This is a genomic window from Cytobacillus citreus, assembly GCF_018343665.1.
Classification (GTDB): Bacteria; Bacillota; Bacilli; order Bacillales; family Cytobacillaceae; genus Cytobacillus; species Cytobacillus citreus.
This window is the reverse complement of record NZ_JAGYPM010000011.1, coordinates 1-55,594: the sequence shown is the minus strand read 5'-3', so window position 1 is coordinate 55,594 and position 55,594 is coordinate 1. Positions and strand designations below refer to the sequence as shown.

Here is a 55,594-nt window from a genome sequence, read left to right as displayed (position 1 = left end):
TATTTGCACTAGTATCATTAGAAAGCATTTCTATAATAAATAATCCTTATATGGCCGCCATTATTGGTGCAATTATTTTTTATCTTATTTCTTTTTGGGCGGTTGATTATGTTGTAAATTTTATTAAATGGGTAGAGGAATCTCTCGTAAAGGCTCCTATTACCGATATTATTTTTGGTAGCGTAGGCTTAGTTTTCGGGTTATTGATTGCGTTTTTAATTGGCTATGCCTTGAATGCGATTGAAGTTCCTGTTTTAAATACAGTAGCTCCAATTGTGCTAACGTTATTATTTGGTTATTTAGGGTTTCAAGTTGGCTTTAAGAAGCGGGATGAGCTTCTTACATTATTTGCAAACAAAAAGAAAAAGAATACGGAAGAAGAGCCAGAAGCAACTCCGAAAAATGTATTGAAATTATTGGATACAAGTGTCATTATTGATGGCAGGATTGCGGATATTTGCCAAACTGGATTTCTTGAAGGAACGATCGTCATTCCTCAGTTTGTTCTGGAAGAATTACAGCATATTGCGGATTCTTCAGATGTGTTAAAGCGTAACAGAGGACGAAGAGGATTAGATATTTTGAACCGGATTCAGAAGGAGCTTTCAATCAAAGTAGAAATCTATGAAGGTGACTTTGAAGAGATTCAGGAAGTGGATAGTAAGCTGGTGAAGCTTGCGAAAATTTCCAATGGCGTAGTTGTAACGAATGATTTTAACTTAAATAAAGTTTGTGAATTTCAGGGCGTATCTGTTTTAAATATTAATGATCTAGCTAATGCTGTTAAACCGGTAGTTCTTCCTGGGGAAGAAATGAAGGTACAGGTTATTAAGGATGGGAAGGAACAAAATCAGGGGATCGCTTATTTGGATGACGGCACGATGATTGTTGTTGAAGATGGCCGCGATTATATCGGAAAGTATATTGATGTCCTTGTTACAAGTGTTCTGCAAACCTCCGCTGGACGAATGATCTTTGCAAAACCGAAGCTGCTCGAAAAAGCTTTATAAAAAGGGTTCAACTCACTTTTAAGAATAGGGGTTTGTTTCGAATGGCTTATCGAGTCATTATTCCTGCAGCAGGCCAGGGAAAAAGAATGGGTGCAGGAAAGAATAAAATATTATTAGAGCTTAATCAATTGCCTATTATTATTCATACATTAAGAGTTTTCGAAATGGATGAGGACTGTGAAGGGATTATTCTTGCAGTTAATCCTCAAGATGAAGATGAGATGAAGTCACTCCTTGATAAACATCAAATCACAAAGGTGACTTCTTTCGTTTCGGGTGGAAAGGAAAGGCAGCATAGTATTTACAATGCCTTAAAACAAGTGGGACAGGAAGGTATTATTCTTGTTCATGATGCTGCAAGGCCGTTTCTTGATAAGAATCTTCTTCGTTCACTGATCGAAGCAGCAAAGACGAGCGGGGCTGCCATATTAGGAGTGCCTGTAAAAGATACGGTAAAAAAAGCTACCGGAAATTTCGTTGCTGAAACGGTCGAACGTACCAGCTTGTGGGCGGTTCAAACCCCACAGGCTTTTCGTTTTTCTATTCTTTTTGAGGCTTATCGAAAAGCGGAGGAGGATAATTTTCTCGGAACCGATGATGCTAGTTTAGTCGAGCGTCTTGGCAAGGATGTTGTCATTGTTGAAGGAAGCTATGACAATATCAAGCTAACAACTCCAGAGGACTTATATTTTGCAGAAGCCATTATTCGTAAAAGGATAGAGCAATAATATTATTTTTTATAAAGGGGATTATACGATGTTTCGAATTGGACAAGGCTTTGATGTGCATCAATTAACAGAAGGGCGTCCGTTAATCATTGGCGGGATAGAAATTCCGTATGAAAAAGGCTTAATAGGCCACTCCGATGCGGATGTATTATTGCATACAGTTGCGGACGCATGTCTAGGTGCAATCGGTGAGGGAGATATCGGCAGGCATTTTCCAGATACAGACCCGGAATTTAAAGATGCGGATTCTGCAAAATTATTAGAGAATGTCTGGCAGCTTGTAAAAGATAAAGGGTATGAGCTTGTGAATGCTGATTGCACCATTATTGCTCAAAAACCAAAAATGGCTCCATATATTGGGCAAATGAGAGAAAGAATTGCCCAATTGCTAGAAACAGAAAAAGAAAACATCAATGTAAAAGCGACTACCACAGAGAAGCTTGGTTTTACCGGCAGAGGAGAAGGAATTGCTTCACAAGTGGCCGTTTTATTGAAGAAAAAGGACTAATGATGGAAGTTCCAGTTTAAAGCAAAGATTCACGGTGATAAAATGAATTGAGAAGAACTTCGAGGAGGAAACAGGTAATGTCAAACGATATTCGTGTACGCTACGCCCCTAGTCCAACTGGACATTTACATATCGGTAATGCACGTACAGCATTATTCAACTATTTATTTGCTAGAAGTCAAGGTGGGAAATTTATTATTCGTATTGAAGACACGGACAAAAAGCGTAATATTGAAGGTGGAGAAGAAAGCCAGCTAAAGTATTTAACATGGCTTGGTATTGATTGGGACGAAAGTGTTGATAAGGACGGCGGCTTCGGCCCTTACCGCCAATCAGAACGAAATGACATTTATGAAAAATATTATCATGAGCTGCTTGAAAAGGGCCATGCATACAAATGCTATTGTACGGAAGAAGAGCTAGAAGCTGGACGTGAAGCTCAAACAGCTAAAGGAGAGACACCGACTTATTCCGGCAAGTGTCGCCATCTAACTCCGGAAGAACGAGCAAAGCTTGAAGCTGAAGGAAGACAGCCGAGCATTCGTTTTATGGTTCCAAAAGGCAAAGTATTTACATTTGATGATATGGTGAAAGGGAATGTTTCCTTCGAATCAGATGGAATTGGCGATCATGTGATTGTGAAAAAGGATGGTATACCAACCTATAATTTTGCTGTGACCGTTGATGATTATTTAATGCAAATTTCCCATGTATTAAGAGGGGATGACCACATCTCTAATACACCGAAGCAATTAATGATTTATGAAGCATTTGGCTGGAAAGCGCCTATTTTTGGGCATATGACATTAATTGTGAATGAAAGCCGCAAAAAATTAAGTAAGCGTGATGAGTCGATTATCCAATTTATTGAGCAATATGAAGAACTTGGCTATTTGCCTGAAGCCCTTTTCAACTTTATTGCCCTGTTAGGCTGGTCCCCATCAGGAGAGGAAGAAATTTTCTCGAAGGATGAATTTATAAACATTTTCGATGCGAATCGTTTATCGAAATCGCCTGCTCTATTTGATAAGCAAAAGCTGACTTGGATGAACAATCAGTACATGAAGAAGCTTGATATCGATAAGCTTGTGAAGATCTCTCTGCCTCACCTTGTTAAGGCTGGCAGAGTTAACGAAAATATGGATGCAATGGAAGTTCAATGGGTAACAAGCCTCATTGCTTTATATCAAGAAAAAATGAGCTATGGTGCTGAAATCGTAGAGCTATCAGACATATTCTTTAGTGAAAAAACAACTATGGATGAAGAGGCGAAAGCTGTTATTGAGGAAGAGCAAGTTCCAGAAGTGCTATCGGCTTTTTTACATGAAATTGATAGCTTGAACGAGTTTAAAGCAGATGAAATTAAGGCAGCTATGAAAGCTGTGCAAAAGGCAACTGGCCATAAAGGGAAGAAGCTCTTTATGCCAATTCGTGTAGCGATAACTGGACAAACTCATGGTCCAGACCTTCCACAAGCGATTGAGCTTTTAGGAAAGGATAAAATAAAAAATCGCTTAATGAGTATTTTGGGTTAACATCTTGCTAAAAATGTAATATAGTAATAAGTAATTCCATAATTGAAAGTGTAGAAGAGGAAAAGTAAGAGCATGATGCTTTTTAGAGAGAACCATCACCGGCTGAAAGTGGTTTAAGCCTCTCGTTGTTCTGAAGTGCCCCTCTGAGCCTCGTTTCGAACGGATGGAGAAAGGAAACAATTTGCACGTATTAGTGCTAATTGCTTGATCCTTTGCTAGTAGAAATGAGCGGAACTAATCCGTTAACAAGTAAAAGTTGAGACTCTTTTAAGGGTCTAAACAGAGTGGAACCGCGTGCTAAGCGTCTCTGTCTATTATTGACAGGGACGCTTTTTTATATTGTTAGGAGACTTGGCACTTCGCTTTCATTTTTCTAAGTTAGGAAATAATAATTTCCCGGAAAATACTATTTAAAAAAACCAATTTTAGCTATGAGAAAAGCTTAACTTCATTATCGATACGAAGAAAATTTTTTGGTAAAAAGAACCATTGGATATTCAATTTGTAAGGAGGGGATGGAATAATGTTTAAAAGGCTTAAAGAAGATATTGAGGTCGTGTTTGAACAGGATCCTGCTGCAAGAAGTTATTTAGAAGTAATATTAACTTATTCAGGCTTGCACGCCATTTGGGCACATCGAATTGCCCATGCACTGTTTAAAAGAAAGCTATTTTTTCTTGCAAGAGTCATCTCACAAATTAGCCGTTTTTTCACAGGAATTGAAATCCACCCCGGTGCAAAAATCGGCAGGCGCTTTTTCATCGATCATGGAATGGGAGTCGTAATTGGGGAGACTTGTGAAATAGGTGATAATGTGACCGTTTTTCAGGGAGTGACATTAGGAGGAACCGGTAAGGAAAAAGGAAAGCGTCATCCAACAATTAAAGACAATGCTCTAATTGCTACAGGCGCAAAGGTACTTGGATCCATCACCATTGGAGAAAATTCAAAAATTGGAGCAGGCTCTGTCGTACTTCATGAAGTGCCTCCTAATGCAACTGTTGTTGGCATCCCAGGTAAAGTGAAAATTCAAGATGGGGTTAGAATAAGAAAGGATTTAAATCACTGCGACCTGCCAGACCCTATTGCAGAGCGATTTAAAGAGCTGGAAAGTGAAATAGCTAAATTAAGCATTGAAATAGAGAGCTTAAGAAAAGAAAGGAGTATGGTTAATGGCCATTCAAATTTATAATACATTAACGAGGAAAAAAGAACCTTTTATCCCTTTAGAAGAAGGGGAGGTAAAAATGTATGTGTGCGGTCCGACTGTTTATAATTATATTCATATAGGAAATGCAAGGCCGCCGATTGTTTTTGATACAGTAAGAAGGTATTTTGAATATAGAGGCTATGATGTTAAGTATATTTCCAATTTTACTGATGTGGATGATAAATTAATACGCGTGGCAAATGAGCTAGGGGAAGAGGTTCCAGTGATCGCGGATCGCTTTATTGATGCTTATTTTGCTGATGTTTCCGCCCTTGGATGCAAACGTGCTGATGATCATCCAAGAGTAACCGAGAACATGGATATTATTATAGAGTTTATTGAGGCCTTAATTGAAAAAGGATATGCATACGAATCTGAAGGAGATGTCTACTACCATACCCGTAAATTTAAAGAGTATGGGAAGCTTTCTCATCAATCTGTTGATGATCTGCGGTTAGGTGCCCGTATTGCAGTAGGAGAAAAAAAGGAGGACGATCTCGATTTTGCTCTATGGAAGGCAGCAAAAGAAGGAGAAATTTATTGGGACAGTCCATGGGGGAAAGGAAGACCAGGCTGGCATATTGAATGCTCCGCGATGGCAAAAAAATATTTAGGTGAGACAATTGATATTCACGCTGGCGGACAGGACCTAGCCTTTCCTCACCACGAGAATGAAATCGCACAATCAGAAGCTGTTAACGGCAAAACATTTTCCCGATATTGGATGCATAATGGCTATATCAATATCGATAATGAAAAAATGTCTAAATCGCTTGGCAACTTTGTGCTTGTCCATGACATTATTAAAAAGCATGATCCACAGGTTCTGCGATTCTTTATGCTATCTGTTCATTATCGCAATCCAATTAACTATAGTGAGGAATTATTGGAAAATACGCGTGCTGGATTAGAGAGAATTACAACATCCTATCAAAACTTAAAGCATCGTCAAGAATCAAGTGCTGATTTAACTGATAATAACGAAGAATGGCTAGGGAAAATTTCTGCCTTTCATGAAGAATTTGTTAAGGAGATGGATGACGACTTCAATACGGCAAATGGCATTTCCGTCCTCTTTGAGCTTTCAAAATTGGCGAATTATTATGTAATGGAGAAAAACACCTCCGTACAAGTCATTGAGGCGTTTACAAAGGAATTTGAGGATCTTTTCCAAGTGCTAGGGCTTTCTCTAGATGTTCAGAAAGAGGATTTACTGGATGAGGAGATTGAGCGATTAATTGAGGGCCGTATTCAAGCACGAAAGGATCGAAACTTCCAATTGGCCGACCAAATCCGTGATCAACTGAAAGATATGAACATCATTCTTGAAGATACACCTCAAGGAATTAGATGGAAAAGAGGATAAGCAATGCTTCATTATGATCAAAAAATCGATGAGAAACAACTAAACAGCCTTGCCCTTGCTTACATGGGCGACGCTGTTTTTGAAATCTATGTCCGCAGACACCTTATCCAATGCGGAAAGGTTAGGCCTAATCAATTGCATAGGGAAGCAACCCATTATGTATCAGCTAAAGCTCAATCAGCCATTATTCACCAAATGTTAGATTCTGATTGGTTGACAGAAGAAGAAATAGCTGTTGTCAAAAGGGGAAGAAATGCAAAATCAGGCACTGTTCCAAAAAATACAGACGTTCAAACCTATCGATATGGCACTGCGTTCGAATCGCTGATAGGCTATTTATACTTATCAGGTAATGAGGAGCGGCTTGAAAAAATAATTGTGGCTGCTTTTCAAATGGTTGAACAAAAGAAAGGAGACACAATAAAATGAGCCAAGATTTTATTATGGGAAAAAACCCTGTCATTGAAGCGCTTAAATCAGGACGGGATATTAATAAAATTTTTATTGCAGAAGGATCCCAAAGCGGACAAATGCAGCAGGTTATCGGGCTTGCGAAAGCCTCGAATGTATTCGTTCAATTTGTTCCAAAGAAAAAATTAGATCAGATGGCAGAAGGGAATCATCAAGGTGTGGTGGCTCAAGTTGCAGCCTATCAATATGCTGAAATAGATGATTTATTTCATGCTGCAGAAAAGAAAAATGAAGCGCCCTTCTTCTTGTTATTGGATGAAATTGAGGACCCTCACAACCTAGGTTCGATCATGAGAACGGCAGATGCGGTAGGTGCTCATGGAATCATCATCCCGAAGAGGAGAGCAGTAGGATTGACTGCTACTGTCGCAAAGGCTTCAACGGGTGCGATAGAACATATTCCGGTTGTTCGAGTGACAAATATGGCAAGAACGATAGATGAGTTAAAGGAGAAAGGCGTCTGGATCGCAGGGACAGATGCAAAAGGCAGTGAGGATTATCGCCGCTTTGATGGAAGCTTGCCGCTGGGGTTAGTTATTGGCAGTGAAGGCAAGGGGATGGGGCGGTTGATTCGGGATAAATGTGATTTCCTCATCCATTTGCCAATGGCGGGTCATGTCACTTCATTGAATGCATCCGTTGCAGCTGCTCTTTTAATGTATGAGATTTATCGGAAACGACATCCTCTAGAGGGATAAAAATGGACATCCTACTTGTCGACGGTTATAACGTAATCGGTGCTTGGCCAGAATTGAGAGAGCTGAAGAAAAAGGATTTATCAGCAGCTAGAGACCGATTAATAGAAAAGATGGCAGAGTATCAAGGATATTCTGGATATAGAGTGATTGTCGTATTTGACGCTCATTTTGTGAAGGGAACCGAAAAAAAATATAAAGATTCCAAGGTTGAAGTGATTTTTACACGAACAAATGAAACGGCTGATGAACGAATTGAAAAGCTGGCCATTAGCTTAAATAATAGAAAAACTCAAATTCATGTAGCGACCTCCGACTATACAGAGCAATGGGCTATATTTGGCCAGGGGGCTTTACGAAAGTCATCAAGAGAATTATTAAATGAAATGAATTCAATTGAAAATCGAATAGAGAAAAAAGTAAAAAAAATTCAAGCAAATCAGCCCTTCTCAAAGATTCCAATTAGCGGAGAAATGGCAGAAATTTTCGAAAAATGGCGCAGAGGGGATCAATGAATGGTTGACGCTGGAAAAAAGCCTACTGTATAATATTTCTATCTATGCTTGTGCGGTCGGGGGGATCTTAGTGGATACTGACTTGAAAACAATCGACGAGAATAATTTAGAGTATTTGCAGCTTGAGGATGAAGAACTGATTGATTTAGTGCACAAAGGTGAGAGTGAAGCGTTAGATTATTTAATTCATAAGTACCGTAATTTTGTGCGTGCCAAAGCCAGATCTTACTTTTTAATTGGTGCAGACAAGGAAGATATCGTTCAAGAAGGAATGATTGGTTTATATAAGGCCATTCGTGATTTTAAAGAGGACAAGCTATCTTCATTTAAAGCGTTTGCAGAGCTGTGCATAACGAGACAAATTATCACAGCTATTAAAACCGCAACAAGGCAAAAGCATATCCCGTTAAATTCATACGTGTCTTTGGACAAGCCGATCTATGATGAAGAGTCAGATCGGACATTAATGGATGTGATTTCGGGTGCTAAGGTAATGGATCCTGAAGAACTAATTATTAATCAAGAAGAGTTCGATCTCATTGAAGTAAAAATGTCTGAGCTTCTAAGTGATCTTGAACGAAAAGTACTCTCCCTCTATTTAGATGGCCAATCCTATCAAGAAATTTCCGAAGAACTGAATCGTCATGTCAAGTCCATTGATAATGCTCTGCAAAGAGTCAAGCGAAAGCTTGAAAGGTATTTAGAGGTCCGCGAAATTTCTTTATAAGTCGTATTCTGATCATCTAACACTCTTTCTTTCAGCTTTCACTGTTATTGACATCATTTATCGTCCGTGATAAAGTTTTAAGGACGTAGAAGTCTTTTAGTAGGTGAAGCAATGAGAAAAAAAGTTGTACTAGCTTGCGAAGAATGCGGTTCTAGAAATTATTCAACAATCAGTAATAAGGATACCGATCGTTTAGAGCTTAAGAAGTATTGTAAAACATGCAGTAATCATACAATCCATCGTGAAACAAAGTAATTATAGTTATTTATATATTATGGGTATATCTCTTGGGAGTTGGGAGGTTGCAGTATGCAACGCATCTTGAATTTTTTTCGCGATGTAGCACGTGAAATGAGAAAGGTCAGCTGGCCGAAACGCAAAGAGCTGACTAGCTACACAATAACAGTTCTAGCAACTGTAGCTTTTTTTGCTGTGTTTTTTGCAGTGGTTGATTTTGGTATTTCTAAATTGATTCGTGTTATTCTTGAATAACCCCTATAAGTCCATGGTATAATGGAGAATAACACAGGAAACATTTGCAAAGCCCGGAAACGGGTTTTTTATTTGGTTAAAATTATTTAATTATACAGGGAGGGAAGGACAAACGAGTCCTCTTGAATGGAAAAGAATTGGTATGTTGTTCATACGTACTCTGGTTACGAAAATAAAGTAAAGGCAAACCTGGAGAAGCGCGTAGAGTCTATGGCGATGCAAGATAAGATTTTCCGTGTCATCGTGCCGGAAGAAGAAGAAACAGATTTCAAAAACGGTAAAAAGAAAGTTGTGAAACGTAAAGTTTTCCCTGGATATGTTCTAGTTGAAATTGTCATGACAGATGATTCATGGTATGTTGTTCGAAATACGCCAGGCGTTACAGGCTTTGTTGGATCTGCTGGCTCTGGTTCCAAACCGACTCCATTATTACCCGAAGAGGTCAATGTTATTTTGAAACGGATGGGTGTTGAAGAAAAACGAGTCGACATTAAATTTGAATTAGGGGAAATGGTGCAGGTAAAAGAAGGACCATTTGCTAACTTCACAGGTTCTATTGAAGATATTGATAAAGACAAAGCGAAGATCAAGGTTCTTGTTAATATGTTTGGCCGGGATACGCCAGTTGAACTTGATTTTTCACAAATTGAAAAACTATAAGTCGAAAAGCGGAGAGCTCTTGCTCACTAAGGAACGCAGACTGAGAGTTCTGTGTTCTTTGTCGACTTCGACATTAGTAAATCCTATATGTCTGAGCAAGACAATTCATTAACTTTTAAAAGTTACCCTTTCTATTTTTTGAAAAAAACTTGAAATTGACTTTAAAAAGTGATAATATTTCATAGGTCAGTATGTCTCAGAAACTGAGACCGGACAATTGTTGTGTTCTTTATCTTTATATAAAGACTATAAGTTGAGTGGGAGGGGAAATCCCCTATTACCACATCACGGACTTTAAGGAGGTGTGTCTCGTGGCTAAAAAAGTAATCAAACTTGTAAAGTTACAAATCCCTGCAGGTAAAGCAAACCCTGCGCCACCAGTTGGACCGGCACTAGGTCAAGCAGGTGTTAATATCATGGGATTCTGTAAGGAATTTAACGCACGTACAGCTGAACAAGCTGGCCTAATCATTCCTGTTGAAATTACGGTTTTTGAAGACCGTTCATTTACATTTATTACGAAAACTCCGCCTGCTGCTGTGCTTCTTAAGAAAGCAGCTGGAATCGAGTCTGGTTCTGGTGAGCCAAACCGTAATAAAGTAGCAACAGTCAAGCGTGACAAGGTACGCGAGATTGCTGAAACAAAAATGCCTGACCTTAACGCTGCAAGCGTAGAAGCTGCAATGTTAATGGTTGAAGGTACTGCACGCAGCATGGGTATCGTTATCGAAGACTAATCGCGTGTTTCAAGAGTAGGTTGTTGATTTAGGTTGCGTTGCTGAATTTGGTTTCACGCGCAACCTTTATTGCGTCTAGCTCTGACTTTAGTAAATGTATGAAAAATAAAAAACTCTTACAAGATTTAATGTCAAGAATCTAGTAGGAATTGAGAAATCAGTTAAATGCCTGGCTTCCATTTTCTAATCTTTGAATTCTGACATCTGAAAAACGTTAGCGTTTTTCTTACGTGGGAGGTTATTCCGTTAAAACCACAATCAAGGAGGAAATAATAATGGCTAAAAAAGGTAAGAAGTATGTAGAAGCGGCTAAGCTTGTAGACAGTATGAAGGCTTACCCAATTACAGAAGCGATTGAACTTGCTAAGAAAACAAACTTCACTAAATTTGATGCAACTGTAGAAGTGGCTTTCCGTTTAGGGATTGATCCTAAAAAAGCTGACCAAAATATCCGTGGAGCAGTAGTGCTTCCAAATGGAACTGGTAAAACTCAACGTGTTCTTGTGTTCGCGAAGGGTGAAAAAGCGAAGGAAGCAGAAGCTGCTGGTGCAGATTTTGTAGGCGATGCAGACTACATCAACAAAATCAACCAAGGCTGGTTCGATTTTGATGTAATCGTTGCAACACCTGATATGATGGGTGAAGTTGGTAAGCTTGGTCGTGTATTAGGACCAAAAGGCTTAATGCCAAACCCAAAAACAGGCACAGTTACATTCGATGTTGAAAAAGCTGTAAATGAAATCAAAGCTGGTAAAGTGGAATACCGTACTGATAAAGCTGGTAATATCCATGTTCCTATCGGTAAGGTTTCATTTGAAAACGAAAAGCTAATCGAAAACTTCAATACAATTTTCGATACAATGCTTAAAGTTAAGCCTGCTGCTGCGAAAGGTACTTACATGAAGAACGTTTCTGTTACTTCAACTATGGGACCTGGCGTAAAAGTAGATCCATCAACTGTTACTGCTAAGTAATAATTGGTAACATCATTAAAAGATTGACATACAAAAATACATCTAGTATTATGTATTTTGTTGTTAAAATATAATACCATTTGTACCGTAGACAGCAGGTGCTCTATGCTTAATATCCTGCCGAGGTCATACGATAGATTATTTGATTTAATCACTATTGTATACTCCCTCCACGTCTACTGCTGATGTGGAGGTTTTTATTTGTCGGTATAAATGCAAAAATTCTATAGGAGGTGTAAAGATGAGCAGCGTTATCGAACAAAAGAAACAAATCGTAGAAGAAATTGCTGATAAGTTTAAAGCAAGCGCATCAACGGTTGTTGTTGATTATCGTGGTCTAACTGTTGCGGAAGTTACTGAACTTCGTAAACAGCTTCGTGAAGCTGGTGTTGAATTCAAAGTATACAAAAATACTTTAACACGCCGTGCTGCAGAGGCTGCTGAACTTTCTGGTTTAAACGAATTCTTAACTGGTCCAAATGCGATCGCATTCAGTACAGAAGACGTAGTTGCTCCAGCAAAAATCATTAATGATTTTGCGAAAAAGCATGATGCACTTGAAATTAAAGCTGGTGTAATCGAAGGAACTATTGCAACAGTAGAAGATGTTAAGGCTCTTGCAGAACTACCATCTCGCGAAGGTTTACTATCTATGCTACTCAGCGTTCTTCAAGCACCTATCCGCAACCTTGCTCTTGCTGCAAAAGCTGTTGCAGACCAAAAAGAAGAACAAGGCGCGTAAGTTGATCTTAAGCTTTAACCATTAATTTTAAACCAAATATAAGGAGGAAACTTTAAAATGACTAAAGAACAAATCATTGAAGCAGTTAAAAATATGACTGTTTTAGAATTAAACGACTTAGTAAAAGCTATTGAAGAAGAATTTGGTGTAACTGCTGCAGCTCCTGTAGCTGTTATGGGTGGAGCTGCTGCTGGTGGCGCTGCTGAAGAAAAAACTGACTTTGATGTAATCCTTACTTCTGCAGGCGATCAAAAAATTAAAGTTATCAAAGTTGTTCGTGAAATCACTGGTCTTGGACTTAAAGAAGCAAAAGAACTTGTTGACAACACTCCAAAACCAGTTAAAGAAGGCGCTTCTAAAGAAGAAGCTGAAGAAATCAAAGCTAAACTTGAAGAAGTTGGAGCTGGCGTTGAAGTTAAGTAATATAGATATAAAAAAGCTCGCTATTTAGCGAGCTTTTTTTAAAAGAATAAGAAAGCGATTTTTATTACCTCTCTTTATTTCTACAATTGATTCTCCGCTGGAGGTGACTTTTTCATGTCAGAACATTACTATTCCAAAACACAAAGTACGGATAGCAATCCAAAGTATTGGAGTTTTACTCTTAATAATCATGTGTTTCGCTTTAAAACGGATAATGGTGTATTCTCAAAAAGTGAAGTGGATTTTGGATCAAGATTAATCATAGATATGTTTAAACAGCCAGAGATAGAGGGGGATATCCTTGACGTTGGCTGTGGATACGGTCCAATTGGACTTTCAACAGCTAAGCTTTTGAATAGCAGGTTAGTTCACATGGTTGATGTCAATTCTCGAGCATTAGGTCTTGCGAAAGAAAATGCAGAGTTAAATAATATCAAAAATGTATGTATTTATGAAAGTGATCGTTTGGAGAATGTGAAGAGTGATAAGTTTGCTGCTATTTTGACGAATCCACCAATTCGTGCTGGGAAAAAAGTTGTCCATGATATTTTCGAGCAGAGCTACAATAAATTATTGCCTGGCGGCGCCCTCTGGGTAGTTATTCAAAAAAAGCAAGGGGCACCTTCTGCTATTGAAAAGCTAACGGAGTTATTTGGTGAGGTAGAGACAGTCGAAAAGAAAAAAGGCTACTATATTTTAAGAGCAAAAAAAGATTGACTTGACTTTTTTATTATGTTAACGTTATATAATGCCAACATAATATTTTCCGTTTAATTCCTAAAATGCACAATTGTTGTATAAAATTGGTCTTGATGGGAAATAATGACAAAATAATAGTCGTAATGTGAAAATGTGGTTTTTGACTTAAAAACCCTTTTTCTTTTTGTCTTATGATAGGACTGTTTGTCCTATTTGAGAATATATTTGCAATAAAAACGCTTGATTTGAGGGGTGAATCAGTTGATAGGTCAACTTGTTCAGTATGGACGACACCGCCAACGTAGGAGTTACGCACGAATCAGTGAAGTTTTAGAATTACCAAATCTAATCGAAATCCAAACCTCTTCTTATCAATGGTTTCTTGATGAGGGTTTACGTGAAATGTTCCAGGACATTTCTCCGATTGAAGACTTTACTGGTAATTTGTCGCTTGAATTTATTGATTACAGCCTTGGCGAACCAAAGTATTCCGTTGAGGAATCGAAAGAACGAGATGTTACATATTCTGCACCATTGCGTGTGAAAGTGCGTCTTGTAAACAAAGAAACAGGCGAAGTTAAAGACCAGGATGTCTTTATGGGTGACTTCCCGCTTATGACAGAAACAGGTACATTTGTAATTAATGGAGCGGAACGTGTCATTGTTTCGCAATTAGTGCGCTCACCAAGTGTATACTTTAGTGGAAAACTAGATAAAAACGGGAAAAAAGGCTTTACAGCAACTGTAATCCCGAACCGCGGCGCTTGGCTTGAGTATGAAACAGATGCCAAGGATGTCGTTTACGTTAGAATAGATCGTACTCGGAAACTGCCCGTTACGGTTCTTTTGCGTGCCCTTGGATTCGGCTCTGATCAAGAAATCATTGATTTGATTGGAGATAATGAATACATCCGCAACACGTTAGAAAAAGATAATACAGAAGGCACAGAAAAGGCTCTATTAGAAATTTATGAGCGCCTTCGTCCAGGAGAGCCTCCTACAGTAGAAAATGCAAAAAGCTTATTAATTTCAAGATTTTTTGATCCTAAGCGTTATGACTTAGCGAATGTTGGTCGATACAAAATTAATAAAAAGCTCCATATTAAAAATAGATTATTCGGACAACGACTTGCTGAAACGCTTGTTGATCCGGAAACAGGCGAGATTATCGCTGAAAAAGGGGCTACCCTTGATCGCCGCACATTAGACCGTATTCTTCCAAAATTAGAGGAGAATATCGGTTTCAAGACGATTAGTCCTTATGGCGGGGTAGTGGAAGAGGATACAACTCTTCAATCAATCAAAATTTATGCTCCAAACGAAGATGGGGAAAAGGCTATTAATGTAATTGGAAATGCTTATGTTGAAGAAGCGGTGAAGAATATTTCACCTTCGGATATTATTGCTTCGATCAGTTACTTCTTTAACCTGCTTCATTCAGTTGGAGATACAGATGATATCGACCATTTAGGAAATAGACGTTTGCGCTCTGTTGGTGAGCTTTTGCAGAACCAATTCCGTATCGGTCTATCAAGAATGGAACGTGTTGTACGAGAAAGAATGTCAATTCAAGATACAAACACGATTACGCCGCAACAACTAATTAATATTCGACCTGTTATTGCGTCAATTAAAGAGTTTTTCGGAAGCTCGCAGTTATCTCAATTTATGGATCAAACGAATCCTCTTGCGGAATTAACGCATAAACGCCGTTTATCTGCATTAGGACCAGGTGGTTTAACACGTGAACGAGCAGGGTTTGAAGTGCGTGACGTTCACTATTCCCACTATGGCCGTATGTGTCCAATTGAAACGCCAGAGGGACCGAACATTGGATTAATTAACTCTTTATCTTCATTTGCGAAAGTTAACCGATTCGGGTTCATTGAAACACCGTACCGTCGTGTTGACCCTGAGACAGGAAAAGTAACAGACCGTATTGATTACTTAACTGCTGATGAAGAGGATAACTATGTAGTGGCTCAGGCAAACGTGCTTCTTAGCGATGATGGTTCCTTCCTTGAAGAGGAAGTAGTTGCTCGTTTCAAGGGTGAAAACACAGTTGTCGCACGTGATCGTGTCGATTACATGGACGTTTCGCCGAAGCAAGTTGTCTCTGCAGCAACTGCATGTATCCCGTTCCTTGAGAATGACGACTCCAACCGTGCCCTAATGGGAGCAAACATGCAGCGTCAAGCTGTACCATTAATGCAGCCAGAAGCACCAAGAGTTGGAACAGGGATGGAATATGTGTCAGGTAAAGACTCTGGTGCAGCAGTCATTTGTAAGCATGAGGGAATTGTTGAACACGTTGAAGCCCGTGAAGTATGGGTTCGTAGAATCGTTAATGTAGATGGCCAAGAAGTTAAAGGCGATCTTGATAAATACAGAATGCTCAAGTTCATCCGTTCTAATCAGGGAACTTGTTACAACCAACGTCCAATTGTTGATGTCGGCAACCGTGTAACGAAGGGTGAGATTCTTGCTGATGGCCCTTCTATGGAACTTGGAGAATTAGCCCTTGGCCGTAATGTTCTAGTTGCCTTCATGACATGGGATGGCTACAACTATGAAGATGCGATCATCATGAGCGAACGCCTTGTTAAAGATGATGTATATACGTCTATTCATATTGAAGAATATGAGTCTGAATCACGTGATACAAAGCTTGGACCAGAAGAAATCACTAGAGACATTCCTAACGTTGGGGAAGATGCACTTCGCAACCTTGATGAACGTGGAATCATCCGTACGGGTGCTGAAGTAAAGGATGGCGATCTTTTAGTTGGTAAAGTAACGCCTAAAGGTGTAACAGAACTAACAGCAGAAGAAAGATTATTACATGCAATCTTTGGCGAAAAGGCGCGTGAAGTCCGTGATACTTCTCTCCGTGTTCCTCATGGAGGCGGCGGTATTGTTCTTGATGTGAAAGTATTCAATCGAGAAGATGGCGATGAACTCCCGCCTGGAGTAAATCAGCTTGTACGTGTCTATATTGTTCAAAAGCGTAAAATCTCTGAAGGCGATAAGATGGCCGGACGACATGGTAATAAAGGGGTTATTTCTCGTATTTTACCAGAGGAAGATATGCCATATATGCCAGATGGCACACCTGTTGATATCATGTTAAACCCACTAGGTGTTCCATCACGTATGAATATCGGACAGGTGCTTGAGCTTCACCTTGGTATGGCGGCAAGATCACTTGGTATTCATGTTGCTTCCCCTGTTTTCGATGGTGCGACTGAGGAAGATGTTTGGTCAACGATTGAAGAAGCAGGTATGGCTAGAGACGCGAAGACGGTTCTTTATGACGGCAGATCTGGAGAACCATTTGACAACCGTATATCAGTCGGTGTCATGTATATGATTAAGCTTGCACACATGGTTGATGATAAGCTTCATGCACGTTCTACAGGTCCTTACTCACTTGTTACACAGCAGCCGTTGGGCGGTAAAGCTCAATTCGGTGGACAGCGTTTCGGGGAGATGGAAGTGTGGGCGCTTGAAGCATATGGAGCTGCCTATACTTTACAGGAAATTTTAACTGTTAAATCTGACGATGTAGTTGGACGTGTGAAAACATATGAATCAATCGTCAAAGGTGAAAATGTTCCAGAACCGGGTGTACCTGAATCATTTAAAGTATTAATTAAAGAACTTCAGAGCTTAGGAATGGATGTCAAGATTTTATCAGGCGATGAAGAAGAAATTGAGATGCGTGATACTGAGGATGACGAAGACTTGCAGCAGGCTGAGTCTTTCGCGATTGCTCCTGAACCACAAAACTCAGAAGCTGAAGAAGTAGTTACGAAAGAATAGATTTTATTAATTATATTAATGTTTTTCCTCTGTTCTGTTGCCTCCGTTTTTAATTATTTTTAGCGGAGGCAGCTAGAACGAGTGAATTTCGCACCAAATTGCTTCATATGGGCAATATGGGCATAGCCCGGAGATCAAAAGGGAGGTAGGCCCCTTGATAGATGTAAATAATTTTGAGTATATGAAAATCGGTCTTGCTTCACCAGATAAAATTCGTTCTTGGTCACATGGTGAGGTAAAAAAGCCAGAAACGATTAACTATCGTACATTAAAACCAGAAAAAGATGGTTTGTTTTGTGAGCGTATTTTTGGACCTACAAAGGACTGGGAATGCCATTGCGGAAAATACAAGCGTGTACGCTATAAAGGTGTAGTCTGTGATCGATGTGGTGTAGAAGTTACACGTGCAAAGGTTCGTCGTGAAAGAATGGGGCATATTGAACTTGCAGCTCCAGTTTCACATATTTGGTATTTTAAAGGAATCCCAAGCAGGATGGGACTTGTTCTTGATATGTCTCCTCGTGCGCTTGAAGAAGTGATTTATTTTGCTTCTTACGTAGTAACGGAGTCGGGCGATACTGCTCTTGAGAAAAAACAGCTGCTATCAGAAAAGGAATACCGTGCGTACCGTGAAAAATATGGTAATAAGTTTCAGGCTTCAATGGGTGCAGAGTCCATCAAAAAGCTTCTTTCAGATATTGATTTGAATAAAGAAGTGGATATTTTGAAAGAAGAATTAAAAACTGCACAAGGACAGCGTAGAACACGTGCAATTAAGCGTCTTGAAGTATTAGAAGCATTCCGTGGATCAGGTAATGAGCCATCATGGATGATCCTTGATGTTCTTCCTGTTATTCCGCCAGAGCTTCGTCCAATGGTTCAACTTGATGGTGGCCGTTTTGCTACATCTGATTTGAACGATTTATACCGTCGTGTGATTAACCGAAATAACCGTTTAAAACGATTATTGGATCTTGGTGCGCCTAGTATTATTGTTCAAAACGAAAAACGGATGCTCCAAGAGGCAGTTGATGCACTGATCGATAATGGCCGTCGTGGCCGTCCGGTAACAGGTCCAGGAAATCGTCCATTAAAATCGCTTTCCCATATGCTGAAAGGAAAGCAAGGCCGCTTCCGTCAAAACCTATTAGGGAAACGTGTAGACTACTCAGGTCGTTCCGTTATTGTTGTTGGACCGAATTTGAAAATGTATCAATGTGGTCTTCCGAAAGAAATGGCTTTAGAGCTATTTAAGCCATTCGTCATGAAAGAGTTAGTAGAGAAGGGCTTATCACATAATATTAAATCAGCAAAACGTAAAATTGAAAGAGTTCAGCCTGAGGTATGGGATGTTTTAGAAAGTGTAATTAAAGAGCATCCAGTTCTTCTTAACCGTGCTCCAACTCTTCATAGATTGGGAATTCAAGCGTTCGAACCGACATTGGTTGAGGGCCGTGCGATTCGTCTTCACCCACTCGTATGTACAGCTTACAACGCTGACTTTGATGGTGACCAAATGGCCGTTCACGTTCCTCTTTCATCTGAAGCTCAAGCTGAAGCACGTCTATTGATGCTTGCAGCTCAAAATATCTTGAACCCGAAAGATGGAAAACCAGTTGTTACTCCTTCACAGGATATGGTATTAGGAAACTACTATCTGACACTAGAAAGAGATGGCGCTGTTGGGGAAGGTATGATATTTAAGGATATCAATGAAGCGCTTCTAGCTTATCAAAATGGATATGTCCATTTGCATACGCGTGTAGCCGTTCATGCTGGCTCCTTAAAGAATCCACAATTTACACCAGAACAAAATCAAAAGCTATTGATTACAACAGTTGGAAAGCTTATTTTTAATGAGATTTTACCAGCGTCATTCCCGTATATTAATGAACCGACAAGACGAAACCTAGAGGAAGAAACTCCTGCTAAGTATTTTGTTGAAAAAGGTCAAGAAGTACTTTCTATTATTCGAGAAATGCCGCTTGTGGATCCATTTAAAAAGAAGATCCTTGGAAATATCATTGCAGAAGTATTCAAACGTTACAAAATTACAGAAACGTCTAAAATGTTAGATCGTATGAAAGATCTAGGTTTCAAATACTCTACAAAAGCGGGTATTACGGTAGGGGTTGCTGATATCGTTGTCCTAGGGGAGAAAGAACAGATCATTCATGAAGCTCAAGCGAAAGTTGATAACGTTATGAAGCAATTCAGACGTGGTCTTATTACTGAAGATGAGCGCTATGATCGTGTAATCTCGATTTGGAGTGCTGCGAAGGATTCAATCCAAGAAAAACTAATGAAGTCCCTTGAAAAATCGAACCCAATTTTTATGATGAGTGATTCTGGTGCCCGTGGTAACGCATCTAACTTTACTCAATTAGCTGGTATGCGTGGACTAATGGCCAACCCAGCTGGACGTATTATTGAGTTGCCAATTAAATCAAGTTTCCGTGAAGGTTTAACCGTATTAGAATACTTTATTTCTACACACGGTGCTCGTAAAGGTCTTGCCGATACAGCATTAAAAACGGCTGACTCTGGTTACTTAACTCGTCGTCTAGTGGATGTAGCACAAGATGTCATCGTTCGTGAAGATGATTGCGGAACAGATCGTGGTTTATTAATTAGTGCATTGAAAGATGGCACTGAGATTATTGAGACTCTTGAAGAGCGTCTAATCGGCAGATATGCAAGAAAAGCAATTAGACATCCAGAAACAAAAGAAGTGATTGTTCCTGAAAACGGTCTAATTACTGAAGATCTTGCTGAGGAAGTTACAGATGCAAACATTGAAGAGGTTTGGATTCGCTCAGCCTTTACATGTAATACACGTCACGGCGTATGTAAAAAGTGTTATGGCCGCAATCTAGCAACTGGTCAAGAGGTTGAAGTAGGTGAAGCAGTTGGTATTATCGCTGCACAATCTATCGGTGAGCCCGGAACTCAGTTAACGATGCGTACATTCCATACAGGTGGAGTTGCTGGAGACGATATTACACAAGGTTTACCGCGTATTCAGGAATTGTTTGAAGCACGGAATCCTAAAGGTCAGGCAGTTATCACTGAAATTAATGGTGTAGTAGTTGGAATTAATGAAGGCCGCGACCGTCAGCACGAAATTGTTGTCCAAGGAGAAGTGGAATCCCGCACGTATACAGCACCATATACTGCACGTCTCAAAGTGTCGGTAAATGACCATGTAGAATGTGGGCAGGAACTCACTGAGGGCTCAATTGATCCGAAAGAATTAATTAGAGTGAAGGACGTTACAGCAGTTCAAGAATATTTACTGCGTGAAGTTCAAAAAGTATACCGTATGCAAGGGGTAGAAATTGGCGATAAGCATATCGAAGTAATGGTACGTCAAATGCTTCGTAAAGTTCGTGTCATTGATGCTGCTGAGACAGATGTTCTACCAGGTACTCTGCTTGATATTCATCAATTTACAGATGCCAATGAAAAAGCGCTTCTATCAGGTAAATTGCCTGCGACAGGACGCCCAGTACTTCTAGGTATTACAAAAGCATCTCTTGAAACAGATTCATTCCTTTCTGCGGCATCCTTCCAAGAAACGACAAGAGTTCTTACAGATGCAGCTATTAAAGGAAAACGTGATGAATTATTAGGTTTAAAGGAAAATGTTATTATTGGAAAACTTGTTCCAGCTGGAACAGGAATGCAGCGCTATCGTCGAGCTGAACCATACACAAACGAAGAGGTTATCGAGGACGCTGTAACAATAGAATAGCAATAAATTTGCAATGCTTGCTGGAAAACTAGCAAGCATTGCATTTCCAAAAAAATTCTATTAATTTTTTTAATAAAACAAGAATGATTATTGACATAAAAAAATGAAGATGTTAATATAGCAAAGGTGCTCCTATTAACTCGATACTTTGGAGGATGTCCTTTAATGTCTTATGAAAAAGTATTGCAGGCAAAGGAAATTATAATAGGAACAAAGCAAACGGTTAAAGCACTTAAGTCAAGGACAGCTAAAGAGGTTGTAGTAGCCAAAGACGCAGATCAAAAGGTGATTGCGAAAGTGACGAATACAGCGTCAGAATTAAATGTTCCGGTTTTGTATGTAGATTCAATGAAAAAGCTTGGAAATGCATGCGGAATTGAAGTTGGTGCCGCAACGGTTGCGATTATCAATTAAAAACTGTTTTTGTAGATGGTTTCTGCAAAAACTTTGTTTTTTGCATCAAAATGAACCACCTGGATGTGTGGACTTAAACAAAAGTGAAGGGAGGACAATTCAATGCCTACTATTAACCAATTAGTGCGCAAGCCTCGTAAAACTAAAGAGGAAAAATCTAAATCACCAGCACTAAACAAAGGATACAACAGCTTCAAAAAAGCACAAACGAATGTTTCTTCACCACAAAAACGCGGTGTTTGTACTCGTGTTGGTACAATGACACCAAAGAAACCGAACTCTGCATTGCGTAAATATGCACGTGTACGTTTATCAAACGGAATCGAGGTAAATGCTTACATTCCTGGTATCGGACACAACTTACAAGAGCACAGTGTAGTTCTAATTCGCGGCGGACGTGTAAAAGACTTACCGGGGGTACGTTATCACATTGTTCGTGGAGCATTAGACACAGCTGGTGTTGCTAACCGTATGCAAGCTCGTTCTAAATACGGTGCGAAGAGACCAAAAGCAGCTAAAAAATAACACTAAATAATTGTAAGAATTCTCGAAAGGAGGAAATAATATGCCACGTAAAGGTCCTGTAGCAAAAAGAGACGTATTGCCGGATCCGATTTACAGCTCAAAGCTTGTTAGCCGCCTAATCAACAAAATGATGATCGACGGTAAAAGAGGTAAATCACAAGCTATTCTATATTCTGCATTTGACATCATTAGTGAGCGCACTGGTAAAGAGCCAATGGAAGTTTTCGATCAAGCACTTAAGAACATCATGCCAGTCCTTGAAGTAAAGGCTCGCCGTGTTGGTGGATCAAACTATCAAGTACCAGTTGAGGTGCGTCCTGATCGCCGCACAACTCTTGGTCTTCGTTGGTTAGTAAACTATTCTCGTCTACGTGGAGAAAAGACGATGGAAGAGCGTTTAGCTAACGAAATTCTTGATGCAGCTAATAATACTGGTGCATCAGTTAAAAAACGTGAAGATACACACAAGATGGCAGAAGCAAACAAAGCGTTTGCTCACTATCGCTGGTAGAATTTATTCTTTATACAAAATATTACTCATACTAGGAAGGAGAAATACCCAATGGCAAGAGAGTTCTCCTTAGAAAATACTCGTAATATCGGTATCATGGCTCACATTGATGCTGGTAAAACAACAACCACTGAGCGTATTCTTTACTATACAGGTAAAATTCACAAAATCGGTGAAACACACGAAGGTGGAGCTCAGATGGACTGGATGGAGCAAGAGCAGGAGCGCGGAATCACAATTACATCTGCAGCAACAACTGCACAATGGAAAGGTCACCGCGTAAACATCATCGATACACCTGGACACGTAGACTTCACAGTTGAAGTTGAACGTTCTCTTCGTGTACTTGATGGTGCAGTAACTGTACTTGATGCTCAATCTGGGGTAGAACCACAAACTGAAACAGTATGGCGCCAAGCAACAACTTATGGCGTACCACGTATTGTTTTCGTAAATAAAATGGATAAGCTTGGTGCTGATTTCTTATATTCTGTGAAAACTCTGCATGATCGTCTTCAAGCGAATGCAGCTCCAATCCAATTACCAATGGGTGCTGAAGATACATTCTCAGGCATTATCGATCTAGTTGAAATGAATGCTACATTCTACAAAAACGATCTAGGAACTGAGATTGAAGAGGGAGAAATCCCAGCAGAATATAAAGATCAAGCTGAAGAATACCGTGAGAAGTTAATTGAAGCAGTTGCTGAACTAGATGAAGAATTAATGGAAAAATACCTTGGTGGAGAAGAAATCACTAAGGAAGAGCTTAAAGCGGCTATCCGTAAAGCTACTGTAGCTGTTGAATTCTATCCAGTTCTTTGTGGTACTGCATTCAAAAACAAAGGTGTTCAAAAAATGCTAGATGCTGCTATTGACTATCTTCCATCTCCGCTGGATATCCCTGCGATTAATGGTGTAAATCCAGATACTGAAGAAGAGACAGAACGTCATGCAGATGACAACGAGCCATTCTCAGCTCTTGCATTTAAAGTTATGACTGACCCTTATGTTGGTAAACTAACATTCTTCCGTGTATACTCTGGTACATTAAACTCAGGATCTTATGTACAAAACTCTACAAAAGGTAAGCGCGAGCGTGTAGGGCGTATCCTGCAAATGCACGCAAACCACCGTCAAGAGATTTCTATTGTACACGCTGGAGATATCGCTGCAGCAGTTGGTCTTAAAGATACAACTACCGGGGATACTCTATGTGACGAAAAGAGTCTTGTAATTCTAGAGTCTATGGAGTTCCCAGAGCCTGTAATCCAATTATCTATCGAACCTAAAACAAAGGCTGACCAAGATAAAATGACAACAGCTCTTCAAAAACTTCAAGAAGAAGATCCTACATTCCGTGCACATACTGACCAGGAAACTGGAGAAGTAATCATTGCAGGTATGGGTGAGCTTCACCTTGATATTCTTGTTGACCGTATGCGTCGTGAATTTAAAGTGGAAGCAAACGTTGGTGCTCCTCAGGTTGCATACCGTGAAACTTTCCGTGCTTCAGCGCAAGTTGAAGGTAAATTCGCTCGCCAATCTGGTGGACGCGGACAATTCGGTCATGTTTGGATTGAATTCGCTCCAAACGAAGAAGGAAAAGGCTTTGAATTTGAAAATGGAATCGTTGGTGGGGTTGTTCCGCGTGAATACATTCCTGCTGTAGAAGCTGGGCTTAAAGATGCTCTTGATAGAGGGGTATTAGCAGGCTTCCCATTAGTAGATATTAAGGCTAGATTATTTGATGGATCATACCATGATGTAGACTCATCTGAAATGGCGTTTAAAATTGCGGCGTCTATGGCCCTTAAAAATGCTGCTTCAAAATGTAGCCCAGTCATCCTTGAGCCAGTGATGAAAGTTGAAGTCATCATTCCTGAAGAATACATGGGAGATATCATGGGTAACGTCACTTCCCGTCGTGGTCGTGTTGAAGGAATGGAAGCGCGCGGTAACGCACAAGTTGTTCGTGCAATGGTTCCGCTTTCTGAAATGTTTGGATATGCTACTTCTTTACGTTCTAGCACGCAAGGTCGCGGTGTATTCTCAATGCATTTTGATCACTATGAAGAAGTTCCAAAATCAATTTCAGAAGAAATCATTAAAAAGCATAAAGGTGAATAATTTTAATTGATTTTACCTTTTTAATCAAGTATAACTACTATTGTAGACATGCTGCGAAATGAGTATTCTTTTCGCAGCGTTTCAAAAATACTTAATTTTTATAATTTAAAGGAGGATTTTCCTAATGGCAAAAGCTAAATTTGACCGTTCAAAACCCCATGTTAACATTGGTACAATCGGACACGTTGACCATGGTAAAACTACTTTAACAGCTGCTATCACTACTGTACTTGCGAAAAAAATGGGTGGTGAAGCAAAAGGTTACGACCAAATCGATAACGCTCCAGAAGAAAAAGAGCGTGGAATCACTATCTCAACTTCTCACGTTGAGTACGAAACTGAAAATCGTCACTATGCACACGTTGACTGCCCAGGACACGCTGACTACGTTAAAAACATGATCACTGGTGCTGCTCAAATGGACGGCGGTATCCTAGTAGTATCTGCTGCTGATGGCCCAATGCCACAAACTCGTGAGCACATCCTTCTTTCTCGTCAAGTAGGTGTACCTTTCCTTGTTGTATTCATGAACAAGTGTGATATGGTTGATGACGAAGAACTTCTTGAGTTAGTAGAAATGGAAATCCGTGATCTATTATCAGAATACGAGTTCCCTGGCGATGATATTCCAGTAGTTAAAGGTTCTGCTCTTAAAGCTCTTGAAGGAGAGTCTGAGTGGGAAGAAAAAGTTGTTGAGCTTATGGCTGCTGTTGATGAGTACATTCCAAACCCAACTCGTGACACTGAAAAGCCATTCATGATGCCAGTTGAGGACGTATTCTCAATCACTGGTCGTGGAACAGTTGCTACTGGACGTGTTGAGCGTGGAGTAGTTAAAGTTGGGGATGTTGTTGAAATCACTGGTTTCACAGAAGAGCCAAAATCAACTACAGTTACTGGAGTTGAAATGTTCCGTAAATTACTAGACTACGCTGAAGCTGGAGATAACATCGGTGCTCTTCTTCGTGGTGTAGCTCGTGAAGATATCCAACGTGGGCAAGTACTTGCTAAGCCTGGTACAATCAAGCCACACACTACTTTCAAAGCTGAAGTATACGTTCTTTCTAAAGAAGAGGGTGGACGTCATACTCCATTCTTCACAAACTACCGTCCTCAGTTCTACTTCCGTACAACTGACGTAACTGGTATTTGTAATCTTCCGGAAGGTGTAGAAATGGTTATGCCTGGAGATAACATTGAAATGCACGTTGAGCTTATCGCTCCAATCGCTATCGAAGAAGGAACTAAGTTCTCAATTCGTGAAGGTGGACGTACTGTAGGCGCAGGCGTTGTTGCTACAATCGTAGAATAATAATTGAAAAAGTAAAACCAGGTGGGTGACGATCCACCTGGTTTTTTAATTCAAAAAATCTTGTTTCTTCTATAATAATAGTATCTATTTCACGGGTTATATAACACTAAGCGGCGTTGGCTTCTGTATGTAACCGAAGGCTATGCGGTTTACGCTTTTCTAATCACATGAAATTATTGGATTGTTCATGTAATGCTTGAAAGTCAAGATGAATGCCGATATAATTATACGAGTGTGCAAGAAATGAAGAAATTCCATTATTTCTATTGCATATTGAATATGATTTCTGTATAATAGACAATGTTGGTCTTTGACTGCGATGATGTGAAAGGTTGCTGACACACCCGGCCGCTTTGCCATGGCGAGTGTGTGGGAAATTTTCACGGAGAATGTCTATTTTAAAATAGGCGAAAAGGAGGGAAAGTAATGGCAAAACAAAAAATTCGTATTCGTTTAAAAGCGTATGATCACAGAATCCTTGATCAATCTGCAGAAAAGATTGTTGAGACTGCAAAGCGTTCTGGAGCGGCTGTTTCTGGTCCGATTCCATTACCAACAGAAAAGTCTGTATACACAGTTCTTCGTGCGGTTCACAAGTATAAAGATTCTCGTGAGCAATTCGAAATGCGTACGCACAAACGTCTAATCGACATCATTAACCCAACACCGCAAACTGTTGATTCATTAATGCGTTTAGACTTACCATCTGGTGTAGATATCGAAATCAAACTTTAATGAAATAAATCATTTAACAATCTAGGAGGTGTGACTGAAATGACCAAAGGAATCTTAGGAAGAAAGATTGGTATGACTCAAGTGTTTGCTGAAAACGGTGATCTAATCCCGGTAACAGTTGTTGAGGCTACTGGAAACGTTGTTCTTCAAGTTAAGTCTGTTGAAACTGATGGCTATGAAGCTATCCAAATCGGTTTTGAAGACAAACGTGAAAAGTTATCAAACAAACCTGAAAAGGGCCATGTTGCAAAAGCTAACACTGCTCCTAAGCGCTTCGTTCGTGAATTACGCGGAGTTAATTTAGGAGAATATGAAGTTGGTCAAGAAGTCAAAGTTGATATTTTCACAGCAGGAGAAACTGTTGATGTAACAGGTATCTCAAAGGGTAAAGGTTTCCAAGGTGCTATTAAACGCCATGGACAATCTCGTGGACCTATGTCACACGGTTCTCGTTACCACCGTCGCCCTGGTTCAATGGGTCCTGTAGCTCCAAACCGTGTATTCAAAGGTAAATTGCTACCTGGTCGTATGGGTGGAGAGCAAGTAACTGTTCAAAACCTTGAAATTGTAAAAGTTGACCTTGAACGCAACTTATTACTTATCAAAGGTAATGTACCTGGTGCTAAAAAAGCATTATTAAAAATTAAAACTGCGGTTAAAGCATAGTAATAAGTCGGAAAGGAGGAAATAAGAATGCCGAAAATAGCATTATTTAACCAAAGCGGATCTAAAGTTGGTGAAATCGAGCTAAAAGATACTGTCTTTGGAATCGAGCCTAACAACCATGTTTTATTCGAAACTGTTGTTATGCAAAGAGCTTCTTTACGTCAAGGAACTCACAAAACAAAAATTCGTTCTGAAGTAGCAGGCGGCGGACGTAAACCATGGCGCCAAAAAGGCACAGGCCGTGCACGTCAAGGTTCTATCCGTTCTCCACAATGGCGCGGTGGTGGTACTGTATTTGGTCCAGTTCCACGCAGCTATAGCTACAAATTCCCTAAAAAGGTTCGTCGCTTAGCGATTAAATCTGCATTATCTTCTAAAGTATTAGAAGAAAATATTTTAGTATTAGAAAGCCTTGCTTTCGAAACTCCAAAAACAAAAGACTTTAAAGGTGTATTAAAAGGTCTTTCAATTGATTCTAAAGCATTGATCGTAACAGCTGATCTAGATGAAAATGTAGCATTATCTGCTCGTAACATCCCAGGTGTAACTGTTGTAACTGCTGACGGAATTAATGTGTTGGATGTTTTAAATCATGATAAATTAATCATGACTAAGCAAGCTGTTGAAAAAGTAGAGGAGGTGCTTGCATAATGGATGCACGCGATATCATTAAGCGCCCCGTAATTACTGAAGCTTCGTCTGATTTAATGGCAGATAAAAAATATACGTTCGAAGTTGACGTTCGTGCTAACAAAACTCAAGTTAAAGATGCTGTAGAAACAATCTTCGGCGTTAAAGTTGAGAAAGTAAATGTTATGAACTACAAAGGTAAATTCAAACGTATGGGACGTTTTGGTGGATACACTAACAAACGTCGTAAAGCAATTGTGAAATTAACAGCTGATAGCAAAGAAATCGAATTCTTTGAAGCTTAATATTTATTGAAGAGGAGGGAAATGAAATGGCGATTAAAAAGTATAAACCTACCTCTAATGGTCGTCGCGGCATGACAGGGTTCACTTTCGAGGAAATCACTACTGATAAACCAGAAAAGTCACTGTTAGCTCCATTAAATAAAAAAGCAGGCCGCAACAACCAAGGTAAGATAACTGTTCGTCATCAAGCCGGCGGTCATAAACGCCAGTATCGTATTATTGATTTTAAACGTAACAAAGATGGCATTCCAGGACGCGTTGCTACAATCGAGTATGATCCAAACCGTTCATCAAGAATTGCCCTAATTAATTATGTAGATGGTGAAAAGCGCTATATCCTTGCTCCTAAAAACCTTGAAGTAGGCATGGAGGTAATGTCTGGTCCTGAAGCGGACATTAAAGTAGGTAATGCACTTCCATTATCTAATATTCCTGTGGGTACTGTTATCCACAATATCGAATTAAAGCCTGGTAAAGGCGGACAATTAGTTCGTTCTGCAGGTACTTCTGCACAGGTTCTTGGTAAAGAAGGCAAATATGTACTTGTTCGCTTAAACTCTGGCGAAGTACGTATGATTCTTGCTGCCTGCCGTGCTACTGTAGGTCAAGTTGGTAATGAACAACATGAACTTATTAATATCGGTAAAGCAGGACGTTCCCGCTGGTTAGGTAAGCGCCCAACAGTCCGTGGATCTGTAATGAACCCTAACGATCACCCACACGGTGGTGGTGAAGGACGTTCACCAATCGGACGTAAGTCTCCTATGACTCCTTGGGGCAAACCAACACTTGGATTCAAAACACGCAAAAAATCAAACAAGTCGGATAAGTTTATTGTTCGTCGTCGTAAAAAATAACGGGATTGTCCTACGGTTCACAAATGGAACCGTAGATCAATCGCGAAGGGAGGTTCAATCATGGGTCGCAGTTTAAAAAAAGGGCCTTTTGTTGATGATCATTTAATGACAAAGATCGAAAAGCTAAATGAGACTGAAGGCAAACAAGTTGTTAAAACTTGGTCTCGCCGTTCTACGATCTTCCCGCAATTCATCGGACACACAATTGCAGTTTACGATGGTCGTAAACACGTGCCTGTATATGTCACTGAAGACATGGTAGGCCACAAGCTTGGAGAATTTGCTCCAACACGTGCGTACAAAGGCCATGGCAATGATGATAAGAAAACAAGACGTTAATGAGAGGAGGGCATTCTTATGCAAGCAAAAGCTGTTGCAAGAACAGTTCGTATTGCTCCTCGTAAAGCTCGTTTAGTCGTAGATTTAATTCGAGGAAAGCAAGTAGGCGAAGCAGTGGCGATTTTGAATTTAACTCCAAAAGCTGCTTCTCCAATCGTAGAGAAAGTTTTAAAATCTGCATTAGCTAACGCAGAGCACAACTACGAAATGGACGTTAATAACTTAGTAGTTGCTCAAGCGTTTGTTGACGAAGGACCAACATTAAAACGTTTCCGTCCTCGTGCAATGGGCCGTGCAAGCCAAATCAACAAACGTACTAGCCATATTACTATCGTTTTATCAGAAAAGAAGGAGGGATAATCAGTGGGTCAAAAAGTAAATCCAGTCGGTTTGCGTATCGGAGTTATCCGTGATTGGGAATCTAAATGGTACGCAGGCAAAGACTATGCTGATCTTTTACACGAAGACCTTAAAGTTCGTGAGTACATCTCAAAGCGTCTTAACGATGCTTCTGTATCAAAAGTCGAAATCGAACGTGCAGCAAATCGTCTAAACGTCACTATCCACACTGCCAAGCCAGGAATGGTTATTGGTAAAGGTGGTACTGAAGTTGAAGCACTTCGTAAAGCACTTAACTCATTAACTGGTAAACGTGTACACATCAATATTCTTGAAATTAAGAAAGCTGATATCGATGCGAAATTAGTTGCGGAAAACATTGCTCGTCAATTAGAAAACCGTGTATCTTTCCGTCGTGCTCAAAAACAAACTATTCAACGTGCAATGCGCGCTGGTGCTAAAGGTATCAAAACTATGGTATCTGGACGCTTAGGCGGTGCTGACATCGCTCGTTCTGAATCATACAGCGAAGGAACAGTTCCACTTCATACTCTTCGTGCTGATATCGACTATGCTCACGCTGAAGCTGATACAACTTATGGTAAGCTTGGCGTAAAAGTATGGATCTATAAGGGAGAAGTCCTTCCTACTAAGAAGAAATCTGCGGAAGGAGGCAAATAATATGTTATTGCCAAAACGCGTAAAATATCGCCGTCAACACCGTGGAAAAATGCGTGGTAACGCTAAAGGCGGCACTGAAGTAACATTTGGTGAATTCGGATTACAAGCAACTGAAGCTTCTTGGATCACTAACCGCCAAATCGAAGCTGCTCGTATCGCTATGACTCGTTATATGAAACGTGGCGGTAAAGTTTGGATCAAAATTTTCCCGCATAAGCCTTACACTGCAAAGCCTCTAGAAGTCCGAATGGGTTCCGGTAAGGGTGCTCCAGAAGGTTGGGTAGCAGTAGTTAAGCCCGGAAAAGTAATGTTCGAAATTGCAGGTGTATCTGAAGAAATCGCTCGTGAGGCTCTTCGTCTTGCAGCACACAAGCTTCCTGTAAAGTGTAAGTTTGTAAAACGTGAAGAAATTGGTGGTGAATCAAATGAAAGCTAATGATATTCGTGACCTTACCACTGCCGAAATAGAACAAAAAGTGAAATCATTAAAAGAAGAATTATTCAATCTTCGCTTTCAATTAGCGACTGGACAACTTGAAAACACAGCACGCATTCGTGAAGTTCGTAAATCGATCGCTCGTATGAAAACTGTGATTCGTGAAAGAGAAATTGGCTTTTCAAAGTGATATTGAGAGGAGGTTCGCACAATGAGTGAACGCAACCAACGCAAAGTTTACACTGGGCGTGTTGTTTCAGACAAAATGGATAAGACCGTTACTGTCCTTGTTGAAACTTACAAAAAACACCCTTTATACGGTAAACGCGTTAAGTACTCTAAAAAATTCAAAGCTCATGATGAGCAAAACGTAGCGAAAACTGGCGACATCGTCCGTATTATGGAAACTCGCCCGCTTTCAGCGACAAAACGTTTCCGTTTAGTAGAAGTAGTAGAAAAAGCAGTTATTATCTAATTGTTCGGAAATAGCTTAATTCCGAAGGGAGGTTACACACATGATTCAACAAGAATCACGTTTGAAAGTTGCTGACAACTCTGGTGCTCGTGAAGTACTTACAATTAAAGTTCTTGGTGGCACTGGCCGCAAAACTGCTAATATTGGCGACATTATCGTTTGTACAGTGAAACAAGCAACACCAGGTGGCGTTGTTAAAAAAGGTGATGTTGTTAAAGCCGTAATTGTTCGAACTAAGAGCGGAGTACGCCGTAATGACGGTACTTACATTCGTTTTGATGAAAACGCATGTGTAATTATTCGTGATGATAAGGGTCCTCGTGGAACTCGTATCTTCGGACCTGTTGCGCGTGAATTACGTGACAGCAACTTCATGAAAATTATTTCTTTAGCTCCAGAAGTTCTATAATTTAAATTAAAATGCCTTTAAGGAGGTGCTTACGGATGCATGTAAAAAAAGGTGACAAAGTTATGGTCATCTCTGGTAAGGATAAAGGCAAAACTGGTGTTATTCTTGCAGCGTTTCCTAAACAAGACCGTGTTCTTGTTGAAGGAGTTAACATTGTAAAGAAACACTCTAAGCCTTCCCAAGTGAACCCACAAGGTGGAATCAATAGCCAGGAGGCACCTATTCATGTATCAAATGTCATGCCTGTAGACCCTAAGTCTGGGAATCCAACACGTGTTGGCTACAAAACGGTTGATGGCAAAAAAGTACGTGTAGCAACAAAATCCGGTGAAGTTCTAGATAAATAGTTTATAGAAGAAGGGAGGTACTAATCACATGAACCGCCTAAAAGAAAAGTATACAAAAGAAATTACTCCTGCTCTTATGAGCAAGTTCAACTATAAATCAGTAATGCAAGTACCTACGATTGATAAAATCGTTATCAACATGGGTGTTGGTGATGCTGTTCAAAATGCTAAAGCATTAGATAATGCGGTTGAAGAGTTAGCGTTACTTGCTGGCCAAAAGCCAGTTGTTACACGCGCTAAAAACTCTATCGCTGGATTCCGTCTGCGTGAAGGTATGCCTATCGGTGCTAAAGTTACACTTCGCGGGAAGCGCATGTATGAGTTTTTCGATAAGTTAATCTCAGTATCTCTTCCACGTGTACGTGACTTCCGCGGTATTTCTAAAAAGTCTTTTGACGGACGCGGAAACTACACTCTAGGTGTTAAAGAGCAGTTAATCTTCCCTGAAATTGATTACGATAAAGTAAGCAAAGTTCGTGGTATGGATATCGTTATCGTAACTACAGCTAATACTGATGAAGAAGCTCGTGAACTTTTAACTCAATTTGGAATGCCGTTCCAAAAGTAATCGCTAAATAGAGGGAGGCGAAAACGTGGCTAAAAAGTCAATGATTGCGAAACAAAAACGCACGCCTAAATACAAGGTACAAGAATACACACGCTGCGAACGTTGCGGACGTCCACATTCTGTTTACCGTAAATTTAAGCTTTGCCGTATCTGTTTCCGTGAATTAGCATATAAAGGTCAAATTCCTGGCGTGAAAAAAGCTAGCTGGTAAACATAAGGTTTAGGAAGGAGGTAAAAACAATGGTCATGACAGATCCAATTGCAGATTTGCTTACTCGCATCCGTAATGCGAATATGGTACGTCACGAAAAATTAGAAGTTCCTGCTTCTAATATCAAAAAAGAAATTGCTGATATCTTAAAGCGTGAAGGTTTTGTACGCGATGTTGAGTTTATCGAAGATAACAAACAAGGTATCATCCGCATTTTCTTAAAATACGGTTCAAACAACGAACGTGTAATTACTGGTCTTAAGCGTATAAGCAAGCCTGGTCTTCGTGTATACGCAAAAGCTGACGAAGTGCCACGTGTACTTAACGGCCTTGGTATTGCACTAGTTTCTACTTCTCAAGGAGTTCTTACAGATAAAGAAGCTCGTGCTAAACAAGTTGGCGGAGAAGTTTTAGCATACGTTTGGTAATAGAGTTTCTTAATGAATGGAGGTGCAATAAATGTCTCGTATAGGTAAAAAACCAATTGAAATTCCAACTGGTGTTACGATTAATATCGATAGCAAAAACACTGTTACAGTTAAGGGCCCTAAAGGTGAACTTACAAGTTCATTCAGCCCAGATTTAACGATTCAAGTAGAAGAGAATGTATTAACAGTTTCTCGTCCATCTGAATCAAAAGAGCACCGTACCTTACATGGTACAACTCGTGCATTAATATCAAACATGGTTGAAGGTGTATCTAAAGGCTTTGAAAAAGGTCTAGAGCTAATCGGGGTCGGTTACCGTGCTCAAAAACAAGGTAAAAAACTTGTATTAAACGTAGGATACTCTCACCCTGTTGAAATCGAACCTGAAGATGGTGTTGAAGTTGAAGTTCCATCTAATACAAAGGTTATTGTTAAAGGTATCAGTAAAGAACGTGTAGGTGCATTAGCAGCTAACATTCGTGATGTTCGTCCTCCAGAGCCTTACAAAGGAAAAGGTATCCGTTATGAAGGCGAATATGTGCGTCGTAAAGAAGGTAAAACTGGTAAGTAATGCCGCATAGGTAAACGAAAGGAGTGACTTTAATGATTACGAAGGCTGATAAAAATGCAGTTCGTAAGAAAAGACATGGCCGTGTACGTGCTAAACTTTCTGGAACTGAAACTCGTCCTCGTTTAAATGTGTTCCGCTCTAATAAGCATATTTATGCTCAATTAGTTGACGATGTTAAAGGAGTTACTTTAGCAAGTGCTTCTACATTAGATAAAGAAGTAAATCTAGATTCTACAGGCAACGTTGATGCAGCAGTCAAGGTCGGAGAATTAGTTGCAAAGCGTGGAATTGAAAAAGGTATTAAAGCTGTCGTTTTTGACCGTGGAGGTTACCTATATCATGGCCGCGTTAAAGCATTAGCTGATGCTGCTCGCGAGAACGGTTTAGAATTTTAATAGACAAAGGAGGGACACAAAAAGATGCGTCGTATTGATCCAAACAAACTTGAACTTGAAGAACGCGTAGTTACGGTTAATCGTGTAGCGAAGGTTGTTAAAGGTGGACGTCGTTTTCGTTTCTCTGCTCTTGTAGTAGTAGGTGACAAAAACGGCCATGTCGGCTTTGGTACTGGTAAAGCGCAAGAAGTACCAGAAGCAATCCGCAAAGCGATTGAAGATGCAAAGAAAAACTTAATCGAAGTACCAATGGTTGGAACAACGATTCCTCACCAAGTTATTGGAAACTTTGGTGCTGGAGAAGTACTTTTAAAGCCTGCATATGAAGGTACTGGTGTTATCGCTGGTGGACCAGTTCGTGCGGTACTTGAATTAGCTGGTGTTGGTGATATCTTATCTAAATCTTTAGGTACAAACACACCAATCAACATGGTTCGTGCTACTTTGAACGGTTTAACACAATTAAAACGTGCTGAGGACGTAGCAAAATTACGTGGTAAATCAGTAGAAGAACTGTTAGGATAAGGAGGGAAATCAAATGGCGAATAAATTAGAAATTACCCTCACTCGCAGCGTGATTGGCCGCCCAGGTGACCAATGCGAAACAGTTAAAGCTCTTGGCTTACGCAAATTGCACCAAACAGTTGAGCATCAAGACAATCCAGCTATTCGCGGAATGATCAATAAAGTTGCTCACCTTGTTACGGTAAAAGAAATATAATTTTTTACTCTTCTACAAAATAAGGAGGTGCCAACATGAAACTTCATGAATTAAAGCCTGCAGAAGGTTCACGTCAAGAACGCAAACGTAAAGGTCGTGGAATTGGTTCCGGTAATGGTAAAACTGCTGGTAAAGGTCATAAAGGTCAAAACGCTCGTTCTGGCGGCGGTGTTCGTCCAGGATTCGAGGGTGGTCAAACACCTTTATTTCAACGTTTACCAAAGCGTGGCTTTACGAACATTAATCGTAAAGAATATGCAGTTGTGAACCTTGATGCTCTAAATCGTTTTGAAGAAGGTACTGAAGTAACTCCAGAACTTCTTATCGAAACAGGTGTAGTTAGCAACGAGAAAGCAGGAATTAAAATTCTTGCTAAAGGCAAAGTTGAGAAAAAGCTTACTGTAAAAGCTCATAAATTCTCCTCTGCTGCGAAGGAAGCGATTGAAGCTGCCGGCGGTCAAACTGAGGTGATTTAATGTTTCAGACAATCTCCAATTTTATGCGCGTGGGTGATATAAGAAGAAAGATCCTATTCACCCTTTTAATGTTGGTTATATTCCGTATTGGTACATTTATTCCTGTACCAGGTGTGAATGCAGATCTTTTAAAGGCCCAGGATGAACTTAATGTATTCGGTCTTCTGGATACATTCGGCGGTGGGGCACTCCGAAACTTCTCAATTCTTGCAATGGGGATTATGCCGTACATTACTGCATCCATTATAATCCAGTTGCTTCAAATGGACGTTGTTCCGAAGTTTACTGAATGGTCAAAGCAAGGAGAAGTTGGACGCCGTAAGTTAGCTCAGTTTACCCGCTATTTCACTATTGTGCTTGGTTTTATCCAAGCTTTAGGTATGTCATACGGGTTCAATAACCTAGCTGGCGGGCAATTAATTGAAAATCCAAGTATTGGAAACTATCTATTGATTGCAGTAGTCTTAACAGCAGGAACTTCATTTTTAATGTGGCTAGGTGAACAAATCACTTCAAAAGGTGTTGGAAACGGAATCTCTGTCATTATTTTTGCTGGGATCGTAGCTGGTATTCCATCTACACTTAATCAAATTTTTGCTCAGCAATTTGAAAATGCTGGAGAGCAGCTGTTCCTTAACATTGTTAAAGTTGTACTACTTGTTATTGCAGTTATTGCAATTGTTGTCGGTACTATCTTTATTCAGCAAGCATTAAGAAAAATTCCTATTCAATACGCAAAAAGAATGGTAGCAGGAAAAGGTTCAGTTGGAGGTCAATCCTCTCACTTACCTTTAAAAGTAAATGCTGCAGGTGTAATTCCAGTTATCTTTGCAGTATCTTTTATCGTTACACCAAGAACGATTGCTTCATTCTTTGAGCAAAATGAGATAACACTCTGGATTGAAAGAGTATTTAATTACTCAAATCCAATAGGAATGGTCGTGTATAGTGCACTGATTATTGCCTTTACTTATTTCTACGCTTTCATTCAAGTAAATCCTGAACAAGTTTCGGATAACTTGAAAAAACAAGGCGGTTATATTCCTGGTATACGTCCAGGAAAAAGTACTCAAGAGTATTTAACGCGTGTTCTATATCGTTTAACATTTGTTGGTGCTCTATTCCTGACAGCTATTGCGATCTTACCGATTCTCTTTATTAATCTTTCGAATCTGCCGCAATCTGCTCAAATTGGGGGAACAAGCTTATTAATTGTTATTGGTGTTGCACTAGAAACAATGAAGCAGCTTGAGGCTCAACTTGTTAAACGTCATTATAAAGGGTTTATTAAATAATTTGGTTTTTTAGGGTACCCATTGACGGTCCCTAAAAACCAATTAGATTTAGGGGGATTTCACATGAACTTAGTATTAATGGGGCTCCCTGGTGCCGGTAAAGGTACACAAGCGGAAAAGATTGTCCAAAAATACGGCATCCCTCATATCTCAACAGGAGATATGTTCCGTGCAGCAATAAAAGATGAAACAGAACTTGGCCTTCAGGCAAAATCATTCATGGATAAAGGCGAACTTGTTCCTGATGAAGTAACAATTGGTATTGTCCGTGAAAGATTATCTAAGGGTGATTGTAAGAAAGGCTTCCTGCTCGACGGCTTTCCTCGAACTGTTGCTCAAGCAGAAGCATTGGAAGACATCCTTACTCAATTGGATAAAAAAATTAACTACGTCATTAACATTGACGTAGACAATGGAATTCTAATGGAACGCCTTACTGGCCGTCGCATTTGTAAAGATTGCGGAGCCACTTATCATCTTGTATTCAATCCTCCTGCAAAAGATGGTGTATGCGATCGTTGCGGTGGAGAGCTGTATCAGCGTGCTGATGATAATGAGGCAACTGTTAAGAATCGATTGGACGTTAATATTAAACAAACGAAACCATTACTCGATTTCTATGAAACTAAAGGCTATTTGCGCAATATTGATGGCCAGCAGCAAATAGATAAAGTATTTGCTGATGTGGATCAATTACTCGAGGGATTGCAATAATGATCATTTGCAAAACACCGCGTGAAATTGAAATCATGCGCGAAGCTGGAAAAATTGTAGCACTGACTCATCAAGAACTGAAAAAGCATATTGCTCCAGGCATTACAACCTTAGAATTGGATAGCATTGCTGAAAAGTTTATAAAAAAACACGATGCAACTCCATCCTTCAAAGGTTATAATGGCTTTCGCGGCAGCATCTGTGCTTCAGTTAATAATGAGCTTGTTCATGGGATTCCTAGTAATCGGGTACTAAAGAATGGCGACATTATTAGCGTTGATATCGGTGCTAAATATAACGGTTATCATGGTGATTCTGCTTGGACGTATCCTGTAGGTACGATTGATAAGGAAACTCAAACACTTCTGGATGTAACTGAGGAATCTTTATATAAAGGTCTTACAGAAGCAAAACCAGGAGAGCGTCTGTCGAACATCTCACATGCGATTCAAACTTATGCGGAATCATATGGTTTTTCCATTGTACGCGAGTATGTAGGTCATGGAATAGGGCAAGACTTACATGAGGATCCGCAAATTCCTCATTATGGTCCCCCGAACAAAGGCCCACGCTTAAAACCGGGGATGGTACTTGCTGTTGAACCTATGGTGAATGCAGGAAGCCGATATGTAAAAACGTTAGAAGATAACTGGACAGTTGTAACGGTTGACGGAAAAATGTGTGCTCATTTTGAACATACAATTGCCATCACAGAAACAGGTTATGAGATCCTTACAAAAGCCTAATTTGTAGGTGATTTCCTCTGTTCCTTCCATTCTGTTCTATTCTTAGGTCAAACTTGTATTGGTTCTTTGAGGACTTCATGCTAAACATTGTGTTATAATAATAAGGTTGTTGGCATCTCAAGAAGTTCAGAAAGATTACAAGAAACCGGTTGTGCAACTAATGGAAAATGCACTTTGCATCTAGCAAAGTATAAAAATGGCTTCGTATTTGAATTAAAAAGGAGGACACGTTCGATGGCGAAAGACGATGTAATTGAGATCGAAGGTACTGTTGTTGACACTTTGCCAAATGCCATGTTTAAAGTAGAGTTAGAGAATGGTCATACAGTGTTAGCACACGTTTCTGGAAAAATCCGTATGCACTTTATCCGTATATTACCTGGTGATAAAGTAACTGTAGAACTTTCTCCATATGACTTAACTCGCGGAAGAATCACTTATCGTTTTAAATAAACCACTGCACTCCGTACTATTAAGGAGGTTAGGATAATGAAAGTAAGACCATCTGTTAAACCAATCTGCGAAAAGTGTAAAGTTATCCGCAGACGTGGTAAAGTTATGGTTATCTGTGAAAACCCTAAACATAAACAAAAACAAGGTTAATTACAAGGAGGTGCGCAACGAATGGCACGTATTGCTGGTGTAGATATTCCACGTGAAAAACGTGTAGTAATATCCTTAACTTACATCTATGGAATTGGTAAAGTAACTGCACAAAAAGTTTTAGCAGAAGCTGGTGTTTCTGAAGACACTCGTGTTCGTGATTTAACTGAAGACGAATTAAATAAAATTCGTGAAGTAATCGACAAATTAAAAGTTGAAGGTGACCTTCGCCGTGAGGTTTCACTTAACATTAAGCGTTTAATGGAAATCGGTTGCTATCGCGGTCTTCGTCATCGCCGTGGTCTACCTGTTCGTGGACAAAATACAAAGAACAATGCTCGTACACGCAAAGGTCCTCGTAAGACTGTAGCGAACAAGAAGAAATAATCAGTAAAGGAGGTACTTTAAATGGCTCGTAAAACTAATACACGTAAACGCCGTGTGAAAAAGAATATTGAACAAGGTGTTGCACATATTCGTTCTACTTTCAATAATACAATTGTAACTATCACTGATGCTCATGGGAATGCACTTTCATGGTCAAGCGCTGGTGCGTTAGGGTTCAAAGGTTCTCGTAAATCTACTCCTTTCGCAGCACAAATGGCAGCAGAAACTGCAGCGAAGGCTTCTATGGAGCATGGCATGAAAACTCTTGAAGTAACTGTTAAAGGTCCTGGTGCTGGACGTGAAGCTGCAATCCGTGCACTTCAAGCTGCTGGACTAGAAGTTACTGCAATTAGAGACGTAACTCCAGTTCCACATAATGGATGTCGTCCACCAAAACGTCGCCGTGTGTAATTTTTCTGTATAATTTTTGTATCCTTGTCTATAATGGGATATGATGGAAAAAAGTTTGTGCTTTTTGTACAGAATAAGATTCAAGTTGTTGTGCGCAAAACGGGAACGTATACATGGGGAATTTCGGTTAATTTTGCTAACCGGGGTTTCGACGTTTTGAAGGAGGGTATATTTTCATGATCGAAATAGAAAAACCAAAAATCGAAACGGTTGAGATCAGCGATGATGCCAAGTACGGGAAGTTCGTTGTAGAGCCACTTGAGCGTGGATATGGTACAACTTTGGGTAACTCCTTACGTCGTATCCTTTTATCCTCACTCCCTGGTGCCGCAGTTACATCAATTCAGATTGATGGGGTACTTCATGAGTTCTCAACAATTGAAGGCGTCGTAGAAGATGTTACATCTATCATTTTAAACATTAAAAAGCTTGCACTTAAAATCTACTCTGATGAAGAAAAGACTCTTGAAATCGATGTACAGGGTGAAGGCGCAGTTAAAGCAGCTGATATTACTCATGACAGCGATGTTGAAATTCTAAATTCAGATCTACACATTGCTACTCTAGGAACGAACGGTCATTTACGCATGCGTTTAACAGCTAGACGCGGTCGTGGATATACACCTGCTGTCCAAAACAAAAGAGAAGATCAGCCGATTGGTGTGATTCCAATCGATTCTATCTATACACCTGTTTCACGTGTTTCTTTCCAAGTAGAAAATACACGCGTAGGCCAAATGACTAACTATGATAAGTTAACATTTGACGTTTGGACTGATGGAAGTACAGGTCCTCAAGATGCAGTTGCGCTTGGTGCGAAGGTTTTAACTGAGCATTTGAATATCTTCGTTGGATTAACGGATGAAGCTCAAAATGCTGAAATTATGGTTGAAAAAGAAGAAGATCAAAAAGAAAAAGTACTTGAGATGACAATTGAAGAGCTTGATTTATCAGTTCGTTCATACAACTGTTTAAAGCGTGCTGGAATCAATACCGTTCAGGAATTAGCTAATAAAACGGAAGAAGATATGATGAAGGTTCGTAACTTAGGCAGAAAGTCTCTTGAGGAAGTTAAACACAAACTAGAAGAGCTTGGATTAGGCTTACGTAAAGATGACTGATAAGCAATTGCTTCATGAGCATTTTGATGAGGCTACCTAAAGCTTTTATGAATGACTTCAACAAAGGAGGGAAACTTTCATGGGATACAGAAAGTTAGGACGTACTAGCTCTCAACGTAAAGCTATGCTACGTGACTTAGCAACAGATTTAATCATCAACGAGCGCATTGAAACAACTGAAGCTCGTGCGAAAGAGCTTCGTTCAGTTGTTGAGAAAATGATCACTCTTGGAAAACGTGGCGATCTACATGCACGTCGTCAAGCTACTGCATTCGTACGTAATGAGGTAGCAAACGCTGAAACAAACCAAGACGCTGTTCAAAAGCTATTCAGCGATATCGCATCTCGCTATGAAGAACGCCAAGGTGGATATACTCGTATCATGAAACTTGGACCACGTCGTGGAGACGGTGCGCCAATGGTTATCATTGAATTAGTATAATTTTCATCTAGTTAAGGAATGAGGGTTTGATGAAGAGGCCGGCGTCTTCGCCGATTTCCTCTTGCAAATCCTCACGCCTCAACTTATAGGAACACCTTTGCATAGGGCAGGACAGTAGTTCTTTGCCCTTTTTCTATAAGATGTCCAGCTGCTAAAAATTAGTAGCTTATCAAATTTTAGCAAAAAAAGTGAGCGTTACGATGAGCATGATTTTATATATGACTCGTCTAGCTCTTGCACCTTTCCGAATTAGTTTCAATGTTTACGTACAACAGGGGGGCCCTGTTTTAACGGGGAGGTGCAGGCTTTTTTTTAGGGATAAATCTATGATTTTGAGCTTGAATAGAGAGGCAGTCTTGGCTTTAATAAAGCTCGGGTAGCAGATTTTCTAGTAAGTATACTTTCATGATTACAAGCTGTATAATCTTATTCTGTTTGTTATGGGAATAAATATCCGCTGTCATACTATTTATGCTCGCCAATTGTGGCGGGTTTTTTAATATAAAAAATGTATTTAAATATTTGATACGAGCTTTGAATATAGTTGATTGTCTGAGAGATCAGTATAGAATAGAGAGAAGAGAGAGATGAGAGGAGGAACAACAATGAGCATGAAGCCCCTAGTTCAGCTAAATAATGTCTCATTTCAATATGATATTCAGGAGAATTATGCCCTTCAGGATGTATCCTTTGAGATCTATGAAGGTGAGTGGCTCGCGATTGTTGGTCATAACGGCTCAGGAAAATCCACCCTGGCGAAGCTATTAAATGGGCTGCAATATCCACAGGAAGGGACTATTACTGTAGATGGCATGCTTTTATCGGAAGAAACGGTGTGGGAAACGAGAAGAATGATTGGAATGGTTTTTCAAAATCCGGACAATCAATTTGTTGGAACGACTGTCCAGGATGATGTGGCTTTTGGTTTAGAAAATAACGGGATTGCTAGAGATGATATGATTGAAAGAGTCAATAGTTCCTTGAATAAGGTGAAAATGGCTCAATTTCTTGATCAAGAGCCGCACCATCTGTCAGGAGGCCAAAAGCAAAGGGTGGCAATCGCTGGTGTTATTGCCCTTAGACCATCTGTCATTATATTAGATGAAGCAACCTCTATGCTTGATCCGAGAGGAAGAGAAGAGGTTTTAGAAACGGTTAGAGAATTAAAAGAGACCCATAATATGACCGTTATTTCCATTACACATGATTTAGAGGAAGCAGCAAAGGCTGATCGAATCATTGTCATGAATAAAGGCAAGCTCTATAGAGAAGGTACGCCAGAGGAAATATTTCAAATGGACGAAGAGCTTGTTAAGCTTGGTCTAGATATCCCATTTCCTGTGAAAATGAGCAAATTATTAAAAGAGCAAGGCATTTCCTTATCGAGACATTTTTTATCGGAAGAAGAGTTGGTGGCAGAGTTATGGACATCTTACTACAACAAGTAGAATATCGATATCAGGCGAATACCCCTTTTGAACGATTAGCAATAAAGGATGTTTCTATCGATATTCCATCGGGGACTTTTCTTGCTATTATCGGTCATACGGGATCAGGTAAATCAACCATTCTTCAGCATTTAAATGCATTGTTGAAGCCAACAGCCGGTAAAGTCATCATAGGGGATAAAGAAATCACATCTGAGAAGAAGCAGAAAAACCTTAAAGACGTAAGGCAAAAAGTAGGAATCGTGTTTCAATTTCCGGAGCATCAATTATTTGAGGAAACGGTTGAGAGGGATATTTGCTTCGGGCCGATGAATTTTGGCATTTCAGAGGATGAAGCAAAAAGACGGGCAAGGATCGCGATTCGTCAAGTTGGTCTCTCTGAAGACATTTTGGCTAAATCTCCTTTTGATTTATCTGGTGGTCAAATGAGAAGAGTTGCTATTGCTGGTGTACTGGCCATGGAACCGGATGTCATTGTTTTGGACGAGCCGACAGCAGGTCTTGACCCTAGAGGACGAAAGGAAATAATGGAGATGTTCCATGCTCTCCATCAGGAAAGAAAGCTTTCAACTGTACTTGTGACTCATAGTATGGAGGATGCCTCAAGGTATGCTGATCAAATTGTGATTATGCATCATGGGGAAGTATACAAAAAAGGAACACCTGAGGAAATTTTTTCTTCACCTGAAGGCTTAATGGAGCTTGGGCTAGATGTTCCAGAGGTTGTACGTTTTCAGCAAAAAATTGAAAAGGCTTTTCAAATGAATTTTCCTAAAACATGCTTATCTGTTGAGCAGCTTACGGAGGAAATTGCTGCATTAGTGAAGAGGGGTGAGCAGAGATGATGGATAAAATGATTTTTGGCCGCTATGTTCCTGCTCAATCCATCATCCATAGGCTGGATCCACGATCAAAGCTGCTCATGATTTTTTTATTTGTATGTATTGTTTTTATCGCGAACAATCCCGCGACATACGCTCTATTAGTCGTTTATACCTTTTTAATGGTTTCATTGTCCAAAGTCCCTTTTCGCTTTATTATTGCAGGGCTAAAACCTGTTCTTTGGCTCGTCCTTTTCACAATGCTATTGCATTTGTTTTTAACAAAAGAAGGGGAAATCATATTTCAGGCAGGCTGGTTTAAGATCTATGAAGAAGGATTGAGGCAGGGGATATTCATTTCTATGCGCTTCTTCTTACTGATATTAATGACTTCCATTCTTACGTTAACGACGACACCGATTGAAATAACGGATGGATTAGAGAGCTTGCTGCATCCGTTAAATAAAGTGAAGTTTCCTGTGCATGAGCTTGCTCTTATGATGTCTATTTCACTTAGATTTATTCCAACTCTGATGCAAGAGACAGATAAGATTATGAAAGCTCAAACAGCACGAGGTGTTGATTTTACAAGCGGACCTATTAAAGAAAGGATGAAGGCAATCATTCCACTTCTAATCCCCCTATTTGTCAGTTCCTTTAAAAGGGCAGAAGAGCTTGCTACAGCGATGGAAGCAAGGGGATACCGCGGCGGGGAAGGACGAACGAAATATCGGCAGCTGAGCTGGGGCTTTAAGGATACTTTCATGCTCTTGCTGCTTGTATTATTGGCGCTTTTATTATTTTTACTAAGAACGTAATGGGGCAGGATGATGAAAAGACTTAAGTGTGTTGTAGCCTATGACGGAACACTTTTTGCTGGTTATCAGGTTCAGCCGAAAAAGCGGACAGTGCAGGGGGAAATCGAGACTGCCTTGAAGAAGCTGCACAAAGGAGCAGATGTAAAAATCGTTGCCTCCGGAAGAACGGATGCAGGTGTACATGCAAAAGGGCAGGTTATTCATTTCGATTCGGAGCTTCAAATTCCATTGTCAAAGTGGGATATCGCTCTTAATTCGCTTTTGCCTGATGATATCGTGATTGTCAAAACAGAGGATGCGGAACAGGATTTTCATGCCCGCTTTGATGCAAAAGGGAAGGAATATCGCTATTTTCTGCATCGATCTCCTAAGAGAGATCCATTCAGCCGCAATTATGCGTTTCAGTATCCCTATGCTTTAAATATCTCTCTCATGAAAGAGGCTGCTGTTCATTTGCTTGGCACTCATGACTTTACAAGCTTCTGCTCTGCAAAGACAGAAGTAGAGGATAAGGTGAGAGAGATTAGGGAGATAGAACTGCTTGAGGATAATGCGGAGCTTGTGTTTCGCTTTGTTGGCAATGGCTTTTTGTATAATATGGTAAGAATCTTAGTTGGCACCCTTTTAGAGGTTGGGGCTGGAGATAGAGACCCGCAATCCATATTGGACATTTTGGAAAAGAAAGACCGATCTTATGCGGGAAAAACTGCTCCTGGACATGGGCTTTATTTATGGAATGTTTTTTATTAAAAAAAATGTTCCAAAACAACTAAACCTGGTGTAACATTTTATTGACAATAGCTGTATAAAAGTGTATCATAGCAAAGGTATTGTTATTAAAACCACGATAAGCCCCGGAACTTATTGTGTCTAAGATAAATGAAACCAATGAAATTATGAAGATGGAATTTTTAGGAGGGAAAATGATGCGTACAACGTTCATGGCAAATTCAAGCAATATCGAGCGTAAATGGTACGTGGTTGATGCAGAAGGCAAAACTCTAGGTCGTCTTGCTAGTGAAGTTGCGTCAATCCTACGTGGTAAACATAAACCAACTTTTACACCACATGTTGATACTGGTGATCATGTAATTATTCTTAATGCTGCAAAGATCGAATTAACTGGTAATAAATTAAATGACAAAATTTACTACCGTCACACAAATCACCCAGGTGGTTTAAAAACAAGAACTGCTAACGAAATGCGTACGAACTATCCTGAGAGAATGTTAGAGCTTGCTATTAAAGGCATGCTTCCAAAGAACACTCTTGGTCGTCAAATGTTCAAGAAATTACACGTATATGCTGGCGCTGAACATAAGCACCAAGCTCAACAACCTGAAGTTTACGAACTTCGTGGATAATTTTTAGGGGAGGTTATTAACTTGGCACAGGTTCAATATATTGGCACTGGTCGTCGTAAGAGCTCCGTTGCACGAGTTCGTTTAGTACCAGGCGATGGTAAAATTGTTATCAATGGTCGTGAAATCGAAGAGTATATCCCATTTGCTGCTTTACGTGCGGTTGTAAATCAACCACTTGTAGCTACTGAAACACAAGGTGGCTATGATGTACATGTAAACGTAAATGGTGGTGGATACACTGGTCAAGCTGGCGCAATTCGCCACGGTATCGCTCGTGCGTTACTTCAAGCTGATCCAGAATACCGTCCAACATTAAAAGCTGCAGGTCTATTAACTCGTGACGCTCGTATGAAAGAACGTAAAAAATACGGTCTTAAAGGCGCTCGTCGTGCACCTCAGTTCTCAAAACGTTAATTATTGGCGTTTCAAAGGCTCTTTTCACTTTTGTGGAAAGGGTCTTTTTTTTATGCTCAAATATAAAAAAAGCATAGATGTTCTCTACGCTTTCTTAACCATTCCAGTAAATGGTGATTTCCCACATGTGTGAGATTTATTATTATATCCTAAAGATTCTAGAAGACGTCTATTGTTCTCTGATTTTTTCCTCATATCTATTTCTTTTGCTATACGAGTCAGATGCTTAGGAGTGGAACCGATATAGACAACACTATCCTTACTCATTTAACATCCCTCCTAAAAGGTCTATTGCAAAATCAAAAGGTTGCCTTTTTTCCATTATAGCACTTACAATGTCGCTTTCATAGCTGTTCACACGACGACTTGACCAAAGCTGAGATAATTGAAAGTGACATGATAAGACTAATTCTCCAACCTTCTTTGTCATGTATATCATTTGCTTCTCCTCTGAGTAAAATATATGTTCTCGATGTTCCATATCTTTATGATAAGTTTGAGCAACAAATGAATCTTCATCCTCTATATTAAAGTTTTGTGCTGGGGTTTTGCTTCCATACGAATCAACTAAAGAGAATAGGTCTCCATTCCGTTTGTATAATGTAATGGCTTTACATTCAGATATATTCACAATAGGTACAGGGTGTTCCGCAAAATCACTGTAAGGATCATAAATGGATTGACCTGGCAAATACTCGGATAAGGTCTTAAAGAATAATGGGAGACTAAGCTTGGCATTCACAATACACTTCATAAAGTTGTTTACAGCGTCTTGATAAATAGATAGCTCATCATACAGCAAAAGGTTTTGAGTAATTTCTTTTTCATGAAGATAAAATTTCGTGCTTTTTCTTAATACTTGACTTAAAACCTTCAAAAGGAAGCTACAAAGTTCAGGTGTATCAGCGATGTTGTAATCATATGTCCATCTTGTCATATTAAAACAGTCATGGATAAAGGCCCAAATAAAATCATCTACAGCAGTCTCTGAAATTTTTTTATGTAAGACAGTATTATTTTTTTTATGGTCTTCCAAAAGGGCTTTTACGATTGGAAAAGTGAATCGAGGTTCGTGGTCGTACTTCATCTCATACTTGTAAATCGCTCTGTCTAATTCATCTTTCATATGCTCTTTATAGAAGTTAAGTATTTGCGTTTCCACGATCGGTATGACAATTTTATCGTTTTTGAGAGCGGTCATAAATTCTGCATATGTAATGGTAATATTGGGATTATTACGGCTTAGGCTTCCTGCTTTATTTGATATAAATAAAACAAGGACATCACTATCCTTTACCTTATTTAAGCAATCTTGATTAGGGTTATCTGTATATAATCCCATATCTCCATACTCATACATAATCGTTTCATGACCAGCATTTTCTAAAGCCGCTTTTATTCGTTCTCTTAAAGGCTGAAGGGTTTGCTGGGAGGAAGAACTAATAAATATTTTGGTGACATCAACATTCAATTAAATACCTCCTTTGGTAAAATCTTTATATATCATTTTATCAAATTATTCTAAAAATAATAATAAAAAAAGCGAATTGCTGTATCGGCTGAAATGGTTGCTGCTTTTTTTAGATAAAAAATTGGCAGTCAAAAGCGATGTGCTTTTTGTATTTCTCGTCCTCAAGGGATGAAGACTATCCTCAAGAGGTGAAATACAATGAATGTGATTACAACCTTTACTGAAAAGAAAAGAGAGAAGCAAATAAAATATGAAAAATCCGTTTTACGGGAAATTTCCATAAAGACATTAAAAGAAAAAGTACAGCAGCTTTTCGGGTCATCCAGATTTGTCGCTGGCTTGTTAATGAATAATGGAATTGAAGAAGCATGCTATGATGTGGCGATCGAGGCCTATTTATTAGGTGCACATTTTAGCCGTTTTGGATTTTATGGTGAAACGATAGAGACTGTAAAATATCGCTGCCGGAATGAGGAACAGCATTTAATTGATACCTTATACCATTTCTTCCTGTACTGGGGAAGCGGTGAAGAGGGAATTATGAGTGAATCTCTTTATTATTTATGCGGAGATTATGTTTCTTACTGGTGGATGGAGGGCTTTCAAAAGGGAGAGAGAAGACATCGCTTAAGGCTTCACTAGAGCTCTATTCAATGTATTTCTTTTCGTTCTAGAACTCCAACTCGTCCCATATATTGAAGTGAGGACGAGCGGGAGGATGGACAGATTGATGAACAAAAGACTAAAAACTTGGGCTTTCGCCATTGGACTGATCATTCTGTTTTTTATTTTACAATATGATTTCGCAGAGAATGATTCATGGGAGTCGTGGAATTTGCCTTTAACAGGTAAAATCATTTTGATTGATCCAGGTCATGGAGGTCCTGACGGTGGGGCCGGGGATTCGGATGCACTTGAAAAGGATATTGCTCTTTCTGTTTCATTGAAAGTCCGTGATCTCTTGCAGCAGCAGGGAGCTCTTGTCTTGATGACGAGGGAGGATGATCGGGATCTGGCTCCCAAAGGTACAAGGGGTTACAGCCGCCGAAAGGTAGAGGATTTAAAAAAGAGACTGGAAATGATTAATACATCAGGTGCAGAGTATTTTGTGAGTATCCATTTAAATTCGATTCCATCCCCAAGGTGGAGCGGGGCACAAACCTTTTATGCATCGAAAAAGGAGGAAAATGCGCGTTCGGCAAAATTCATTCAGGATGAACTGCGGCGTAATTTGGAAAACACCACTCGAAAAGCAAAAGTGCTTAATGATGTGTATATCCTTAAAAACGCAAAAATTCCTGGTTCACTCGTTGAAATAGGATTTTTATCAAATGCAGCTGAAAAGGCGCATTTAAAGAAAGAAAAATATCAAGATAAAGTAGCTGCCTCCATTTATAATGGAATATTGCGCTATTACTCTGATGAGAAAGAGTTAATAGAAGAGGAATAAAGGTGCTATAATAGCATCTTTTTTTCAATGAACATTTTACTATTCCAATTATCGTAAAATAGGTGTGATACAATTAACATCATTGATAAATCTATATGTTATACTTAAATGGAAACGAATACAAAAGGCAGGTGCTAATATGTTATCTGAACAAAATATAAGAGAAATTTTAAGTGGATTACAGGAGCCATTTTTACATAAATCATTAGGTGAGCTGGAAGCAATTGAGGAAATTAAGATAAAAGAAGAAAAAGATCATGTAAGTGTAAAAATCCTTATTGCGAAAACAGGAACAGCTGAGCAGCTTCAGCTTCAAACTCTCATCGTTAGCCGTCTAAAAGAAGCGGGAGCCGCTACCGTTGGAATTCGTTTTAGTGAACTGCCAGAATCTGTTCTGTCACAATACCGCCAAGCTATACAAGAAGATGACAAAGGATTGCTTTCTCCAGAAAGTAAAACGACATTTATTGCGATTGCGAGTGGAAAAGGTGGGGTTGGAAAGTCAACTGTATCCGTGAACCTTGCTATCTCTTTGGCAAGGTTAGGCAAGAAAGTCGGATTAATTGATGCCGATATCTATGGATTCAGTGTCCCTGACATGATGGGCATAACAACGAGACCTGTCGTAAGAGGAGAAAAAATTATTCCAGTTGATCGATTTGGAGTAAAAGTGATTTCGATGGGCTTCTTCGTTGAAGATAACTCTCCGATAATTTGGAGAGGGCCAATGCTTGGGAAAATGCTCAATAGTTTTTTTAATGAGGTAGAGTGGGGAGAAATTGATTATTTACTTTTAGACTTGCCTCCAGGTACTGGAGATGTGGCGTTGGATGTTCATACAATGCTTCCTGCTTGTAAAGAAATCGTTGTGACTACCCCTCATCCAACTGCAGCATTTGTAGCAGCTCGTGCTGGTGCAATGGCTCTAAGAACAGAGCATGAAATATTGGGTGTTATTGAAAATATGGCCTACTTTGAAAGTAAGCTTACAGGTGAGAAGGAATATGTGTTCGGACAAGGTGGAGGAGAGAAGTTGGCTGATGAGCTAAGAACAACAGTTTTAGGCCAATTGCCACTCGCACAGCCTGATTGGAATGAAGATGATTTCGCGCCATCTGTATATGATGCAGACCATAAGCTTGGTAAGATTTATGGAGATATTGCTCAAAAAGTTGTTAATACACTGGAAGGTAAGTAAAATGGAAAAACCTCTTCTTGGAAAAGAAGAGGTTTTTTAAATTTACTCTTATTGGCCTCCGCCGCCTCCACCTTGTTGTCCCTGTTCTCCACCGCCGCCTTTTTCTCCACCCTTTTCACTGGTCTTAACCTCTTCTGCGGCTTTTAAAAGAAGGGTTTGTATTTGTGCTTTGAATAGGGGACTATCAAAGGTTTCCTTTACGACAGTTTGTAAATGCTCTCGGTATTCTTTGCTTTTTAAGACTTTTATGACCTCTTTTTCTAATTCTGGATCCTGCAAGACTTCAACCATCATGCCACGGTATTCAGGGTCTTTCATTAAATCTTTTAGAAGCTTCTCATTTTCGGCTTTCATGCTTTTTGCCATGCTTTCAGCAAATTTAGGATCCTCAAATTGCTTTTTCCAGAATTCTGCTCCCTTTTCGGAAGTTAATGTCTTTTCTATTGTATCTGACACAACCTTTTGGTCCATAACAAGCTGCTGCTTCATTTTATCTTCGGTCATTAGTTCTTGGATAGCCTTTTTTCCATCGTCAGTTTTAAGTATATCGACAACCATCTTTTTTGTTTGCTCATAATCCAATTGATTGCCGCCAGCCTCATTTTGAGCACAGCCCGTTATGAGTATGATCAGCAGTAGCGTCAGGAGCAAACGGAATTTATTTAACATACTTGAAGCTCCTTTCAAAGAATGTATCCTTATTTTTATAATGAAGAAAAAGAGCAATTATTATTCGCAAGAAAATACTATCCCTAGATTTTTCAAAGGCTGGTTGGTACAATCATAGGGTGAATAATTTATATTATGGAGGAAAAATAAATTGACGAGCCGAAATTGGGTAAAGCTATTTCTATCCACACTTTTGGTAGGGGGATTAACTACTGGGGTTGTTGGATTTATCGTCCGATGGAATGAATTTAAACCGTTATTTGTTCCATTTGATTTTCTTGAAATATTATCTGTGTTATTTTGGTTAATAGGTGTCGGCTTCATTTTTAGTGTCCTTAGCCAAATGGGATTTTTTGCTTATTTAACTGTCCACCGTTTTGGATTAGGAATATTTAAATCCCGTTCCTTATGGAATGCCGTACAAGTCCTTCTCATTGTGTTTGTATTATTCGATCTAGTGTACCTTCGTTATAATGCTTTTGCGAAGGAAGGAGAAAGCATACTGCCGTACATTGCGCTTGCAGCATTTGTCTTAGTGGTAGCCCTTGTTGTTGCTGCGGTTAAGGCAAAGTTAACGAATAAGGATGCATTTATACCAGCTGTTTTCTTTATGGTTGTTGTAACGACGATTGAGTGGGTTCCTGTATTAAGGGTCAACGAACAAAGCTGGGTTTATCTTATGATTTTTCCTTTATTAGTATGCAACACTTACCAGCTGCTTATTCTACATAAGATTAACGAAAAGTCTCAATTACAAAAACAGCAGAAATCAAAAAAGCCGACCAAATAAGGAAGGCTTTTTTAGCTAATCGGAAAGTTTAAGTTCATTAGCGTATTAAAGTAAAGTTGTTTTCAATAAAATATCTGCTAATAAGATCGCATACAAAAAACTAAGGCATTCACCAAAAAGGACTTGGCAACGCCAAGTTTTTCTAACACTTTAAGAAAGTATAAATTGTCAGCGCAGAAGATGATTCGACGTAGTTGCCAATTTTAGGAATTAAGTACGACGGACAGGATGTCCTAGTCGGGCGAAAGCCACAGGACGTGGCATGTATGAGCCCGATAAGTGCAACTACGCCTCTGTCTTCGCCTTTCCAAGGCTCGCCAATCGGCGAGTTTTCTTTATTGTATAGGAAATTATAATTTTCGCTATCTGTTGATAACTTGAGATATAGTTTATCTGCGTTTAGCTCAAGCGCCTACCTCCGACGTACAGGACGTACTAGTGTCGACAATGCGACAGGACAAGGAATGCTACGTCAGCGACACTTCGCACGACCAAAAGAGAAGCTTTTGGGAGGACGTCGCGTTTTTGTCGACCTCGAGGTCACAAGCTTGTCTAGTTACGGCTCCTAGGGACTCGCGTCATAAGCCGATCCCTTCCAGAAGACAAAGAACGTCTTCTTACAGGGCTCGTCTTATGCAGTCGTCCCTAAACAGTCGCCTTCACATTTCGATCAATCCTCCCAGAAAGGTAAAGAACACCTTTCCGTGAGGCTCGTCTTGTGCATGTCGGAGGTGAGCACAAATGAAAGCTTCCTTGAATAAACTTCACAGAAACAATTTGATCTGTAATTGTTTCGAAGGCGCTTGCGCATTTGTTCTTAACGTATAAATGGAGTTGGAACTCCACGGTAATGAAGTATCCTTAAATATAGGGAAATATTTTTAAACTCTTTAATAGCTTATTTGAAGCAATTAATAAGGAATACTTTTTATTTAATTTCGCTTGTTTTTGTTTTGGCATTTGCAATCATTTCTGATACGGTGACAAGTTCAATTCCCTTTTTATTTAATTGCTTTAAGATATGTGGCAGTGCTTTAGCTGTTTGTTTTGCGGAATCAGAAGCATGAAGTAATACAATATCACCCTTTTTGGCTCTAGATACATTACTGATAATTTGTTCTGTCCCTGGATTTGTCCAATCCTTTGAATCTATGCTCCAATGTATAACTGTGTAACCGAGCCTTTCAGCAATTTTTAGTGTCCTTTGGTCAAAATGACCTGTTGGAGCTCGAACTAGTTTGATGTCTTTTACATTTAATTTCTTGAATGCAACTTGAGCTTTAGCTATATCTTGTCTAATTTTCGCTTCCTCAAGCTCAGTATAGTCCTCGTAATTATAACCAAGGATTCCTATTTCATATCCTTCTTTGACTATTCGTGCTACTAAATCTGGATGATGCTCTGCCCATGAACCAGAGAGAAAAAAAGTGGCGGATTTTACATTCTCTTTTTTCAAAACATCTAGGATAGGTTCTGCTTTTTCATCGCCCCAGCCTATATTGAAGGTAAGGGCCAGATCTTTTTCCCCTTTATATATTGCTTTTGGCCCATCCTTTGTTGAAAATACTGGCATATGCACAATATTCCCGATATATAAAAACCATGCTGTAAAAAATGATGCAATAATAATTAAAGCGATTTTTTTCATTGATTTCCCGTTTAGTACAAAAAAGTAATTCATTTTTCTCTTCACCTCGTCCATTACACTCCTTGTCTCAATATTATGCAAAGGTCTTTTTATAAATGAATGCAAAATCAAATTCATAAAAAAAATAATTTGGAAAATACTACAAAAACCATATTGGAATATAAAGAGGTGCCATTATGATTGGATTATTAATTAATGATATGGAGCAAAAAGAAATGCAATACTTAATTAAAAGAGAAATGGATGAAATTCTTTTCGATTTAAAGGATGAAAGAATTGATCATATTGTTAAAAGAGCAATGGAAGAAAGATATAAAATATTATTTTCTTTGTTTAAAAGAGTAGCTTCACCGAATGAATGTCTTAAGTACATGCGGAAAAGTTATTGTAATGAACAAAAAGGGTAAAAGGTTTTGAAAAAACTACGAAATAATAATTGACTAAATTTTAGTTTGCTGATATATTAATAAACGTCGCTGCTGACATGATAAAAAACAACTTAAAAAAAGTTGTTGACGTCAAAAGCGAAAGATGATATATTAATAAAGTCGCCTCTGAGCGATAAACATGAAAAACATTGTTCTTTGAAAACTGAGCGAACAAAAACGTCAACGTTAATTCTAAGTCTTTTTATAAGACATTTTTATGAGCTACATCAACTCTTTATTGGAGAGTTTGATCCTGGCTCAGGACGAACGCTGGCGGCGTGCCTAATACATGCAAGTCGAGCGGACTTGTGAGAGCTTGCTCTCGCAAGTTAGCGGCGGACGGGTGAGTAACACGTGGGCAACCTGCCTGTAAGACTGGGATAACTTCGGGAAACCGGAGCTAATACCGGATAATTCTTTTCTACACATGTAGGAAAGCTGAAAGATGGCTTCGGCTATCACTTACAGATGGGCCCGCGGCGCATTAGCTAGTTGGTGAGGTAACGGCTCACCAAGGCAACGATGCGTAGCCGACCTGAGAGGGTGATCGGCCACACTGGGACTGAGACACGGCCCAGACTCCTACGGGAGGCAGCAGTAGGGAATCTTCCGCAATGGACGAAAGTCTGACGGAGCAACGCCGCGTGAGTGATGAAGGTTTTCGGATCGTAAAACTCTGTTGTTAGGGAAGAACAAGTACCGTTCGAATAGGGCGGTACCTTGACGGTACCTAACCAGAAAGCCACGGCTAACTACGTGCCAGCAGCCGCGGTAATACGTAGGTGGCAAGCGTTGTCCGGAATTATTGGGCGTAAAGCGCGCGCAGGTGGTTCCTTAAGTCTGATGTGAAAGCCCACGGCTCAACCGTGGAGGGTCATTGGAAACTGGGGAACTTGAGTGCAGAAGAGGAAAGTGGAATTCCACGTGTAGCGGTGAAATGCGTAGAGATGTGGAGGAACACCAGTGGCGAAGGCGACTTTCTGGTCTGTAACTGACACTGAGGCGCGAAAGCGTGGGGAGCGAACAGGATTAGATACCCTGGTAGTCCACGCCGTAAACGATGAGTGCTAAGTGTTAGGGGGTTTCCGCCCCTTAGTGCTGCAGCTAACGCATTAAGCACTCCGCCTGGGGAGTACGGCCGCAAGGCTGAAACTCAAAGGAATTGACGGGGGCCCGCACAAGCGGTGGAGCATGTGGTTTAATTCGAAGCAACGCGAAGAACCTTACCAGGTCTTGACATCCTCTGCCAACCCTAGAGATAGGGCGTTCCCCTTCGGGGGACAGAGTGACAGGTGGTGCATGGTTGTCGTCAGCTCGTGTCGTGAGATGTTGGGTTAAGTCCCGCAACGAGCGCAACCCTTGATCTTAGTTGCCAGCATTCAGTTGGGCACTCTAAGGTGACTGCCGGTGACAAACCGGAGGAAGGTGGGGATGACGTCAAATCATCATGCCCCTTATGACCTGGGCTACACACGTGCTACAATGGATGGTACAAAGGGCTGCGAGACCGCGAGGTTAAGCGAATCCCATAAAACCATTCTCAGTTCGGATTGCAGGCTGCAACTCGCCTGCATGAAGCCGGAATCGCTAGTAATCGCGGATCAGCATGCCGCGGTGAATACGTTCCCGGGCCTTGTACACACCGCCCGTCACACCACGAGAGTTTGTAACACCCGAAGTCGGTGGGGTAACCGTAAGGAGCCAGCCGCCTAAGGTGGGACAGATGATTGGGGTGAAGTCGTAACAAGGTAGCCGTATCGGAAGGTGCGGCTGGATCACCTCCTTTCTAAGGATATATAGAAGTATT

At 39.9% G+C, this 55,594-nt stretch carries 70 protein-coding genes, 1 rRNA gene and 2 other annotated features (1 of these 73 cut by a window edge); of the genes, 67 read left to right on the top strand and 4 right to left on the bottom strand.

Annotated features, from left to right (window positions below; genetic code table 11):
* From KHA94_RS25200 to rpsI, 61 genes are all read left to right on the top strand, one after another.
* Positions 1-1,010, top strand: partial view of a PIN/TRAM domain-containing protein gene (locus tag KHA94_RS25200; protein WP_213104812.1) — the 3' portion only. The gene continues 73 nt to the left of window position 1, outside the view; the window shows 1,010 of its 1,083 coding nt (coding positions 74-1,083); the start codon falls outside the window, past its left edge; the stop codon is at positions 1,008-1,010.
* A gap of 41 nt (positions 1,011-1,051) precedes the next feature.
* Positions 1,052-1,738 carry a 2-C-methyl-D-erythritol 4-phosphate cytidylyltransferase gene (gene ispD, locus KHA94_RS25195; RefSeq protein ID WP_213104811.1) on the top strand — a complete coding sequence of 229 codons (687 nt, stop codon included), beginning with the start codon at positions 1,052-1,054 and terminating at the stop codon, positions 1,736-1,738.
* A gap of 28 nt (positions 1,739-1,766) precedes the next feature.
* A complete protein-coding gene (gene ispF, locus KHA94_RS25190; protein WP_213104810.1) occupies positions 1,767-2,246 on the top strand; it encodes a 2-C-methyl-D-erythritol 2,4-cyclodiphosphate synthase in 480 nt (159 codons plus the stop codon).
* A 77-nt stretch (positions 2,247-2,323) separates the two neighbouring features.
* A complete protein-coding gene (gltX, locus tag KHA94_RS25185) occupies positions 2,324-3,781 on the top strand; it encodes a glutamate--tRNA ligase (RefSeq protein WP_213104809.1) in 1,458 nt (485 codons plus the stop codon).
* A 42-nt stretch (positions 3,782-3,823) separates the two neighbouring features.
* Positions 3,824-4,093 (top strand) — a binding site (T-box leader).
* A gap of 211 nt (positions 4,094-4,304) precedes the next feature.
* Positions 4,305-4,973, top strand: coding sequence for a serine O-acetyltransferase (gene cysE, locus KHA94_RS25180; protein ID WP_249365748.1), 669 nt, complete (start codon positions 4,305-4,307; stop codon positions 4,971-4,973).
* Positions 4,954-6,357, top strand: a complete 1,404-nt coding sequence (gene cysS, locus KHA94_RS25175; RefSeq protein WP_213104808.1) for a cysteine--tRNA ligase — start codon at positions 4,954-4,956, stop codon at positions 6,355-6,357. Before cysE ends, cysS begins: the two co-directional genes overlap by 20 nt.
* A 3-nt stretch (positions 6,358-6,360) precedes the next feature.
* Positions 6,361-6,786: a Mini-ribonuclease 3 gene (locus KHA94_RS25170; protein WP_213104807.1), complete on the top strand. Its 426-nt coding sequence runs from the start codon at positions 6,361-6,363 to the stop codon at positions 6,784-6,786.
* A complete protein-coding gene (rlmB, locus tag KHA94_RS25165; RefSeq protein WP_213104806.1) occupies positions 6,783-7,526 on the top strand; it encodes a 23S rRNA (guanosine(2251)-2'-O)-methyltransferase RlmB in 744 nt (247 codons plus the stop codon). Before KHA94_RS25170 ends, rlmB begins: the two co-directional genes overlap by 4 nt.
* Positions 7,527-7,528: 2 nt before the next feature.
* Positions 7,529-8,038 (top strand): NYN domain-containing protein, encoded by a 510-nt coding sequence (locus KHA94_RS25160; RefSeq protein WP_213104805.1) that lies wholly within the window; start codon positions 7,529-7,531, stop codon positions 8,036-8,038.
* Between the two features lie 4 nt (positions 8,039-8,042).
* Positions 8,043-8,765 carry an RNA polymerase sporulation sigma factor SigH gene (sigH, locus tag KHA94_RS25155; protein ID WP_275950941.1) on the top strand — a complete coding sequence of 241 codons (723 nt, stop codon included), beginning with the start codon at positions 8,043-8,045 and terminating at the stop codon, positions 8,763-8,765.
* Positions 8,766-8,876: 111 nt separating this feature from the next.
* On the top strand, positions 8,877-9,020 hold the full coding sequence (gene rpmG / locus KHA94_RS25150) for a 50S ribosomal protein L33 (protein WP_213104803.1): 144 nt from the start codon (positions 8,877-8,879) through the stop codon (positions 9,018-9,020).
* A 54-nt stretch (positions 9,021-9,074) separates the two neighbouring features.
* Complete coding sequence (secE, locus tag KHA94_RS25145; RefSeq protein WP_213104802.1) at positions 9,075-9,257, top strand: preprotein translocase subunit SecE; 183 nt, start codon at positions 9,075-9,077, stop codon at positions 9,255-9,257.
* 126 nt (positions 9,258-9,383) lie between these two features.
* Complete coding sequence (nusG, locus tag KHA94_RS25140) at positions 9,384-9,917, top strand: transcription termination/antitermination protein NusG (RefSeq protein ID WP_213104801.1); 534 nt, start codon at positions 9,384-9,386, stop codon at positions 9,915-9,917.
* Positions 9,918-10,228: 311 nt separating this feature from the next.
* The gene (gene rplK, locus KHA94_RS25135; RefSeq protein ID WP_057776525.1) at positions 10,229-10,654 is read left to right on the top strand and encodes a 50S ribosomal protein L11; all 426 of its coding nucleotides are present in this window, start codon (positions 10,229-10,231) and stop codon (positions 10,652-10,654) included.
* 275 nt (positions 10,655-10,929) lie between these two features.
* Entirely contained in the window at positions 10,930-11,628 is a 699-nt protein-coding gene (rplA, locus tag KHA94_RS25130; protein ID WP_213104800.1) for a 50S ribosomal protein L1, read from the top strand.
* A 67-nt stretch (positions 11,629-11,695) separates the two neighbouring features.
* Positions 11,696-11,837, top strand: a sequence feature (ribosomal protein L10 leader region).
* A 32-nt stretch (positions 11,838-11,869) separates the two neighbouring features.
* Positions 11,870-12,370 (top strand): 50S ribosomal protein L10, encoded by a 501-nt coding sequence (rplJ, locus tag KHA94_RS25125; RefSeq protein WP_213104799.1) that lies wholly within the window; start codon positions 11,870-11,872, stop codon positions 12,368-12,370.
* Positions 12,371-12,427: 57 nt separating this feature from the next.
* Positions 12,428-12,793: a 50S ribosomal protein L7/L12 gene (gene rplL, locus KHA94_RS25120; protein ID WP_213104798.1), complete on the top strand. Its 366-nt coding sequence runs from the start codon at positions 12,428-12,430 to the stop codon at positions 12,791-12,793.
* Positions 12,794-12,907: 114 nt separating this feature from the next.
* Positions 12,908-13,510, top strand: a complete 603-nt coding sequence (locus KHA94_RS25115) for a class I SAM-dependent methyltransferase (protein ID WP_213104797.1) — start codon at positions 12,908-12,910, stop codon at positions 13,508-13,510.
* A 243-nt stretch (positions 13,511-13,753) separates the two neighbouring features.
* Positions 13,754-17,314 carry a DNA-directed RNA polymerase subunit beta gene (rpoB, locus tag KHA94_RS25110; RefSeq protein ID WP_213104796.1) on the top strand — a complete coding sequence of 1,187 codons (3,561 nt, stop codon included), beginning with the start codon at positions 13,754-13,756 and terminating at the stop codon, positions 17,312-17,314.
* A gap of 154 nt (positions 17,315-17,468) precedes the next feature.
* Positions 17,469-21,068: a DNA-directed RNA polymerase subunit beta' gene (rpoC, locus tag KHA94_RS25105; protein WP_213104795.1), complete on the top strand. Its 3,600-nt coding sequence runs from the start codon at positions 17,469-17,471 to the stop codon at positions 21,066-21,068.
* A 165-nt stretch (positions 21,069-21,233) separates the two neighbouring features.
* A complete protein-coding gene (locus KHA94_RS25100; protein ID WP_213104794.1) occupies positions 21,234-21,482 on the top strand; it encodes a 50S ribosomal protein L7ae-like protein in 249 nt (82 codons plus the stop codon).
* A 102-nt stretch (positions 21,483-21,584) separates the two neighbouring features.
* A complete protein-coding gene (rpsL, locus tag KHA94_RS25095; RefSeq protein ID WP_213104793.1) occupies positions 21,585-22,007 on the top strand; it encodes a 30S ribosomal protein S12 in 423 nt (140 codons plus the stop codon).
* A 40-nt stretch (positions 22,008-22,047) separates the two neighbouring features.
* Positions 22,048-22,518: a 30S ribosomal protein S7 gene (gene rpsG / locus KHA94_RS25090; protein ID WP_213104792.1), complete on the top strand. Its 471-nt coding sequence runs from the start codon at positions 22,048-22,050 to the stop codon at positions 22,516-22,518.
* A 51-nt stretch (positions 22,519-22,569) separates the two neighbouring features.
* A complete protein-coding gene (gene fusA, locus KHA94_RS25085; RefSeq protein ID WP_213104791.1) occupies positions 22,570-24,648 on the top strand; it encodes an elongation factor G in 2,079 nt (692 codons plus the stop codon).
* Positions 24,649-24,772: 124 nt separating this feature from the next.
* Positions 24,773-25,960, top strand: coding sequence for an elongation factor Tu (tuf, locus tag KHA94_RS25080; protein ID WP_213104790.1), 1,188 nt, complete (start codon positions 24,773-24,775; stop codon positions 25,958-25,960).
* 426 nt (positions 25,961-26,386) lie between these two features.
* Positions 26,387-26,695, top strand: coding sequence for a 30S ribosomal protein S10 (gene rpsJ / locus KHA94_RS25075; RefSeq protein WP_213104789.1), 309 nt, complete (start codon positions 26,387-26,389; stop codon positions 26,693-26,695).
* Positions 26,696-26,734: 39 nt separating this feature from the next.
* Positions 26,735-27,361 carry a 50S ribosomal protein L3 gene (rplC, locus tag KHA94_RS25070; protein WP_213104788.1) on the top strand — a complete coding sequence of 209 codons (627 nt, stop codon included), beginning with the start codon at positions 26,735-26,737 and terminating at the stop codon, positions 27,359-27,361.
* A 27-nt stretch (positions 27,362-27,388) separates the two neighbouring features.
* Entirely contained in the window at positions 27,389-28,012 is a 624-nt protein-coding gene (gene rplD / locus KHA94_RS25065) for a 50S ribosomal protein L4 (RefSeq protein WP_213104787.1), read from the top strand.
* Positions 28,012-28,296, top strand: coding sequence for a 50S ribosomal protein L23 (rplW, locus tag KHA94_RS25060; protein WP_151537118.1), 285 nt, complete (start codon positions 28,012-28,014; stop codon positions 28,294-28,296). The genes rplD and rplW overlap by 1 nt, the downstream gene beginning before the upstream one ends.
* A gap of 26 nt (positions 28,297-28,322) precedes the next feature.
* Complete coding sequence (gene rplB, locus KHA94_RS25055) at positions 28,323-29,153, top strand: 50S ribosomal protein L2 (protein WP_213104786.1); 831 nt, start codon at positions 28,323-28,325, stop codon at positions 29,151-29,153.
* Between the two features lie 60 nt (positions 29,154-29,213).
* Complete coding sequence (rpsS, locus tag KHA94_RS25050; RefSeq protein ID WP_213104785.1) at positions 29,214-29,492, top strand: 30S ribosomal protein S19; 279 nt, start codon at positions 29,214-29,216, stop codon at positions 29,490-29,492.
* Positions 29,493-29,510: 18 nt separating this feature from the next.
* Entirely contained in the window at positions 29,511-29,852 is a 342-nt protein-coding gene (gene rplV / locus KHA94_RS25045) for a 50S ribosomal protein L22 (RefSeq protein WP_009336582.1), read from the top strand.
* A 3-nt stretch (positions 29,853-29,855) separates the two neighbouring features.
* Positions 29,856-30,512 carry a 30S ribosomal protein S3 gene (rpsC, locus tag KHA94_RS25040; protein WP_213104784.1) on the top strand — a complete coding sequence of 219 codons (657 nt, stop codon included), beginning with the start codon at positions 29,856-29,858 and terminating at the stop codon, positions 30,510-30,512.
* A 1-nt stretch (position 30,513) separates the two neighbouring features.
* Positions 30,514-30,948, top strand: a complete 435-nt coding sequence (gene rplP / locus KHA94_RS25035; RefSeq protein ID WP_213104783.1) for a 50S ribosomal protein L16 — start codon at positions 30,514-30,516, stop codon at positions 30,946-30,948.
* Entirely contained in the window at positions 30,938-31,138 is a 201-nt protein-coding gene (gene rpmC, locus KHA94_RS25030) for a 50S ribosomal protein L29 (RefSeq protein ID WP_057776544.1), read from the top strand. Before rplP ends, rpmC begins: the two co-directional genes overlap by 11 nt.
* 21 nt (positions 31,139-31,159) lie before the next feature.
* On the top strand, positions 31,160-31,423 hold the full coding sequence (gene rpsQ, locus KHA94_RS25025) for a 30S ribosomal protein S17 (RefSeq protein ID WP_213104782.1): 264 nt from the start codon (positions 31,160-31,162) through the stop codon (positions 31,421-31,423).
* Between the two features lie 40 nt (positions 31,424-31,463).
* The gene (gene rplN / locus KHA94_RS25020; protein WP_213104781.1) at positions 31,464-31,832 is read left to right on the top strand and encodes a 50S ribosomal protein L14; all 369 of its coding nucleotides are present in this window, start codon (positions 31,464-31,466) and stop codon (positions 31,830-31,832) included.
* Positions 31,833-31,867: 35 nt separating this feature from the next.
* A complete protein-coding gene (gene rplX, locus KHA94_RS25015) occupies positions 31,868-32,179 on the top strand; it encodes a 50S ribosomal protein L24 (RefSeq protein WP_213104780.1) in 312 nt (103 codons plus the stop codon).
* A 28-nt stretch (positions 32,180-32,207) separates the two neighbouring features.
* A complete protein-coding gene (gene rplE / locus KHA94_RS25010; protein ID WP_213104779.1) occupies positions 32,208-32,747 on the top strand; it encodes a 50S ribosomal protein L5 in 540 nt (179 codons plus the stop codon).
* 25 nt (positions 32,748-32,772) lie between these two features.
* Complete coding sequence (gene rpsN / locus KHA94_RS25005; RefSeq protein ID WP_009499044.1) at positions 32,773-32,958, top strand: 30S ribosomal protein S14; 186 nt, start codon at positions 32,773-32,775, stop codon at positions 32,956-32,958.
* 29 nt (positions 32,959-32,987) lie between these two features.
* A complete protein-coding gene (gene rpsH / locus KHA94_RS25000) occupies positions 32,988-33,386 on the top strand; it encodes a 30S ribosomal protein S8 (protein ID WP_057776549.1) in 399 nt (132 codons plus the stop codon).
* Positions 33,387-33,417: 31 nt separating this feature from the next.
* Positions 33,418-33,957: a 50S ribosomal protein L6 gene (gene rplF, locus KHA94_RS24995; RefSeq protein WP_213104778.1), complete on the top strand. Its 540-nt coding sequence runs from the start codon at positions 33,418-33,420 to the stop codon at positions 33,955-33,957.
* A 32-nt stretch (positions 33,958-33,989) separates the two neighbouring features.
* Positions 33,990-34,352: a 50S ribosomal protein L18 gene (gene rplR / locus KHA94_RS24990; RefSeq protein WP_213104777.1), complete on the top strand. Its 363-nt coding sequence runs from the start codon at positions 33,990-33,992 to the stop codon at positions 34,350-34,352.
* Positions 34,353-34,376: 24 nt separating this feature from the next.
* Positions 34,377-34,877: a 30S ribosomal protein S5 gene (gene rpsE / locus KHA94_RS24985; protein WP_057776552.1), complete on the top strand. Its 501-nt coding sequence runs from the start codon at positions 34,377-34,379 to the stop codon at positions 34,875-34,877.
* 13 nt (positions 34,878-34,890) lie between these two features.
* On the top strand, positions 34,891-35,073 hold the full coding sequence (rpmD, locus tag KHA94_RS24980) for a 50S ribosomal protein L30 (RefSeq protein WP_213104776.1): 183 nt from the start codon (positions 34,891-34,893) through the stop codon (positions 35,071-35,073).
* 35 nt (positions 35,074-35,108) lie between these two features.
* On the top strand, positions 35,109-35,549 hold the full coding sequence (rplO, locus tag KHA94_RS24975) for a 50S ribosomal protein L15 (protein ID WP_213104775.1): 441 nt from the start codon (positions 35,109-35,111) through the stop codon (positions 35,547-35,549).
* On the top strand, positions 35,549-36,844 hold the full coding sequence (gene secY, locus KHA94_RS24970; protein WP_213104774.1) for a preprotein translocase subunit SecY: 1,296 nt from the start codon (positions 35,549-35,551) through the stop codon (positions 36,842-36,844). Before rplO ends, secY begins: the two co-directional genes overlap by 1 nt.
* Before the next feature lie 63 nt (positions 36,845-36,907).
* Positions 36,908-37,558, top strand: coding sequence for an adenylate kinase (locus KHA94_RS24965; protein WP_213104773.1), 651 nt, complete (start codon positions 36,908-36,910; stop codon positions 37,556-37,558).
* A complete protein-coding gene (gene map / locus KHA94_RS24960; protein WP_213104772.1) occupies positions 37,558-38,304 on the top strand; it encodes a type I methionyl aminopeptidase in 747 nt (248 codons plus the stop codon). The genes KHA94_RS24965 and map overlap by 1 nt, the downstream gene beginning before the upstream one ends.
* 234 nt (positions 38,305-38,538) lie before the next feature.
* The gene (gene infA / locus KHA94_RS24955) at positions 38,539-38,757 is read left to right on the top strand and encodes a translation initiation factor IF-1 (RefSeq protein ID WP_009336604.1); all 219 of its coding nucleotides are present in this window, start codon (positions 38,539-38,541) and stop codon (positions 38,755-38,757) included.
* Positions 38,758-38,793: 36 nt separating this feature from the next.
* Positions 38,794-38,907, top strand: coding sequence for a 50S ribosomal protein L36 (gene rpmJ, locus KHA94_RS24950; RefSeq protein ID WP_000868344.1), 114 nt, complete (start codon positions 38,794-38,796; stop codon positions 38,905-38,907).
* 21 nt (positions 38,908-38,928) lie between these two features.
* Positions 38,929-39,294, top strand: a complete 366-nt coding sequence (gene rpsM, locus KHA94_RS24945; protein ID WP_057776558.1) for a 30S ribosomal protein S13 — start codon at positions 38,929-38,931, stop codon at positions 39,292-39,294.
* 21 nt (positions 39,295-39,315) lie between these two features.
* Positions 39,316-39,705, top strand: coding sequence for a 30S ribosomal protein S11 (gene rpsK / locus KHA94_RS24940; protein WP_057776559.1), 390 nt, complete (start codon positions 39,316-39,318; stop codon positions 39,703-39,705).
* Between the two features lie 176 nt (positions 39,706-39,881).
* Complete coding sequence (locus KHA94_RS24935; protein ID WP_213104771.1) at positions 39,882-40,826, top strand: DNA-directed RNA polymerase subunit alpha; 945 nt, start codon at positions 39,882-39,884, stop codon at positions 40,824-40,826.
* Between the two features lie 79 nt (positions 40,827-40,905).
* A complete protein-coding gene (rplQ, locus tag KHA94_RS24930; protein ID WP_213104770.1) occupies positions 40,906-41,268 on the top strand; it encodes a 50S ribosomal protein L17 in 363 nt (120 codons plus the stop codon).
* 605 nt (positions 41,269-41,873) lie between these two features.
* Entirely contained in the window at positions 41,874-42,716 is an 843-nt protein-coding gene (locus tag KHA94_RS24925) for an energy-coupling factor ABC transporter ATP-binding protein (protein WP_249365747.1), read from the top strand.
* Positions 42,692-43,561 carry an energy-coupling factor ABC transporter ATP-binding protein gene (locus tag KHA94_RS24920; protein ID WP_213104769.1) on the top strand — a complete coding sequence of 290 codons (870 nt, stop codon included), beginning with the start codon at positions 42,692-42,694 and terminating at the stop codon, positions 43,559-43,561. Before KHA94_RS24925 ends, KHA94_RS24920 begins: the two co-directional genes overlap by 25 nt.
* Positions 43,558-44,355, top strand: coding sequence for an energy-coupling factor transporter transmembrane component T family protein (locus tag KHA94_RS24915; protein WP_213104768.1), 798 nt, complete (start codon positions 43,558-43,560; stop codon positions 44,353-44,355). Before KHA94_RS24920 ends, KHA94_RS24915 begins: the two co-directional genes overlap by 4 nt.
* Positions 44,356-44,367: 12 nt before the next feature.
* Positions 44,368-45,105: a tRNA pseudouridine(38-40) synthase TruA gene (gene truA, locus KHA94_RS24910; RefSeq protein WP_213104767.1), complete on the top strand. Its 738-nt coding sequence runs from the start codon at positions 44,368-44,370 to the stop codon at positions 45,103-45,105.
* Positions 45,106-45,281: 176 nt separating this feature from the next.
* Positions 45,282-45,719 (top strand): 50S ribosomal protein L13, encoded by a 438-nt coding sequence (rplM, locus tag KHA94_RS24905; RefSeq protein ID WP_213104766.1) that lies wholly within the window; start codon positions 45,282-45,284, stop codon positions 45,717-45,719.
* Positions 45,720-45,740: 21 nt separating this feature from the next.
* Positions 45,741-46,133 (top strand): 30S ribosomal protein S9, encoded by a 393-nt coding sequence (gene rpsI / locus KHA94_RS24900; protein WP_213104765.1) that lies wholly within the window; start codon positions 45,741-45,743, stop codon positions 46,131-46,133.
* Between the two features lie 84 nt (positions 46,134-46,217).
* Here the strand turns inward: rpsI and KHA94_RS24895 are convergent, their stop codons facing one another.
* Together KHA94_RS24895 and KHA94_RS24890 are read right to left on the bottom strand one after the other, a co-directional pair.
* A complete protein-coding gene (locus tag KHA94_RS24895) occupies positions 46,218-46,400 on the bottom strand; it encodes a hypothetical protein (RefSeq protein ID WP_213104764.1) in 183 nt (60 codons plus the stop codon).
* On the bottom strand, positions 46,393-47,604 hold the full coding sequence (locus KHA94_RS24890; RefSeq protein ID WP_213104763.1) for a DUF4062 domain-containing protein: 1,212 nt from the start codon (positions 47,602-47,604) through the stop codon (positions 46,393-46,395). Before KHA94_RS24890 ends, KHA94_RS24895 begins: the two co-directional genes overlap by 8 nt.
* 198 nt (positions 47,605-47,802) lie before the next feature.
* Here KHA94_RS24890 and KHA94_RS24885 point away from each other — a divergent pair, with 198 nt between their 5' ends.
* The 3 genes from KHA94_RS24885 (at position 47,803) to KHA94_RS24875 (ending at position 50,252) form a co-directional block, all read left to right on the top strand.
* A complete protein-coding gene (locus KHA94_RS24885; protein ID WP_213104762.1) occupies positions 47,803-48,246 on the top strand; it encodes a YbaK family protein in 444 nt (147 codons plus the stop codon).
* An 88-nt stretch (positions 48,247-48,334) separates the two neighbouring features.
* Complete coding sequence (gene cwlD, locus KHA94_RS24880; RefSeq protein WP_213104818.1) at positions 48,335-49,054, top strand: N-acetylmuramoyl-L-alanine amidase CwlD; 720 nt, start codon at positions 48,335-48,337, stop codon at positions 49,052-49,054.
* A 139-nt stretch (positions 49,055-49,193) separates the two neighbouring features.
* The gene (locus KHA94_RS24875) at positions 49,194-50,252 is read left to right on the top strand and encodes an Mrp/NBP35 family ATP-binding protein (RefSeq protein ID WP_213104761.1); all 1,059 of its coding nucleotides are present in this window, start codon (positions 49,194-49,196) and stop codon (positions 50,250-50,252) included.
* Positions 50,253-50,300: 48 nt separating this feature from the next.
* Here the strand turns inward: KHA94_RS24875 and gerD are convergent, their stop codons facing one another.
* Positions 50,301-50,921, bottom strand: coding sequence for a spore germination lipoprotein GerD (gerD, locus tag KHA94_RS24870; RefSeq protein WP_213104760.1), 621 nt, complete (start codon positions 50,919-50,921; stop codon positions 50,301-50,303).
* 151 nt (positions 50,922-51,072) lie between these two features.
* Here gerD and KHA94_RS24865 point away from each other — a divergent pair, with 151 nt between their 5' ends.
* Complete coding sequence (locus KHA94_RS24865) at positions 51,073-51,711, top strand: KinB-signaling pathway activation protein (RefSeq protein WP_213104759.1); 639 nt, start codon at positions 51,073-51,075, stop codon at positions 51,709-51,711.
* A 928-nt stretch (positions 51,712-52,639) separates the two neighbouring features.
* Here the strand turns inward: KHA94_RS24865 and pdaB are convergent.
* Positions 52,640-53,392: a polysaccharide deacetylase family sporulation protein PdaB gene (gene pdaB, locus KHA94_RS24860; RefSeq protein WP_213104758.1), complete on the bottom strand. Its 753-nt coding sequence runs from the start codon at positions 53,390-53,392 to the stop codon at positions 52,640-52,642.
* Between the two features lie 143 nt (positions 53,393-53,535).
* Here pdaB and KHA94_RS24855 point away from each other — a divergent pair, with 143 nt between their 5' ends.
* Complete coding sequence (locus KHA94_RS24855) at positions 53,536-53,766, top strand: hypothetical protein (protein WP_213104757.1); 231 nt, start codon at positions 53,536-53,538, stop codon at positions 53,764-53,766.
* Positions 53,767-54,022: 256 nt separating this feature from the next.
* Positions 54,023-55,573: ribosomal RNA gene (locus tag KHA94_RS24850) — 16S ribosomal RNA — on the top strand.
* Positions 55,574-55,594: the final 21 nt, after the last annotated feature.

Excerpts from the sequence above, each read along its gene's own strand:
- rpsL (WP_213104793.1), top strand. The coding sequence starts at position 21,585 with ATGCCTACTATTAACCAATTAGTGCGCAAGCCTCGTAAAACTAAAGAG.
- KHA94_RS24935 (WP_213104771.1), top strand. The coding sequence starts at position 39,882 with ATGATCGAAATAGAAAAACCAAAAATCGAAACGGTTGAGATCAGCGAT.
- rplD (WP_213104787.1), top strand. The coding sequence starts at position 27,389 with ATGCCGAAAATAGCATTATTTAACCAAAGCGGATCTAAAGTTGGTGAA.
- KHA94_RS24885 (WP_213104762.1), top strand. The coding sequence starts at position 47,803 with ATGAATGTGATTACAACCTTTACTGAAAAGAAAAGAGAGAAGCAAATA.
- rpmJ (WP_000868344.1), top strand. The coding sequence starts at position 38,794 with ATGAAAGTAAGACCATCTGTTAAACCAATCTGCGAAAAGTGTAAAGTT.
- rplX (WP_213104780.1), top strand. The coding sequence starts at position 31,868 with ATGCATGTAAAAAAAGGTGACAAAGTTATGGTCATCTCTGGTAAGGAT.
- KHA94_RS25115 (WP_213104797.1), top strand. The coding sequence starts at position 12,908 with ATGTCAGAACATTACTATTCCAAAACACAAAGTACGGATAGCAATCCA.
- rplN (WP_213104781.1), top strand. The coding sequence starts at position 31,464 with ATGATTCAACAAGAATCACGTTTGAAAGTTGCTGACAACTCTGGTGCT.
- rlmB (WP_213104806.1), top strand. The coding sequence starts at position 6,783 with ATGAGCCAAGATTTTATTATGGGAAAAAACCCTGTCATTGAAGCGCTT.
- cwlD (WP_213104818.1), top strand. The coding sequence starts at position 48,335 with ATGAACAAAAGACTAAAAACTTGGGCTTTCGCCATTGGACTGATCATT.
- ispF (WP_213104810.1), top strand. The coding sequence starts at position 1,767 with ATGTTTCGAATTGGACAAGGCTTTGATGTGCATCAATTAACAGAAGGG.
- secY (WP_213104774.1), top strand. The coding sequence starts at position 35,549 with ATGTTTCAGACAATCTCCAATTTTATGCGCGTGGGTGATATAAGAAGA.
- fusA (WP_213104791.1), top strand. The coding sequence starts at position 22,570 with ATGGCAAGAGAGTTCTCCTTAGAAAATACTCGTAATATCGGTATCATG.
- KHA94_RS24875 (WP_213104761.1), top strand. The coding sequence starts at position 49,194 with ATGTTATCTGAACAAAATATAAGAGAAATTTTAAGTGGATTACAGGAG.
- rpmG (WP_213104803.1), top strand. The coding sequence starts at position 8,877 with ATGAGAAAAAAAGTTGTACTAGCTTGCGAAGAATGCGGTTCTAGAAAT.
- rplB (WP_213104786.1), top strand. The coding sequence starts at position 28,323 with ATGGCGATTAAAAAGTATAAACCTACCTCTAATGGTCGTCGCGGCATG.
- rplL (WP_213104798.1), top strand. The coding sequence starts at position 12,428 with ATGACTAAAGAACAAATCATTGAAGCAGTTAAAAATATGACTGTTTTA.
- secE (WP_213104802.1), top strand. The coding sequence starts at position 9,075 with ATGCAACGCATCTTGAATTTTTTTCGCGATGTAGCACGTGAAATGAGA.
- KHA94_RS25170 (WP_213104807.1), top strand. The coding sequence starts at position 6,361 with ATGCTTCATTATGATCAAAAAATCGATGAGAAACAACTAAACAGCCTT.
- nusG (WP_213104801.1), top strand. The coding sequence starts at position 9,384 with ATGGAAAAGAATTGGTATGTTGTTCATACGTACTCTGGTTACGAAAAT.
- ispD (WP_213104811.1), top strand. The coding sequence starts at position 1,052 with ATGGCTTATCGAGTCATTATTCCTGCAGCAGGCCAGGGAAAAAGAATG.
- gerD (WP_213104760.1), bottom strand. The coding sequence starts at position 50,921 with ATGTTAAATAAATTCCGTTTGCTCCTGACGCTACTGCTGATCATACTC.
- rplF (WP_213104778.1), top strand. The coding sequence starts at position 33,418 with ATGTCTCGTATAGGTAAAAAACCAATTGAAATTCCAACTGGTGTTACG.
- KHA94_RS25100 (WP_213104794.1), top strand. The coding sequence starts at position 21,234 with ATGTCTTATGAAAAAGTATTGCAGGCAAAGGAAATTATAATAGGAACA.
- cysE (WP_249365748.1), top strand. The coding sequence starts at position 4,305 with ATGTTTAAAAGGCTTAAAGAAGATATTGAGGTCGTGTTTGAACAGGAT.
- rplC (WP_213104788.1), top strand. The coding sequence starts at position 26,735 with ATGACCAAAGGAATCTTAGGAAGAAAGATTGGTATGACTCAAGTGTTT.
- rplE (WP_213104779.1), top strand. The coding sequence starts at position 32,208 with ATGAACCGCCTAAAAGAAAAGTATACAAAAGAAATTACTCCTGCTCTT.
- truA (WP_213104767.1), top strand. The coding sequence starts at position 44,368 with ATGAAAAGACTTAAGTGTGTTGTAGCCTATGACGGAACACTTTTTGCT.
- KHA94_RS24855 (WP_213104757.1), top strand. The coding sequence starts at position 53,536 with ATGATTGGATTATTAATTAATGATATGGAGCAAAAAGAAATGCAATAC.
- rplO (WP_213104775.1), top strand. The coding sequence starts at position 35,109 with ATGAAACTTCATGAATTAAAGCCTGCAGAAGGTTCACGTCAAGAACGC.
- rplW (WP_151537118.1), top strand. The coding sequence starts at position 28,012 with ATGGATGCACGCGATATCATTAAGCGCCCCGTAATTACTGAAGCTTCG.
- KHA94_RS24965 (WP_213104773.1), top strand. The coding sequence starts at position 36,908 with ATGAACTTAGTATTAATGGGGCTCCCTGGTGCCGGTAAAGGTACACAA.
- pdaB (WP_213104758.1), bottom strand. The coding sequence starts at position 53,392 with ATGAATTACTTTTTTGTACTAAACGGGAAATCAATGAAAAAAATCGCT.
- gltX (WP_213104809.1), top strand. The coding sequence starts at position 2,324 with ATGTCAAACGATATTCGTGTACGCTACGCCCCTAGTCCAACTGGACAT.
- rpsS (WP_213104785.1), top strand. The coding sequence starts at position 29,214 with ATGGGTCGCAGTTTAAAAAAAGGGCCTTTTGTTGATGATCATTTAATG.
- rpmC (WP_057776544.1), top strand. The coding sequence starts at position 30,938 with ATGAAAGCTAATGATATTCGTGACCTTACCACTGCCGAAATAGAACAA.
- map (WP_213104772.1), top strand. The coding sequence starts at position 37,558 with ATGATCATTTGCAAAACACCGCGTGAAATTGAAATCATGCGCGAAGCT.
- rpsJ (WP_213104789.1), top strand. The coding sequence starts at position 26,387 with ATGGCAAAACAAAAAATTCGTATTCGTTTAAAAGCGTATGATCACAGA.
- KHA94_RS24895 (WP_213104764.1), bottom strand. The coding sequence starts at position 46,400 with ATGAGTAAGGATAGTGTTGTCTATATCGGTTCCACTCCTAAGCATCTG.
- infA (WP_009336604.1), top strand. The coding sequence starts at position 38,539 with ATGGCGAAAGACGATGTAATTGAGATCGAAGGTACTGTTGTTGACACT.
- cysS (WP_213104808.1), top strand. The coding sequence starts at position 4,954 with ATGGCCATTCAAATTTATAATACATTAACGAGGAAAAAAGAACCTTTT.
- KHA94_RS24920 (WP_213104769.1), top strand. The coding sequence starts at position 42,692 with ATGGACATCTTACTACAACAAGTAGAATATCGATATCAGGCGAATACC.
- rpsM (WP_057776558.1), top strand. The coding sequence starts at position 38,929 with ATGGCACGTATTGCTGGTGTAGATATTCCACGTGAAAAACGTGTAGTA.
- rpsE (WP_057776552.1), top strand. The coding sequence starts at position 34,377 with ATGCGTCGTATTGATCCAAACAAACTTGAACTTGAAGAACGCGTAGTT.
- rplQ (WP_213104770.1), top strand. The coding sequence starts at position 40,906 with ATGGGATACAGAAAGTTAGGACGTACTAGCTCTCAACGTAAAGCTATG.
- rpmD (WP_213104776.1), top strand. The coding sequence starts at position 34,891 with ATGGCGAATAAATTAGAAATTACCCTCACTCGCAGCGTGATTGGCCGC.
- rplV (WP_009336582.1), top strand. The coding sequence starts at position 29,511 with ATGCAAGCAAAAGCTGTTGCAAGAACAGTTCGTATTGCTCCTCGTAAA.
- rplR (WP_213104777.1), top strand. The coding sequence starts at position 33,990 with ATGATTACGAAGGCTGATAAAAATGCAGTTCGTAAGAAAAGACATGGC.
- rplA (WP_213104800.1), top strand. The coding sequence starts at position 10,930 with ATGGCTAAAAAAGGTAAGAAGTATGTAGAAGCGGCTAAGCTTGTAGAC.
- rpsQ (WP_213104782.1), top strand. The coding sequence starts at position 31,160 with ATGAGTGAACGCAACCAACGCAAAGTTTACACTGGGCGTGTTGTTTCA.
- rplM (WP_213104766.1), top strand. The coding sequence starts at position 45,282 with ATGCGTACAACGTTCATGGCAAATTCAAGCAATATCGAGCGTAAATGG.
- KHA94_RS24915 (WP_213104768.1), top strand. The coding sequence starts at position 43,558 with ATGATGGATAAAATGATTTTTGGCCGCTATGTTCCTGCTCAATCCATC.
- KHA94_RS24925 (WP_249365747.1), top strand. The coding sequence starts at position 41,874 with ATGAGCATGAAGCCCCTAGTTCAGCTAAATAATGTCTCATTTCAATAT.
- rplP (WP_213104783.1), top strand. The coding sequence starts at position 30,514 with ATGTTATTGCCAAAACGCGTAAAATATCGCCGTCAACACCGTGGAAAA.
- rpsK (WP_057776559.1), top strand. The coding sequence starts at position 39,316 with ATGGCTCGTAAAACTAATACACGTAAACGCCGTGTGAAAAAGAATATT.
- KHA94_RS25160 (WP_213104805.1), top strand. The coding sequence starts at position 7,529 with ATGGACATCCTACTTGTCGACGGTTATAACGTAATCGGTGCTTGGCCA.
- rplJ (WP_213104799.1), top strand. The coding sequence starts at position 11,870 with ATGAGCAGCGTTATCGAACAAAAGAAACAAATCGTAGAAGAAATTGCT.
- rpsG (WP_213104792.1), top strand. The coding sequence starts at position 22,048 with ATGCCACGTAAAGGTCCTGTAGCAAAAAGAGACGTATTGCCGGATCCG.
- tuf (WP_213104790.1), top strand. The coding sequence starts at position 24,773 with ATGGCAAAAGCTAAATTTGACCGTTCAAAACCCCATGTTAACATTGGT.
- rpsH (WP_057776549.1), top strand. The coding sequence starts at position 32,988 with ATGGTCATGACAGATCCAATTGCAGATTTGCTTACTCGCATCCGTAAT.